This window comes from Hadarchaeum sp. (SeqCode), from assembly GCF_049969415.1.
GTDB lineage: Archaea > Hadarchaeota > Hadarchaeia > Hadarchaeales > Hadarchaeaceae > Hadarchaeum.
In genome coordinates, this window is record NZ_JBMFOX010000009.1 from 1 (window position 1) to 40,526 (window position 40,526).

Sequence of the window (40,526 nt, forward strand, 5' to 3'; positions counted from 1 at the left end):
GCAATTCGTTTGGCAGATTCCACATCATACTCGATAATGCTCCTCTTCAGATCGTCTATCATGCAATTACCTCAATCTTACTACTGAAAACATAATAAAAATCTTGCGTATGGTAACTTTTGAAACAGTCGACCAAAAAATAAAACTTTCCATAAAAATCACCGAAAAACTTTGTTTAAAAATAAGAAAAAACATTTAAAATTTCTTTTTTTTACTTATTGAGGCTTTAAATAATATTTCAGCAAGATTAAAAGCTTAACTAAAACCTTAAATAAACTGAAAAAACAGGCATAGTGGGAGGTAGGTAAATATAAAACCGGTAGCAATGGCCACTATAGCGCTCGTAGTGGGTCTCATTATCGGAATCGGTGCCGGTTGGGTAGCTAAGCCCGCAGAGGTGACTACCGCTCCAGGGGCCACCGCGACCACAACGGTGACAACGACCAAGACGGTTACTGCGCCAGCCGCTGGCGGTCTCTCCGGCGAGGTGAAGATCGGCTGGGTGGACGGTCTGACCGGAGGCAACGCCTTCTGGGGAGAAGCGGCTAAAACTGCTGCCGATGTCGCACTGAACGAAGTAAACCAATATCTGAAAGATACCAGCGCTGGTTGGACAATGAGCATAGTTTATGAGGACTCGGAAACCAAGCCTGATGTCGCCCTTGAAAAACTGAAGAGCTTGCACGCCAGAGGCATTACGATTGTCAGCGGTTGGGGAACTAGCGCAGACCTGAGGGCTTGTATCTCTTACTCCAACTCAAACAAGATTCTCCTACTTGCCTACGGTTCCAACGCTGCAGACTTGGCCATACCTAACGACTATACCTACCGACTCATGCCAACCACAAAAATCGAAGGCAAATGCTTCGCGCGAATCGTCTACGACTTGGGAGTAAAATACTTGGTGCCGATGTGGCGTGGGGACACCTTCGGAGACTCGATGATGAATTACGTAAGACAATACTGCTCGGCACTAGGAATTACTGTGGATGATGGGGTTAGATACGACCCCAACGCCACTGAATTCAGCTCTGAAGCCGCTGCCTTTGCATCTAGAATCAACAATGCCATATCCACTTATGGGGCCGACAAGGTTGGTGCTTACATCCACTGCTTTGAGGAGGGCAAAGCAATCTTCGCATCCTTAAAAGCTTACAACGCGACGAACTGGGGAGTCCACTGGGTGGGTGTCGGAGGTCTAGTCTTGACTGACTGGGCATTGGAAACCGACACGGCAGATATAATAGCCAATAAAGGCGTCTACGGATGCTTAATCCCGACTCCAAACGCGAAACTATACAACGTCCAAGCGCAGATAAAGGCTAAACTGGGCAGAGAGGCCGACATCTATGGACTCAATGGTTACGATGCGGTCTGGATGTTGGCACTGGCACTGAACAGCGCAAAGTCTTATGACTCCGATGCTGTTAAGGCTCAGTTGCCATGGGTCGCAAACAACTACACAGGTGTCACCGGCTGGTCGCCTTTCGATGAAGCTGGTGACAGACAGGGCAGCAACTACGGACTGTTCCAGATTGTTGGATCAGCAGGGGCCTACAAGTGGGCTCAGGTTGGCATATGGGACTTTAGCATAGACACGATAACCTGGTGGCCGGAACCAAAAATAATGTAACAAAACGAGACCCACCAATTTTTTTGTTTTTTCTTTTTAAATTGGATGACTTAATCGTGTGACACGTTTAATAATAAAATTTTCAATCGATCCCGCAGACCAGACATTCTGATATAGCATGGTTGACCAAACACCTTTAACCTATCTGAAATCTTCAGCCCTGATAAAAGTGACATTGAACCTAGATTAAGCTAACGACTCAAAATTTGGCCGGCTTTATCCTACACGGAATATCCCTGGTGTGGGCCGATCCACCAATAGGATCATACTCGTCGAGGGTTAGCAGAAAATTAACATTCGACTCAAAGCAACCGTGTAGAGGTCCTGGTTTTTCTGGATACCACCAGCCGTGTTGAGACACTACCATCCGGGGATGAACATCTTCGGTCAGTTTAGCCACCATCCATACTTTTTTCTCTTTTCCGTACGGTGTTTCGATAAAAACCATTTCACCGTTCTCGATGCCCAACTTTCTTGCCGTATCCGGGTGAATACTTATTTCAGGCTCAGGGTGTTTCAATCGCAACATCGGTATCTGTCGTCCCTGAGAATGACTGTACTCCAGCAACCTGTTTCCAGTCAACCATATCAGTGGATACTCATCAGAAGTTTGGGCGGGAGGTACGTGATCAGGTAGCGGGTCAAAGCCATATTTTTCAAGCAGAGTTGAATAAAACTCGAATTTCTTTGATGGAGTCCAGAATCCACTTTCTTTATATTTTTCATACGTTTTTGGCATTGTTATATAATTAACGTTTTTCTTTCTGAGTTCCTCGAAGACAAGGCCTGAAGGTGCTAACCTATAATTATTATATTCCTCCTCCGATTTCCAAGGAAAGTTTAAACCCATTCTTTTCGCCAGTTCAATCAATATCTCGGCATCGCTCCGACGTTGGTATAACGGTTCGACCGCCCTGTGACATATCGAAACACAGTAGGGGTAGGAAGGTGAACCGGGAATTCCATCTCTCTCGAGCCAACAGGCAACGGGAAGCACTAAATCAGAAAGCTCGGCCGTTGGTGTCATAAAAAGATCCAGTGTTACTAGAAAATCCAACTTCCTCAACGCTCCCATAACTCGCCCGGAATCCTGCATCGTCAATAAAGGATTAGTGCCGACTACAATCATGGCCTTGACAGGATACGGATTTCCTGTTTCGATCGCATCCATCACGAAATGTGGGTGTGCCATCGCTACCGGCGCATCGGGGCCAGAATACAATGGAAGTTCTTTGGCACCCAATCTCCTCTCTCTCACTTCTCTTGGCAATTTATCTAAACCCTCAGTCTAAGCACAAGAAATCCCCTTCACCGGAGCGTCTATTTTTATTGTATTCCCGCCTTTTCGGTCAAGGTTACCACAAACCGCTATGAGAAAATTAATGAGTCTTTCTGTTTGAACGGAATTAATGCTCATATCCAGAGAGGTGCTAAAGATAATGGAAGCCGGTGTATGGGTGGCATACATCCTAGCCGCTTCGATTATCTTCTCTTCAGGTATCCAAGTAATCTTGGATACTTTATCCACCGGAAAGTTTTTTACCCGATTTTTGAGTTCTTCGAAACCGCTACACCACTTATTAACGAATTCCTTGTCGTAGAGTTTCTCTTCAATTATAACGTTCAACATCCCCAAGGCAAGGGCATCGTCAGTACCTGGCCTTATTTGCAGCCACAAATCAGCTTTCTTCACCCAGAAAGTTCGGACCGGGTCGATCACAATCAGCTTCGTTCCTCTTTGCACCGCTTCCAGCAAGACCTTGACCACGTTCGGAAAGCTCGCCGACGGATTCGCCGCCCAGATTACGATGCATTTAGAATCAGGCCATTCACGGCTATAATTAAGTCATTTTTCTTAGGTTTTGCTATATATGGCTAGCGACTAGTAATGGTGGGGCTGGCCGAGGCCGGTGGAGGTGAAAAACCTCAAATGGGTGATTCCCATGGCCAAGCCAGCCGTGTTAGAGCTGAAGGATGAGGAAATAAAAGCGGTGGAAGAGTTCGCAGCCACGACAAAGTCGGTTAGGGAGTTCAAGCGAGCCCGAGCGGTGCTCTACAAGGCGAAGGGAATGAGTTTGGAACAGATAGCTCAGTTATTGGGTGTGCACTGGAGCACCGCGCAGAGGTACATAGCCAGATACAAGGAGCGAGGGATCGCCAGCTTCAAGGACAAGCCTAGGCCCGGGAGGGAGCCCAAGCTTACGGATGAGGTGAGGAAAAAATTGCTAAAGGCGGCCTTGAAGAGCCCCAAGCTCTTCGGCTTCCTGAAGAACAATTGGAGCCTAGGGATGCTGAGGCTGTACATCAAAAAAGAAACCGGAATCGATATAAGCGAGACCCAAATCTGGAGGATCCTGAAAAAGCATGGGATAGTATACAAGAGGCCGAAGCTCGTTGCCCCAGAAAAGCGGGGAAAAGGGCCAAAAAGGTCGAAAACTACAAGAGGGTCGCAAAGGCCCTTTTAAAAAAGGGTGATGGTGGCATTCGAGGACGAGACTTGGGTTGAGCTTCTCCCAAAGGTTTGGAAGTGTTGGTACCTGAAGGGAAAGCAACTCGAGATCGAGACGCCCGGAATTAACAAGCGACTGAATGTCTTCATAACCTTGGACTTTGGATCGGGCAAGCTGATCTACAGCATCCACAGGAGAAGGAGGAGCAGGGAGCTCAAATATCACCTCGGAAAGTTGATGAGGTACGCCAGGCGGAAGAGGTTCAAGAGGGTCATCCTTATCTTGGACAACTCGCCGGTACACAAGAGCGCTGAAAGCAGGAGATTTTTGAAGAGAAACGGCCGTTTCTTGAAAGTGTTCAACTTGCCCAGCTATTCACCGAACCTGAACGAGGTGGAGCACGTAAACAGGCAACTCAAGCGTGATGTGTGTTCGAACGTTCTCTTTGGGGATACTAGGGATCTCGGCGCAGCCGTGAGAAAATACCTAAGCATTGGATGGCAAAACTTACGAAAAAAGACTTAAAACCTAAAGCGGTGGGGATTCCCATGTCAGCGTGACAGGCCAATGCCATGGGGCCAAAACAGATATAGTCCATCCCCATCACGTTCGGGGTTCCGAGAGCGGCGGCAAAAAAAGTACTTATTCCAACGTGATCGTGGGACCAACTTCCATGGGCAACTACAATACTTTCAGGACCATACTTTTCTCTGATTTCTGTAAGCCGATTCGAAATCAAACTTAGTGCCTCATCCCATGATATCCGTTCCCATTTTTCGCTGTTTTTGTCGGTTCTTTTTAACGGGTAATTGACCCGCATATCGTTGTATAACAGTTCCATTCCGGCAAGACCTTTGATGCACATGTGCCCTTTAGTCTCTGGGTGATCGGGATCTCCCTCGATTTTTAATACCCTGCCACCCTCACTAACGAAAACCTGTGCGCCGCAACAGACAGCACATCCATCACAACTAGTCTTTATCCGCTCCATGGATTTTCAACCATCATGATTTAAGTTCTGACAATTTTAACGTCAAATGGCTCAATTATTAATAACCAACTCTAAACGTTGTGTTCAGTCTTTGCCTCCCTTTTCTCCACTTCCCTAACAAAATCCTCCAGCTCTTTTTCTATATCCCTGTCCAACGGCCCCGGCCGATGCTTTTCCAGTATCTTTTTGACCTCAACACGGGCAGTCTCCCTAAGATCCCTTGAACCCGCTTTTTCCCAAGTTTCTCTTTTTTCCCTGCTGAAAATTTTGGGGAGGTAGTGTTCCTTCATGAAGTTCTGTATGGTGTGCTTCTGAGTAAAGTAATGGCCTTCAGGACCTACCTTCTTTATTACTTCAACAGCCAGCGTTTCCTCGTCAACTTTTATACCGCTCAGCGCCCGGGACACCATGCCCGCCAGCTCGTCATCAATGACAAGCTGTTCATAGCTCATGGTTAGCGTCGACTCGAGGGTACCAGCAAAAGAATAAACAAGGTTTACTCCGGCCAAGGCCCCCATGAGCAGCGTCACCGATTTCTCCAAGCCCGCCTGAATGTCAGGTATCTTTGCGTCCGTGGTGCCACCGGTTCCCCGGCTGGGAAGGCCATAGTACTGAGCCAGTTGGGCCGTGGCCGCATTAATAAGTCCTGCTTCAACGGCCCCTAAGGCAATGTTGCCGCTTTTCATGTCTGCAATTGTTGAAACGGTTCCATAAAGCACCGGAGTGCCGGGGCTGACAAGCTCGGCCAAAACTATCCCGCTAAGGATCTCGGCATTTTGTTGCACCAAGAGCCCCGCCAGCGTCGCGGGCGCCGTCGCACCCGATTGGGCCTCCGGCGCAATAACAAGCGGCTGCCGGTACTTCGCATATACCATAAGCCCTTCCACCATCTCCTTGGAGTGCTGCAACGGGCTCGTGGGATTTTCTATGCTCAGAAGCAATGGCCTTTTTTTGAGCTCCTCAACACCTCCGGCAACAATCGAAGCCATCCTCAGGTTATCTTCTGAGGGGATCTCACCGTAGATGTAACCGTCCAGAGGCTTGGTCGTGTTCCTAAATCCTGCTAATAACCCGTATACGTGGACCAAGGGCTCTGGAATATCCTTTGGCCAGACTGCCCAATCCAAAAGATGTATGTTTTCCAAGGAATCCCCGAGCCTGAAAAACAGCTCCACATCAGCCAAGGTGCCCTCGCGGCGTTTCCCCGAATCAATATCCAGAACATAGGGGAACCATCCCCCCATCGAGAAATAAATCCGGTTGCCCCCAAGCCTCATTTTACGGTCAAAGTTTCTTCCGTAAACCGTACAGCAGCTCGGCGCTCCTTTTACCGCTTCCGTGACTAGGTGCTCAGGGATTCTGGCAATTCCCCTCTTGAAATCAACAAAGGCCCCTGCATCTTCCAGTATTTTCAACGCTTTCTCGGAAAGGAACTTCACGCCAACCTGTTCGAGGATTTCTGTGGTAGCCATATGAATTTCGTAAAGTTCGTCTCCGGAAAGTAACTGCAATTGCCCTCCCCTAAAATTCAACTCCGACCCTCCATGAGTTTCTTGGCCAGTTTGACCGCTTCAATCGCGTTTTCAGCGTATCCATCCGCGCCTATCTTCTCCGCCCATTCCGCTGAAACCGGCGCCCCACCAACCACAACTTTAACTTTTTCCCGCAGACCATGACTTCTAAGGGCCTCGATCACCTTTTCCTGCATGGGGCGAGTGGTAGTGATCATGGCGGACATGCCGACAATATCTGGGTTCTGCTCCTTAACCGTTTTTATGAAATCCTCGACCGGAACGTCTTTTCCTAAGTCCAACACCTCAAACCCGGCGGAGAAAAGCATTGACGCGACTATACTCTTGCCGATGTCATGGATATCCCCGGCCACGGTACCGATAACAACCCGTCCAATGGTTTTTCTCTCGGCATTGCCCTTGAGCAACGGCTCTATGTGCTCGGCAATGGCATTCTTTGCGGCTTCGCTAATGATCATCAGGTGGGGGATGAAAATTTCACCCTTCTCAAACATGTCACCAATCTCCTCAAAACTGACCGTAATTGCGTTGATGAGATCCAGAGGATTGGCACCATCGCTCAGGCATTTCCTAATGGTTTCAACTATCTTCTCCTGGTCAAACGTCAACATGGCTTCCTTTATTTTCTCTGAAAGTTCAGACATCGATAGCCTCTTTTATCCTTTTTTATTAATGGTTTGCTATTTTGATGCATTGTTGCATTAAATTTTTAAAATTGTCCTGAGACCGGTGTTTTGGCGGCTGGGGGCTGGACCGATGAGGTGGTGGTGAAAAACCACCGAGGTGTTGGGATGCCGAAGGTTAAGAGGGATTGGAAAACTTACAACGAACAGCCCGTCATGGCGCAAAAGTTCGAAAGCATGGCCAAGGAAATGTTGCTGAAGGCGTTCTGCTACAACCTGTTGATGAACTTGGGCGTCGGTCGATGAGATCCTTTCAAGAATTGGTTCGACGAGCCAAACCGGAGCTTGCGCAGGAGATTTCGCGTTTTGATTTGTGCAACAATGCATATTTTGATACTCTACGCAGAGGGGTGTTTAATCTACAGAGAATTTTTGTCCGACCAACGGTATTGTTTTACAACACTCCAACGCGCCAAAACTTTGTTAGCTTAAAAGTTCTGTCACATAATTTAATGTCCCATTGTCACATAAGTTCTTTCCCCATTCCGATTGTAGGCCGAGATCCATTTCACCACGGTCATCTTCAGTTGTTTCATCGATCGGAAATTGCTGTTGTTCAAGACTTCTTTCTGCAGCAGGGAAAACTTGTTTTCGATCTCGTTCAACTCCGGTGCCCCTTTCGGCAGGAAAACCAGCTCGACAGCACCGCCATTTTCGCTCAAGTATTCCTTGACGATTTTTGCTTTGTGCGTTTTGGTGTTGTCCAACACGACGTATAGCTTATCATCCTCAAACTTCCTTTCTAGCCAAGAAAGGAAATCTCTGAACTGCAAACTCTTCGCTTCGAAGTAAAACCTGTAAAATATCCGGTCCGTATGCGGACTGTACGCAGCAAACAGATGCAGCTTCTTCCGAACCCTTATCCTCTGATTGGCCCTGATGATGATCATCTTCTTCCGCGTCCACATGCTCCCGCCGTAGCGCTTCACGACCATAGGTCCCTTTTCGTCCTCGAAAAACACGATGCAATTCGGCCTCTCCAGAAGCTCGCGGATCCTGGCCTTTTTAGCCTCTTAATCGGGGTCTTCAGAGATGAGCTTCTTCCGGGACTTTCTGAATGCCACGCCGTGGCTTAGGAGTATCCTCCTCAATTCTTCCACACTCACATCGGCGATCCTTTTGCTTCGGAGGTACGACCTGAGCTTCCTCAGGCTCCAATTCATGAAGGGTAAACCCAAGCTTTCGGGTCTCCTGCAGGCGATCCTCACTATCTCCTTTTCAAGCCCTTCGTTGAACTTCGGTCTCCTTCCGCTCTTAGGCCTCTCGAGTATACCGCGAATGCCCAAGGTATTGAATCTCCTTATCCAGCTCCTGATTGTCTTCACATGCATGTTAAGGCGGATCCCTATCTCCGCTGGCGTATAACCCTGTCGTGAGAGGAGGATCACCCTGGCCCTGTACGCTATGCGACTTTTCTCATCCAGTTGCCTGAGAAGGAAGTCCTTCTCGCTCCGGCTGAGCTTCCTTGCGTACAGGGTATCCATCACATTTTCTTAGAATCCTGACTATAAAAAGGGAATAGTATTTATGTGACAAATGAGATAATCTATTGTGTGACAGTTGTGACATTCAATTTTGTGACAGTACTCTTAAACGCTCAATAGAGCACAGCAGGGACTTCACCGCTGGGAATCCAGATATCGGGTCCCGATCTTCTTCGTTAGTTAAAATGTTGGCGTTGGCCTCTTTCCACCCGTGCTGGACGTGGACCACCTTGGGGTGCATGTCCTCCGTGACCCTTGCCTTTATCTTGAGGCTTCCTCGCTTGGTCTTAACCAATATCATGTCACCATCGGCGATGCCGTATCTCTTCGCAGTCTCAGGGTGGATTTCGGCCAACGGGTCCGGAACCTTCTCCCGCAGCCGAGGTATGTTTCGCAGCTGTGAATGGGTATACTCCAAAATTCTGGATCCTGTGGTTAAAATTAGCGGATATTTCTTGGTCAGCTCCGGATCACTCACCGGGCTCTCCTTGGGCTCGACATAGGTGGGTAGAGGATCATACCCATATTTCCGAAGTGTCTCCGAGTACAGCTCGACCTTCTTGCTCGGCGTCGCAAATCCTTCGTCTATGTACTTCCGGTACCTCTGGCAATCATAGTAAAAACCCCCAGGTATCTCCTCAAGCGCCTTGAGCGAATAACCGGTCGGCTTCAACAGTACATCGATAGATTCCCTAACATCGTTCCACGGGAAGGACTCACCATAGCCCATTCTCTTGCCCAGCTCAAACCAGAACTTCCAGTCCGGCCAGGCCTCGCCCTGCGGTTCCACCACTTTTTTTCTAAGCATGACATAGGGAATTCCCATCACCGCACCGAAGTCGAGCAATTCAGTCTTTTCCAAGAATGTGGCCGCGGGAAGAACGAGGTCGGCAAGCTCGGCCGTGGCGGTCATGAAGACGTCCATGACAACGAGAAAATCAAGTTTTTCTAGCGCCGCTTTGACCTTATTGTAGTTAGGCCACTGGACTGCCGGATTGCCTCCGGAGACGATCATGGCCCTTATCTGATGAGGATCTCCACTCAGCAGTTTATTTATCAAAACCATGACCTGTCCTTCTCTGGTGTGCTCGTACTGTATGGGGTGCACCTCGGCGCCAAACGGCTTTTCAGTTTGCATTTTCGGGAATCCCAAATTGGTCAACCTTAGCCTGGGTGAATAAGTATTTCCGCCGGGCACGTCGAGGTTGCCGGTGATCGCCATCATTATGGCAAGGGCGCGAGAATTTTGAACACCGTTCGCCTGAAGATCTAAGGAGTTGCCCTGATTTATGCACGCCGGCTTGGTCGAGGCATATAATCGGGCCGCCTTGACTATATCCTCAGCATCGACCCAAGTTATCCCCTCAGCCTTCTCCGGAGTGTATTTTTTCACGTGCTCGGCCAATTTCTCAAAGCCGACCGTCCACTTTTCTACAAACTCCTTATCGTAAAGTTCCTCGGAGATTATGACGTTCAACATGGCTAGGGCCAAGGCGCAATCGGTCCCGGGCCTAGGTCTGAGGTGTATATCCGCCTTTTTTGCAAAAAAGGTTCGAACCGGATCAACGACGATTAGCTTGGCTCCGTTCTCCATGGCCTTGAGCAATTTCTTTGCCCGCGGCAAGAAAGCGTTGTACTCGTTGCGCCCCCACATTATGATGCATTTGGAGTTCTCGTGGTCAGGAACGGACATCGTGCCATAGGTCAGCCTGTGGGCTATCACTCTAGCCCTGTAGCACATGCTGTCGACCGAATAATAATGCGGAGTACCGTAAACATCGCAGAACCTGCGCGCATACCATTTATTCTCATAGTAATCGATGCCCTGTCCCAGATAGACGGACAAGGCCCGGCTTCCATAATCCTTCTTAATCCGGGCAAGTTCCCCCACAATGATGTCCAAAGCTTCGTCCCACGAAATCCTCTTCCAAGAATCACCTTCTCTTTTCATCGGATACTTGAGACGATCGGGAGCGTAAACGTAATCAATCGCGGCTTCAGCCTTGGGACAGATTTCACCCCGATTGACTGGATGCTCTTTCATCCCCTCCACTTTGGCAATTTTCCCTCCTTCTGTGTAAACGTCCAAACCGCATTCTCCAGAACAGATTCTACAAATCGTCTTGACCACTTTACCGTCATGCCCCGCGTTCATAACACAACCGCTTTTTACATATCAAAAGACTTCTATTTAACTATATCTCAAAATTCAGTTCTCTGAAGAACAGGCTTTTATGAGCCAATCTTGAATTGTAAACGTGGTCGATATGTTCGATAAAAAAGCGATGCAATTTATGAAGGATTTGATGGAATCCTTCGGTCCGTCCGGATTTGAGGCAGAACCGGCGAAAATGGTTAAGGAATATCTGCGACCCTATTCAAACGAGATCATCTCGGATAAATTGGGATCGATTATCTTCGTGGCAAAGGGAAAGGCACAGCGTCCGCGGATTCTGATGGCAGGGCATCTCGATGAGGTCGGCTTTGTCATCACCGGGATAGATGAAAAAACTGGTTTTCTGAAGTTCGGCCCGCTGGGAGGCTGGTGGGACCAAGTGCTTCTCTCTCAGAGGGTCATCGTCAGGACTAAAAAGGGCGATCTGCTAGGAGTCATTTCCTCAAAGCCACCGCACGTTCTGACCGAGGAGGAAAGGAAAACGGTCGTGAAGAAGGAGGACATGTACATCGACATCGGGGCCTGCTCCATGGACGAAGCAGTTAAAATGGGGGTAAGGATAGGCGACCCAGTTACGCCCTGGTCTCCCTTTTCGCTATTCAAAGGGGGAAAATTTGCCGCGGGCAAGGGTTTCGATGACAGAATCGGCGTCTTCGTAATGGCCGAGGCCTTAAGGAGGATAAAGGAACAGGCGATCAAGCACCCCAACACCATCTACGCGGCCGCAACCGTGCAGGAGGAGGTTGGCCTGAGGGGGGCCAAAACTTCCGCCCACGTGGTCGATCCTGACGTTGGAATCGTGCTTGAGGTAGACATCGCTGGTGATGTGCCTGGAATCCAGCCCCATCAGGCCCCAACGAAGCTGGGAAAGGGTCCCTCCCTGCTGACCTACGACAGATCAATGATTCCCAACCAACCGTTGAAGGACTTCATCATTGAACTCGCGGAAAGGAAAAAGATACCGCTCCAGCTCTCACAGTCAACGGGTGGCGGCACCGACGCGGGCAGCATCCACTTGGACAGAGCCGGCTGCCCCACCGCCGTCATCAGCGTCCCCACCAGGCACATTCACACCCACGTGGGCTATCTCTGTCTGGAGGACGTGGAGAACGCTGTTAAATTGACCATTGAAATCATCAAGGAGCTTGATGCTGAGAGGGTAAGAAGTTTTACCGCGATTTGATCAGCGAATGTAGCTGGGCTCCTCTTCAGTGAAACCGCTTATCTCCGGGATGGGCTCCGGCGGTGCCAGTTTGGCCAGCCTCTTCGCCTGCTGCTCCAAATCCTTTAGCTCAAGCTTGAAGTTCAGCACCGCAGCCAAGGACTTCAAAACCGCGGCCGCCGCACCCGCGTCCAGCACCCCGCCCTCGGTGACGCCGAGCAGGCAAAATCCCATCATACCCCGCCGAGACGCCATTACCGGGAGCATCCCATTCATGCCCACGATCACGCCGCTGTTCAACAACCTGACGCCCCGTTCGCCCAGCATCTTAGCTAGCGAAGCTTCCGAGGCAGCTCCGACCACACCATAGCTGCGCCTTTCCTCGGGAGAAACCACATAGGCGGCCATTGTCCCGACCAGTTTAACTCCAAGGCGGGTGGCGACGTCCAGCAGATCCCCCGTGAGCGCATATTGCCCCAGGGGAGTCGCCGCCTGAGCATCAGCGGTCACCAGCACCATATCCTGCTTCATTTCCTCCGGACGGCAGTGGTAAAAATCAACCTTTAAGGGATTAATCTGTCCTTCCTCTTGGATTACCCATTCGGGGAAATATTCCGAGTAGAGCTCCAGAAACTTTTTCGCCGCCAATTTTTGCACCAGGTACTCCAATGCCAGCTTACCCACATTGGCTATGCCGGGAAGACCTGCCACCAGCACCGGCTGCTTCAGCTTTGGCCGGCGGAGATATCTCAATCGCGTGGGCATAGTAATCCCTTTGGCTCCCAATAATTTAAGTGTTAAATTTTCACGCGCCAATAGAGATTAACCGTTATCGGGTAAAATTGGAATTGAATCCGTTCCGGGGTGGTCAAATAAGGGATCCAGTGGCCATAGGCAACGGTGAAATCCGCGCGCTCCCGCTGGCGTTTGAGAGCCTCGGCGTGAGGGGCATGGCGACCTACGTTGAAACCGACGATGTGAGGATGGTCATCGATCCCGGTTCGGCGCTTGGTCCCCGATTTCACCTGAGCCCGCACGAACGAGAATATATTGCGCTGGCCAGGTCTCGCCGCGCCATCATGGAGGCGGCGCGGAGGGCCGACCTGCTTACCATAAGCCACTACCACTTTGACCATTACGTCCCCAACTTTGAGGACTGGGTGTGGATCTGGAGTTCTCCTGAAATCGCGGCGGACCTCTACCGCGGCAAATTGATACTGGCCAAGGATATTAACGCCAACATCAATGCCAGCCAGAGAAAGCGCGGTTATATTTTTCAGAAGCTGAACGCAAACATCGCCAGGGGGATAAAAATTGCTGACGGAAATAGTTTCAGCTACGGCCAGACCACGCTGAAATTCTCCCGACCGGTTGCTCACGGCTCGGCCGGGACCGAGCTGGGTTATCTGCTAATGCTGACGGTGAAAACGTCCGGCTGCACGCTCGTCCACGCCTCCGACGTGCAGGGACCCGTGGAAGAGACAACGCTGCAGATGATCCTAGCTGAAAGACCGGATGCCGTAATCATCGGCGGTCCGCCAATTTACCTCGCCGGATACAAAATCGACGAGACCAGCCTTAGGGCGGCGAAAAACAACATGGAAAAGCTGGTGAGCAAAGTTCCGCTCAACGTTATCGATCACCATCTGTTGAGGTCGCTTGATTATCGAGATTTTCTAGACTCCGCCTTCAAGGAGGCCGAGAGAAGAAAACACCGACTGCTCGCGGCCTCGGAACTGTTGGGGCTGGAACCTGAGCTTCTAGAGGCCAAGCGCAAGGAACTCCATGAAAAGGAACCCATCGCCAAAGAATGGTACCAGCGTCTGAAAACTGGAGACCTTAAGGAACTGATGAAGTCTGAGTAACCTTCACATCCTTTCCGGCGCCTTTATTCCCATCAGCTCCAGGGCATTCCTGAGAACCACCCGGACTCCGTTGACCAGACGCAGACGAGCGTCCCTCAGCTCTGAGGTCTCAGCATCGATCACCGGTGCCACCTCATAAAAAGCATTGAATGCCAGCGCCAGTTCCGCCGCGTAGATGGCAGGAAGATGGGGCTGCCGTCTCAAACCGGCCTCCATTACCACCTCGGGGAACTTAGCCAAAAGTCTGACCAACCGCTGCTCCTGCGGTAACTGGAAAACGCCGGAAATAGGCCTAACGGCAAGTTTCTTGGCCTTGCGGAGGATGCTACAGGCCCTGGCGTGGGAGTATTGCACCGCGGGCCCGCTGTTCCTCTCGAAGTTGAGGGCATCCTCCCACTTGAAAGTTATGCGCTTTTCCGGGGAGGTGCTAATCAAGGAATACCTCACCGCACCCACACCCACGAACTCGGCCGCCCGGCGCTTGAAGCTCTCACTGGCCTGGGGAGCATGCTCCTGAACCACCGCCCGAGCCCTTGCCACCGCTTCCTCAACCACATCGTCGACAGTATACCCAATCCAAGTGCCCTTTCTGCCTGAGAACCTGCCACTCGGTAGCCACACGTGCTCGTAAGCCAAGTGGTATGAATTCTCATATTCCTTTTCAAAACCCAGCGCCCTGAGGGAATTGAAGACAACCTGCTGGGGAAACCTCTGTTCGGCACCGACAACATTGATGACCATATCAGCCCGGCCAAACCTGGAGTTGGTCCTCCCCTTAGGTGACGTTGTGTACGTCTTGGTTCCGTCAGGGCGCCTAGAGTGCAACCTAAACTTCAGCTTTGCCTCCGTCTTCCCGAACTTCCAGAGCTGGTAGGCTATGTCTCTCATGGTGTAAACCGTAGTGCCATCCGACCGAACCAGCACCTTGTCCTCCAGACCGAAATCTGAAAGCTTCAGCACAAGGGCTCCCGCATATTCCCCGGTTCCCTCGACCAGATACTTGGTGCTCTTCAACCTCTGCAGGGTCTCGGTCAAAATCCCGGACCGAACTAAGTCGCTCTCCCAGACCAGCACGTCGTAGCTTATCCCCAGACGGTCGGTCGTCTCTAAGTTGGCCTTCACGCACCTCTCGGAAAGCCGTCTCGCCTGATTGGGATCAGCGCCGGTACCCTGCTCAAGGCGGGCCAGTATTTGACGCACTTCCTCCTCAAGTCCCGGCTCCCGCTCAATCCGCGCGTGCATGTCAGAGTAAATCAGCCCCAACACGTGGTCAAACTTTGCCTTGGGCTTCTTCTTGATAAGACGATTAGCCAAAAGCGTTTCGGCGACCTGCCTGCCCATATCATCTATATAGTTCTGGACTTCGACCCGATATCCCAGGGCCCGCAGAATTCTCGCCAAGGTGTCTCCAACAACGGCATTTCTGCCGTGACCGATGTGGAGCGGCTTGGTCGGGTTAACGCTGGTATGTTCTATCAGCACCTTTTTTCCCTGGCCCACATCTGAGCAGCCATAACTGCGGTCGTGCTCCTCAATGCTCCGCAAGGTGAACTCGGCCAGTTTGGAAATATCGACAAAAAAATTAACATAATTTCCCGCAACCTCGACCCTCTCGACCAACCCCTCGGGCTTTATTTCCTTACCCAGCTCCGTCGCCAGAACTCCGGGAGGTTGGCGTTGTAATTTTGCCAAGTCAAAGCAGATCCTGGTCGCGAGATCGCCAAGTTTCTGGTCAGGCGGCTCCTCAAGCGTGTTAGCCGGCGTAGCCGTCACCTGCCAACCCAGCCTGGAGAGCGCCCCTTCTATGCTCCGGACGACATCGTTTTTAAACCGTCCCCATGGATTGACCGACATGCTATCAAATTCCCTTATCAATATCGGCAATAAGGTTTTATGTTCAGAAAACGCCGAGCCCTTCCAGATCCAATTCTGCGGAAAACATGCCTATTTTGAACGAAAAGTAATTATGGTGGGGAAGATGGTGCTACTTCACATCGGCATTGACGACACCGACTCCAAGAGAGGGATGTGCACGACCTATGTGGGGGCAGTCGCCATCAGGCGTCTGGAACAGCAGGGTTTCAAGTTAAAGGGCTACCCAAAGCTGATCCGCCTCAATCCTAACTGGAAAATGAAAACACGGGGTAACTGCGCCATCGCCTTCACCTTGTCGGTAAAAAGGGACCAAATTCCGCTCGTCAAAGAAATCGTCCTCAAAACGGTGGCTGATCTGGCCGAACTGCATGTGGAAACAACCAATCCCGGCGTTGTCTTTTATCAGGGAAATAAAATCACGGAGGAAATGAAGGCCTTCTCCAAAAAAGTTGTCCAAGACGTTGTCACCATTGGGGAGGCCGAAGAACTCGCCAGAATGGTCGGGGCCGAAATACACAAGTTCAAGCTCGGCCGCGGCATCGTTGGCGCGCTGGCTGCCATCGGAAACACGCTTGAGGATGACTGGACATTTGAACTAATCACCTACCGAACGCCCGAAAACCGGGGGAAACCGAGAAAAATAGACCCCGCCTCGGTTGAGGAAATGGATCGAAAAACATACCCGAGAACCTTTGACAACCTCGACCCGAGCACCGGTGAAATCAGAATAACCCCGCACACGCCCTGCCCGATACTCTACGGAATCCGGGGTGAAACGCCCCAAGCGGTAAAGAAGGCCAGCGTAATCGTGAGATCGCTGGAACCGATTGAACAGACAATCGTCTACAAAACCAACCAGGGCACCGACGCACATCTGAGAAAGGTAAAGATAGCCGAGGCCAGGCCGAACTGGTCCGTGATCGTTGAGGGGGTGGTGTGCCAACCACCCCGGACCATACCCGGTGGGCATGTGATCTTCAGGCTGAAGGACGAGACCGGTGAAATAGACTGCGCGGCCTACGAACCGACGCGGCAGTTTCGTGACCAGGTAAGGAAATTAATCGTCGGAGACAGGTTGCGGGTCTTTGGGGGGATAAAGGAAAAGCCGGAGCTGCCCCTGACGGTAAACCTGGAGAAGTTTGAAGTGATGGACCTGGCGCCGATTTTCCGGAGAGAAAATCCCACCTGCCCCCGCTGCGGCAAGAGGATGAAGTCGGAGGGTAAAAACAAGGGGTATTCCTGCAAATTGTGCAAGACAAGAGCTCCAGCAAGCGCGGTCAGGATGGTAAAGGTGGAAAGAGACATCAGCGTTGGCAGGTTTGAGGTACCTCCCCGCGCCCGCAGGCATTTGGCAAAGCCGTTGATCCGGGAACTGGCCGCCGAAAAACGGCGGTGATTTATAGTAAAAAGGTGAATCTAAACCGGTGAAAGCCCTTGCAGGTCAGAATCAACATCAATTACATTTCAGCAGAGAGGTTCTGGGAGCAGGAAAGGGCAGCTCCCGCCGGTGTCCACATCTCAACGAACGTGAACATCATCGGGCTCGAGAAAAAGGAGGATAAGTTGACGGCGCCGTTTGTGGTTACCATTGTCTATAACCCGCCGCTGGCACAGATAACCATCAAGGGGCAGGCGTTCATTTTGGCCGATCTCGCCGAAATCGAAAAAATTTATGGGGATTATAAGAAACAATTGCCGCCGCCGCAGCTCCTGTTGCAGGCGATAACCAACACCTCGCTGGTCGAGGCCACCGTGGTCTCAAGATCCCTGAATATACCCCCGCCGATACCCATGCCCAGCCTGCAGCCACCTCAGAAGGAGGACCGGGAAAGACCCAGCTACGTGGGCTGAACTAAAACTCCAATATAAGCATTACGAAAGGTTTATATATGGGATAATTTGACTACTTAAAAGGTTTTTGAGGGATAATTTTGGTCCTGACTGCCAAGATACTGCACCTCCGACCTAGAGGGTTAGTGGCCCGTGGAGACCAAGCTCCCAAAATGGGTCAGAGCGTCCTCGACTCCTCAAAGAGAAGGATAGGCAACGTGATTGACATCTTCGGACCGGTGAAGGCGCCTTACTTCCTGATAAAACCCGCCTCGGAGGTAAAATCCGAGCTCAACAAGCTGATCGGTGTGGAAGTATATTTGGGGGAACCGCATGGAAAAGGTGGAAAGCCAGAAAAAATGTCCCGAATGCGGAAGCACTAAGCTGGTGCGGGACTACGAGCGGGCGGAGCTGGTCTGCGCTAGCTGCGGCTATGTCATTCACGCCAAGATCATGGATATGGGTCCGGAGTGGCGCGCCTTCGACCAGGAACAGCGGGAGCGCCGTGGGAGGGTTGGAGCTCCGATGACTTTAACCATACACGATAAAGGCCTGTCGACGATGATTGACTGGAGGGACCGCGACTCCCACGGAAAGGACCTGACGCCGAAGCGCCGGGCCCAAATCTACCGTCTGAGGAAGTGGCAGCGAAGAATAAGGGTTTCTGACGCCACGGAGAGAAACCTGGCCTTTGCCCTTTCAGAAATCGACCGCATGGCCTCCCACCTCAACCTGCCCAGAAACGTGAGGGAGGCAGCCGCCCTCATCTATAGGAAAGCCGTAGAGGAGAGGCTGATCCGCGGACGCTCCATCGAGGGCGTTGCCGCGGCGGCGCTGTATGCGGCCTGCAGGGAGAGCAAGGTGCCACGGACGCTGGACGAGATAGCTGAGGTCTCACGCGTCAGCAAGAAGGAGATCGGGAGAAGCTACCGTTTCATCGCCCGTGAGCTCCTCATCCATCTGCGGCCCACCAGCCCGATCGATTACATACCGCGGTTCGGCTCTGACCTAGGCCTGAGCGGTGCGGTGCAGTCAAAGGCGATAGAGCTGTTAAAGGAGGCGCAAAAGAAGGGCTTGACCTCCGGCCGTGGTCCGACGGGGGTTGCGGCGGCGGCCATCTACATCGCGAGCGTGCTGATGGGGGAGCGGAGGACGCAGCGGGATGTGGCGGATGTGGCGAGGGTTACAGAGGTCACCGTAAGAAATCGCTACAAGGAGCTCTGTGAGAAGTTAGGGCTAGACGTGGAGCTGTGAAAATTTCTCATTAAAAAAATCTTCGACTAAAACCGTAATGAGAATATGGATAAAAGCGCATTTGTAGATTTAGAGGAGATTGCTAAGAACTTGAACAGCCTTGGTAGAAAGACCGTCATAAGAATTAGAAAGGATAGAATTTGGATTCGTACCTTGCCTTTAGGTGAACATTGTGGACACCGTTCAAAAGAAATTAAAGTTAGGCGGTTTATTGAACTAGACGACTTATTTTTAGGGATGGGTCCTTGGCAAGTGGGGGCGGAAAAATAAGGGTTTATACTTTGGCAACTCAGAGCCTTCGCTGCTTCATCATTTCTTAAAAATTTTTTTGAATATAAACTCGGACTGGACAGGAAATAATTAAGCCACTATTAACGCTCCGGCATTATATTGTATAAATTAAACAAAAGAAAAATGGGCAAATTAGCTATCAATTCCAAGTCAAAATTTTACAAAGGTTTGTGTGGATCCTAGAATTAAGAGAGTACATGCTCAAGTAAGTCTACTTTAATTCGGTTATTTTGACAAGGCTTATGGGTGAATTATATTCCAGATCTAAAAAATTTATTTTGCAAAATCAAGCCTCCAGCGTTGCTTTTTTGCGTGGTGTTTCGCAGCTGAAGGTTCAGTTATTCTGAAAAAGTCTGGTATTATTTATCACATAAATTTTTCTTCAAAAGACGAAGAATTCATCCAGTTTCTAAAACAATGCCTTAGCTTGGTCGGAGTTGAAGCGAACAGCTATTCGATCAAAGGGATGAACCTGCAGGTTTACGGTTTGCCAAATTTTAGACAGTTTTACATCTTCAACATCCATGCTCTACACCCGGAGAAGCGGGAGAAATTCGAGAACGGTTTTGCATCCTACAAGAGAAAAGTTCTGGATGGTGACTAGGCCAGAAAATTGATACTAAAACAGCTCGCCACCGGAATCAAGACCTACGGCGAACCAGCCGCCGCACTCGGCAAGGCTAGGACCACGATCCAAGCCCATCACGTCCCAATCCTCAAGCGGGAGGGTAAAATCTCGCGGGGGGGAAGCGCGGACGGGCCTAGCTCTGGGCGCGGGCAAAACCGTAACCAAAACTCCGACTTTCTGAACCACGGACAACTTTTTATATATTGCCGCCTAATTGCGTTGACTCTCATGCAAATTGAACACACGATGGAAAAAGGCGTGCACCGATACGAGTGCTGGGACGACTATGGCTGCTCGGTCGTGGCCTTTGCAGTAGTAGTGGAAAAAAGGGGTTATGTTTATCTCAAGGAAATAAACGTGGGCAGCTCCTACCGGGGAAAAGGAATCGGAACCTCATTGCTCAAGCGGGTGTTGGACGACTTCAGCGGGCGGGATATTCTGGCCAGCGTCTTTAAGGACCGAGTCAAGTGGTACCAGGAACATGGCTTTGAAACCTTGGGGGAAAAAGGCGGACTAGCTGAAGTTAAGAAAGCTCATGGGGACAACCTCTTAAAATAAACTTTCGAATAAGAAGCGGGGTCGTGGGGTAGCTTGGTCCATCCTGCGAGCTTTGGGTCGCCTCAGGCGCGGGAAAGCTCGTGACCCGAGTTCAAATCTCGGCGACCCCACCACAAAGATAAACAGTTACAGGGCACTTGCATTTTTGGTGCTTAGTCTGAACAATTCAACCTAAAATTGTAACTACCCCCACTCTTGGAAAACCTAATCCTAGCTAAAAGCTATTGCCGAGAGAATCACTCAAATTTTAAGCTCGAGGTTCGCACTCCTACGCGTTTTAGCCGCTTTCCCGCCACGAAAAACGGTTCGGTTTTCTACTTTCTTCTTCTCTAAACAATATCTTTGATAGTCAACCCACCGACAATCCAGTTCTCGGTAGGATTATCGTAGAAAATTACTGAGATAGATTCTTTGGGCAGGTTCGGTATCTCCCTCATCAACAGTCCACATATCTGGTTGGCCATTCTGACTTTTTGCTCCTGAGTTAACGCTCCTTCGGTCAGGCTTATTTCTACCAAGGGCATTTCCTCTCACCATGCCTAAATCGCCCCCGACAATTTTTTTGTTGGAAAGTCAGAAATCCACTACCAAAAATGAAAACATTTGGCGCGATTTAAGCTCGTTTTTCTTCAATCCTTTTACCACGAAGAACGGATGGTAAGATGGCAACGCTGTTCAAAAGGGCGAGCCACAGGTACGTCCTCTGCATCGCTTCTACGAAAAGCGACTTGTCCGTCGCTTCGATGAGTACTGGATCAAGAGAGGCAATTATTTCCGTCAGCTTCACGTATGGGACGGTAAAACTCATTAAAAGCACTGCTAGGCTCAGGCTTGTCACGTAGCCCACATTGAACATCGTGTTTCTGAATGCGGAGGCAACACCCTTTCTCTCGGGAGGAACACAGCCCATTATCGAGCTTACATTTGGGGAGGCGAAGATGCCCATACCCGTGCCGAAGAGTAGCATATAACCCAATACTAAGTAGTAGGGCGTTTGGGCATCGATAGTGGAAAAAAGGAACAAGGACAAGCTTATCACCGCCAACCCGGACGTCGTGAAGGGCAAACAGCCGAACCTGTCCGAGAGCTTTCCGCTGATCACCCCGACCACAAAATAGGTTATCTCAAACGGAATCAACCTCACTCCCGCCTGAAATGGGTCTAGACCCAAAACGATCTGCAGATAAAGGCTAAGCAGTAAAAGAACGGCACCCCAAGCCGCCGCATTCAAAAGCTGTGCAATGTTACCCCCTAAGAACTCCCGTATTCTGAGCAGGGCCAAATCAAACAATGGATACTCGGCCCGGCTCTCATGAACTAAAAAGACCGCAAAAGCTACGAGGAAAATGGCAGTGAAAAGCCAAACGACAGTCTGGTGTGCCATCCCGTAAGCGGCAAAGGTAAGGGCAAAAAGAAGCGACGCTATTGCCGTGGATATGGTTATAAAACCAATCCAATCTATCGGGCTCGATTTTTCCACCTTAGCCACCTCCCTCAGCCTTCTGCCGGCCCACAGCGTTCCGAAAATCCCTATCGGCACGTTAATTAAGAAAAGGGCTCTCCAGTCCCAGAGGGCGAGCAAAACTCCGCTCGAAGTCAGGCCGAGCATGGCACCCAGCCTAAAAGCGCTCTGATTCAGGCCGAGAAAAAATCCGAGTTCACCGGGTGGCGTGGCGTCCACAATCATGGTCACACCGATCGTGGAGATGATGCCACCGCCGAAGCCCTGCAGACCTCGGAAAATTATGACCTGTATTGGGTCTGATGATATTCCGGAAAGTGCCGCACCTAAGGTGAAAAACGCAAAACCTACCACGTAAATTTTTACCCTGCCAAAAATGTCCGAAGCTCTGCCAACCAGCAACAGCGCGACCGTGCTGGCAAACATATAGGCCTGGGTGAACCAGACGGCCTGCTCAGCATCGGCTTTTAAAGCGGCTGCCACCTGAGGCAAACCGACGATGACTATCCTAGAATTAATGCCGAACATCAGCATTCCGATTGTAGTCACGGTGAGAACTGTCCACTTGTATCTCAGAAAAATCGCCTCGGCATTTTTAAAGACTAATCGACTGAACCCTAAAAAATGATTTCTCGAAAATCCGACAAATTTAAAAACCTCGACCCCCAGTAAAAACTTCTGGTGAGTTCTGTGAGGACAAAGTTGCTGTTAGCCTCACTAGTAATAGTGGTCCTGCTCAGCATTTACTTCATACCTGCTGGCAGCGCGAAGGGCAACGAGGCGGAGCCAAGCGTGGTCAAGGTCGGGGTTTGGATAAACTCCATCGAGAAGGTCGACACACCAACGCAGACCTTTACCGTCGATTTCTATCTTTGGTTCAAGTATCGTGACATCAGACCCGACATTGAGTTTCTGCGAGGCACGCCTAGAATGGACCTTGTCACTGAAGAAGAGAGGGAAAATGAAAACTATCTTGAATACCGGGTAAGAGGAGCATACGTCCAGCCATTTGACTTCAAGGATTTCCCGTTAGACGAGCATTTCCTCTCAATTTCGCTGGAGGACAAGAACCACAACATCTCTGAACTGGTCTTTGAACCGGATGTTGAGGAAAGCGGAATTGATCCCAGTTTAGAGGTTGCCGGTTGGGACGTGAAGGACTTTCGCATATTCGTGACGGAACATGCTTATCCAGGTGAAACTTACTCCCAGCTCAACTTTGGTCTGACCGTCTATCGATCCAAACTTTCGGCCATCCTCAAGAACTTCCTGCCCATCATTATCATAACTTTAATTTCCCTGCTCACCTTCGCCATCTCAATTAAGAACTTTGGCCAGAGGGTCGGGATCTGCGTCTCAACGTTGATGTCCGCGGTAGCCTATCACATTGCCGCCCTTAGTGGACTACCTGCCCTTGGATATCTAACCCTGTTTGACCGGATAATGTTGGTGGTCTACACCGTTTTCCTTTACAACCTTTTAGTTTCTGTCCAAGGGATGAGGTTGGTTGAAGCCGGAAAAGCCGAGCAAGCGGAGAAATTTGAGGTCAGGATGCAGAACCTACTACCGGTGCTCATCTTTGTCCTGAGCATCATCTACATCGGGTTGTTTGGGCTGCTCTAACCAGCGAATTAATCCTTAATACCAGGCGGCTAGCCGCACCGACTAAGTTGGAGGTGACATATCAACGGCAAAAAGCAATCTTGCCTCATTCTATTTCTTTCTTCATCGTCTCGGCAGCGCCGCCTGGTATTAGCGTGACTGTCGAAACCGACTTCGACAAATAGTGTGTTAACACTGTTATTTAAAGATGTCGATTTGAAAAAAAATACGGGAAAAGGAGTAGTTTTATTTATAGAAAACATACAGCCCCACAGGGAGACTTTATGGCCACGGTGATGGAGACAAAGGCTGAATCTACTGTTAGAGCTGAAGATGCCATCATTGACTCAGTACAAAAATGGCTGGACAACCCCGTGGCTAGAAAAATGCTGAAGCTGGTCTGCGGTAAAAGTAAGCACGGCGGCAACAGGCTAGACATCGCCATCCGCAAGTATATGGGGGAAAATGTCAAATGCGATGCCCGCGATGCCTTTGCTTCTATCGTGGTCAAATTTGTGCTTGATCATGGAGCCGGCGCATTTGGTTATTCCAGCGCTGAACTGAAGAAAAATCTGTCCGATCCTTTGATAAGGAGAGGCATGGTAAACGTGCTCGAGGGCATTGCACGTTACGGCACCCGCCGTCCCTTCACCTCAGTTGCCCCCTTCCTGGTGGTCTGGAACTATACTAAATTATGCAACCTGCGCTGCGAGCACTGCTATGAAAGTGCCGGGCCCAAAGCCATGGAGGACGAGCTGACCACTGAAGAGGCAAAAAAGGTCATCGACGAGTTTGAAGAAGCCGGCGTCGTGGCCATAGCCTTCTCCGGCGGCGAACCGTTGATGAGAAAGGACATCTTAGAAGTCGCGGGATACGCAAAAAGCCGCGGATTTTACACCAGCGTCGCCACTAACGGTACGCTGATTACTCCAGAAATTGCGAGGAGGATGAAGGAAGTTTTTGGCTATGTCGAAATATCATTGGACGGCTTTGAGGCTGCCCACGACAAGTTCCGGGGTGTTCCGGGCGCTTGGAGGCGCACCTGTGAGGGAATCAAGAACTGCGTTGCGGAGGGAATCGACACCTGCGTTGCCCTAACGGCCACGCGCTATAACCTCCACGAAATCCCGAAGTTGATTGACTTTGCTGAAAAGGAACTAGGTGTGAAAAGAGTGATAATATTCAACTACGTGCCGACGGGAAGGGGGAAAGACATCATCGATCAAGATCTGAATCCTGAGGAAAGGCAGGAACTTCTGGAGTATCTTTACAAGCGAATGATGGGCAACAACTGCAGGTTGATCTGTTACTCCACCGCACCCCAGTACTCCGCCGTCTCTTGGAAATACGCCTTCGGCGATAAGTCGGCCCCAGTTGTGGCCACGCACTTTACTAACCAAGGGGCGATAGAAGCGCTTCAGGGCAGGACCAAAACCCTCGCCGAGTTCCTAGGCGGGTGTGGAGCAGGCCGGCTCTACTGCGGCCTCGAGCCGAACGGTGACATCACCCCCTGTGTATTCATGCCCATAAAAATCGGCAACATTAGAAAGGACCGCCTGCGTGAGATCTGGCATTCTGCAGAGATACTCTGGAAGCTGAGGGACCGCGAATCCTTGGAAGGGTGCAGCCAGTGCGAGTACAAATATATCTGTGGCGGGTGCCGGGCTAGGGCCTATGGATACTACGGCGACGTACAGGCTCCCGACCCAGGCTGTATCCACAACCTTCATTACTGGAAGTCGCTCAAACAGGAGGAGAAATCTCCGGCCGCGGCTCAATCACCCACCTAACTGCAGCATCGGAGCCGCTCCTCAAGGCAATCTTCTTAACCGTGGTTGAATATTTTAGAGAGGGAAGGTCATGGAGATTGAAGGTGCCATCATAGAAGCCAAGCTCTATCGGGGCAAGATAATCGTCTGGGACGAGGCGCAGGCAAACCAGCTCTACCAACGTGGTTTTTATGGCAAGCCCCTCAGCGGTGGAAAACTACAGCTCGCACCGGTTGAAGCCCTTTACCTGATGGAAAATGGGAAGATAACGGTGGCCAACGGTACAGGCAAAAAATTAAGCTTCAAGGCCTTAGCGGAAAAATTCACCGAGACCGACCCCGATCTGATGCTTAAGTATGCGGCATACTCTGACCTCCGCTCCCGTGGTTACATCGTCAAAACCGGACTAAAGTTCGGCGCCCACTTTCGCGTCTATGACCGAGGGGAAAAACCCGGTGAGGCCCATTCCAAATTTCTGGTGCACGCCATCCCTGAAGGTGTGAAGATGACCCCAACCGAACTGGCCCGAGCGGTCAGGCTCGCCCACAGCGTGCGCAAGAGGATAATCTGGGCAGTGGTTGACGATGAGGGGGACATCACCTATTATTCGGTAACTAGGGAGAGACCCTGAATGACCATAAAATTAGATCCTTGGGGTTCGGCCATACCTGAAAACTACAGCCGGGTCATGGAGGAATTCGGGATATATCCCTTTGACAATGTGATCCAAAAAATACCCAACCCCCACCCGCTGATGCGGAGAAAGATAATCTTCGGCCATCGTGATTTTGAGAGGATTCTGAACGCGATAGAAAAGGGAGAAAAATTTGCGGTGATGACCGGTTTAATGCCCAGCGGAAAAATGCACCTCGGCCACAAGCTGGTCATCGACCAGCTGATCTGGTACCAGGCGCAAAAATCTGATATCTTTCTCTGCGTTGCCGATCTAGAAGCCTACTCCGCTCGAGGAATCTCCTTTGAACAGTCTAAAAAGCTCGCCGTTGAGGAGTATCTGGCCAACTACCATGCCCTTGGTTTGGACCTTGAGCATTGCCGAGTGTACTTCCAGTCAACGAACAACGCAGTGAGACACCTTGCCTTCCTGCTGTCAAAAAAGGTAAACTTCAGCGAAATGAAAGCGATCTACGGGTTTGTCGGAGAATCGAGCATCTCCCAAATTTTCTACCCGATGATCGACATAGCCGACATATTGCACCCGCAGCTGGAAGAATTCGGGGGCCCGCGTCCCACCGTCATTCCGGTCGGGGTAGACCAAGACCCCCACATCCGCTTGGCTAGGGATGTGGCCGCCCGCTTCCAGAAAGAGTTCAAATTCATTCTGCCCTCTTCAACCTACCACCGGCTGCTACCCGGACTGACCGGCGACAAGATGTCAAGCAGCCGTCCTGAAACCGCCATATTCCTCACCGATTCCGACGCCGAACTCGAGAAAAAAATAAGAAATGCCTTTACCGGTGGTCTCCCCACGGCGGCCGAACAGCGGCGCTTGGGTGGAGACCCTTCCAAATGCCGGGTATATGAGCTCTACGTCTATCACTTGATGCCCGATGACGAGGCCCTGCTTGAAATTGACGAGCTTTGTAGATCAGGAAAGATGATCTGTGGTGAGTGCAAAACCAAAGCAATCGAACTGATGAAAAGCTACCTCAAGGAACACCGCGCCAGATACAAGCGCGCACTGCCGAAGGTCGAGAAAATTGTTGAGAAAATTTAGTGGACCAATTTTAAAGACTCGGATATCATTTTTAAGAACTAAAATCAAATTTTTACCGCGCGATGACGACAAAGGCTTCTGATCTGATGATGAAGATCTTGAGTCACGAGCGCACCTATTTCGGTCTCAGATACTTAGCTATGAACTTGGGGTCGACCCTCTTGAGTTCTGACTCTGGAAGAGTGCGCAGTAGTTCCCAACCTAAATCAAGCGTGACCTCGATGGATCTATCCTCGTCGCGGCCTTGGTTCAGGAACTCTCTCTCGAAACGGTCGGCAAAGGTCAAGTAACCGCGGTCCCGGTCCGTCAGAGCCTCCTCGCCGATAACCGCCACCAGCGCCCTGAGATCCCGCCCCTCGGCGTAAGCGGCGTAAAGTTGGTTAGAAACGTCCATGTGGTCCTCACGGGTGTGTCCGGCCCCGATGCCGTCCTTCATCAGCCTGGACAGCGAAGGAAGCGGGTTTATCGGGGGATAGATTCCCTTTCGGTGCAGCTCCCGGTCCATGACCAGCTGACCCTCAGTTATGTAACCGGTGAGATCTGGTATCGGGTGGGTGATATCGTCACCCGGCATCGTTAGGACGGGCATCTGAGTGACCGAGCCGCTTTTGCCCTTGATCCTGCCCGCCCGTTCATAGACGGTGGCTAGGTCCGTATACATATACCCGGGATATCCTCTTCTTCCAGGGACCTCCCCCCGTGCGGCGGAAACCTCCCGGAGGGCCTCACAGTAATTAGTCATGTCGGTCAGAATCACCAACACATGCATCCCTTGAACGAACGCCAGATATTCGGCGGTAGTCAGAGCAAGCCTAGGCGTGAGAATCCTCTCGATGGCCGGGTCATTGGCCAAGTTCAGAAAAACGGTTGCCCGCTCAATGGCTCCGCTCCGCTCAAAGTCCCTGATGAAAAAGGCCGCCTCCTCGTGAGTGATTCCCATTCCACAGAAAACCACGGCGAACTTTTCCTCCTCACCCAAAACCTTGGCTTGTCTGGCTATCTGGGCCACCAGTTCATTGTGCGGCAGGCCAGCTCCGGAAAAAATTGGCAACTTCTGACCCCGAACTAAGGTATTCATGCCATCTATCACCGAGATTCCGGTCTGGATGAACTCGTTCGGGTACTCCCGGGCGGACGGATTGATCGGTGACCCATAAACATCCCACTCGTCCTCAAATATCGGCTTTGGCCCGCCGTCTATCGGGACCCCCCTTCCGCTGAAAACCCGGCCCAAAAGTTCCATTCCCACGCCGAACTTGATCGTCTCGCCTCTGAACCTGACCTTTGTCTTGTAAGTGTCTATGCCCCGAGTACCCTCATACACCTGCACCACAGCTCGGTCCTCATAGGCGTCCAAGACCTGACCATGTTTGATCTCCCCATCCGGCGTGGTGATCTCGACCACTTCCCCATAGGCCACGCCCTTAACGCCTTCAACCACCATCAGGGGTCCGTAGACCTCGGTCACCGTCAAATATTCACGGCTCTTCATCCTATTCCTCGCTGCACTTTTCTGGCTCCGGAGCTTTCTTTGTCTTCAGCAAATAATCAAACTGCTCCCTGAGATGCTTCTCAATTCTTCCGTACTCCTTAACAAATTTTTCCGCCGTGAGTCTTTTCATCCCAGCGATGTCCTCCTTAACCGGCAGCTTTCTTATCTCCTCCACAGGGACGCCCCGCCTAGCCGCCTCGACGGCATTGTGGTAGAAATCGATTATTATCCTCAGCATCCCGATCTGCTTCTCCGGAGGACAGTAGGTATCAACTTCATGAAGAGCGAATTGCTGAAGAAAGTCCTCCCGCATCATTCGAGCGGATTCGAGCACGGCTCGCTCCGGTTCCGGCAGCGCGTCAGGCCCCACCAGCTTAACTATTTCCTCCAGCTCCGCCTCCCTCTGCAACATGGCCATTGCTTCATCGCGCAGTGCCTTCCAATCCTCGTCCGTTTTTGATTTCCACCAGTCCCTGACGTTATCGACATACAACGAATAGCTGCTGAGCCAATTTATGGCGGGGAAGTGCCGGCGATAGGCCAAGCTCGTGTCGAGGGCCCAGAATACCTTGACAATTCTCAGGGTGTTCTGAGATACTGGTTCTGATAAATCTCCACCCGGTGGGGAAACCGCACCAAGCACGGTAACCGAACCGAAGCGTTCATCAGAGCCTAAGGTTTGCACTCGCCCTGCCCGCTCATAGAACTCCGCCAACCGGGAAGCTAGATAGGCGGGAAAACCCTCCTCGCCCGGCATCTCCTCCAGACGTCCGGATATTTCTCGCATGGCCTCGGCCCACCTAGAGGTGGAGTCCGCCATAAGCGCGACATCGTATCCCATGTCCCGGAAATACTCGGCGATGGTGATGCCTGTGTAGACGCCTGCTTCCCGAGCGGCGACCGGCATGTTGGACGTGTTGGCGATGAGCGTGGTCCTCTGCATCAGTGACTCTCCGGTCCTGGGGTCCTTGAGCTCCGGGAAATGTATCAATACATCGCACATCTCGTTGCCTCGCTCACCAGCGCCCACATAGGTGATAACATCGGCATCAGCCCATTTGGCGACCTGATGAAGAAAGACCGTCTTGCCAGTCCCGAAACCACCGGGAATGGCGGCAGTCCCACCTTTCACGATCGGGAAGAAAGTATCGGCTACTCGCTGTCCCGTAACCAGAAGTTGGTTCGCCTCCAGCTTTTGCTTGAAAGGACGCGCGCGCCTGACGGGCCACACCTGCATCATTGGAATGTCCTTTTTGCCGGCAGGTGTCTCAATAACCGCGATGACATCTTCAACCCTGTGCAATCCGTCTGAAATCTCCAAAATCTTGCCCCTAACCCCAGGCGGAACCATTATCCTGTGCTCAACCATTCTGCTTTCGCTTACGGTTCCCAAGATGTCGCCTTCAACAACCTCGGCCCCTTTCTTCAATTTAGGCAAGAACTCCCACTTCCTTTCCCTTGACAGGGCAGTGGCAAAAACTCCCCTCTTTACCATATCCCCGACTTTATCTCGAATGACGGTCAGGGGCCTTTGGGTGCCATCATAAATGGAGCCGATCAATCCCGGTCCCAGCTCGACCGATAAAGATCTTCCTGTCCCCTCAACTCTTTCTCCCGGTTTTATGCCGGCGGTCTCCTCATAAACCTGAATGGTCGCGCGGTTTCCAGTCAGCCCGATTATTTCACCCATCAACCGCTCTTCACCGACCCGGACTAGCTCGTACATTTCAGAACCACGCATGTCATCTGCAATGACAACAGGCCCAGTAATCCTAGTGATTTTTCCCACTTGACAGCCCCCATTATTTTTAGAGACACTGTTTTTATGAGTTTGCCCTAAGAATTTTTAATCCCAATGTTAAACCGATTAACGGTCACATCAAAAAAGATGGGAATTATTAAATTCGATTTCAAATTGTAGCAACTGGTGGTGAAATTAATCAATCGAAACGCAAATGTTCCGGTTAGAATTTCAAAACCAGCAGAAGAGCAAATAAAAGCGAATTTGAGCGCCTTTTTGTTCTGGAAAAACTTTTATTGAGCATTTCATTAACCATTAGCAGAAGGTGGCAATTTGGTCAACGAGGAACTTCGACTCATCATCGAAGCCGAGCAGAAGGCAAAGAAAAAAATTGAAGAGGCCCAGCGAGAATTAGCGACTTTGCTTGAATCGGCAAGAAGAGAGGCTGAAAAAATTAAGGAAAAACAAGGAGCCGAAACCCAGCTGAAGGTCAAAAAACTTCTCGAAGAGTACCGGAAAAAAGCCGAGACCGATGCCCAGAAGATAATCAGCGGAGCCCAACAAAAAAAGCTAGAAATGGAAAGAGAAGCTGAAAATCTGATCTCTGAAGCCGTCAAGTTAATTTTTGATGCCGTCCTGGGGCGAACTCATGTTTAGAACCATGAGGATGCAGCGCTTCCAAGCGATTTTTCCCAAAAGGTTGCATGAAAAGGTGATTGCAACGCTTCACGAGGCCGGTATCGTACAATTTAAAGAGGTCGCGGAACCCGAGATTGGAAGAATGGCGGTGGGCGATGAGGTTTACAAGCTTTCGTCTCTGCTCAACAGATTAAAGGAGATCCAGGATTTTCTGGGACCAACACATAAACATATCGAGGTTGAGGAGGAAACCAGCGCCCGGCTCATAACCAAGGCGGAGAAGTTGCTGAACACCGTCGAACCCAAGTTCAACTCGCTAAGGGAGCTGGAAAATAAACTGAATGAGAAAAAACTGGAAACAAATGCCAAGATGGAGACATTGAAGAAGTTCGTTGAAATAGAATCTCCTCTCAGCTATCTCAAGACAACAGAAGAAATTAGATCCATCGCCGGCTCCATCGCTGCCGAACGGGTCCAAGAGTTCTCAATAGAAATCAATGCCGCGCTCGATTATAAATTGTTCCTCACTTTCTTTGGGAAGGGCAAGAAGAAAAATTTCATAGCGGTGTGCCGAACCAAGGACCAACAAAAAATATTACCGATACTTTACCGGTTCGGCGTGGAACTGATGGAGATACCGGTTTATCCTGAAACTCCGGGTGAGGCCCTAAAAAGGCTGGAGAAGGAAATCAAAAAAATTGAAGAAGAAAAATCGGAATTTGAAAACAGGAAAAAGGATTTCGCCCAGACGTACTCCGCGGCCGTAAATGCGATGGTCGAGCTGCTCGAAATTCAGATAGAGCGCCTAAAATGCTCAAAGTTCTTCGGCACTACTGAGAACACGGTTGTCATCGAAGGCTGGGTCCCAAAGAAAAAGTCAAATATCGATTCACTGCTCGCCCCCGTAACCAACGGAATACACATCGTCCGGAAATACGACCCAAAGACGGAGGAAACTGAATCCGTTCCCTCGGAGTTTGAAAACCCAAAGCTGGTTAGCAATTTTGAGATTATAACAGAAACCTTCAGCACCCCCAAGTATGATGAAATAGATCCGACGCCATTCCTATCAATAACTTTTCCCCTGTTCTTCGCCATTTGCCTATCCGATGCCGCTTATGGGCTTCTGGTCGGAATTTTCCTGCTCTCCGGAATTCAGGTGACCAAAATCTTCCCACGAAAGCTAAAAATGATTATTCTGCTGGGATCCGCGGTCACCGTTGTTGTCGGTGCCCTGATCGGGGGGTGGTTCGGTATGGCCCCGCTCTGGATCAATGCTATGGAAAATCCCATCCCAATACTTAAAATTGCCGTTTTTCTAGGTATTTTCCACCTCATCTTGGGCTACGTCGCCAACGTCGCCAAGGACATTATCAGAAAAAAATGGAAACTGATGTTCCTTAATCACATCCCCCACATCTTAATCATCGTCGGGTTCTTTGGGATGGTATTCTGCGTCCTAGGAATTGGACTGCTCGAGTTCGGGATAAACTTCGTCTTTCCCAAGCTGAAGCTCTTCGACGTTTTCAACCCATTTGTAGCCGCTCCCCCGTTAGTCGTGGCCTTCAGGTTGCTCTTTTTTACCGGGCTGATTGTGGAGATGATTGGCGCGGCGATTATGGCGACCGGAGTGGGCAGGATAAGCGGGCCGATCAACGTTGTCTATGGGTTAAGCTCGCTAGTAGCGGACGCGGCGTCTTACACGAGACTGATGGCGCTGTGCATAGCCTCCAGCATCATCGCCTTTGCGATAAATTACATTGGCATCTGGCTGTACGGCAGCCTGTCGCCACCGCTTACCGCGATATCAGGAATCCTAGCAATCCCGTTGATGATCGTAATTGGAGCCATGCTCTTCGTGGCCCATTGCTTCAACATTTTTATTCAGAGCCTCGGGGCTTTCATCCACACCCTGCGTCTGCATTACGTCGAGTTCTTTGGGAAATTCTATGAGGGGGAAGGTAACAAATTCTCCCCCTTTAAGGTTATAAGGAGGTTCACCAAAATAAGAAGGAGGTGATGAAACTGGCGGTCGAGGGAATCTGGGTTGCCTTGGCGGCTGGTTTGGCCATCGGCATTCCAGGGATAATGTCAGGCATGGGTGTCGGCATAGCTGGAGTCGCGGCGGCCGCAGTTGCCAGCGAGGACCCGAAGAAAGCTTACAAGGCATTCGTGTTCCAGCTGCTGCCCGGAACTCAGGGCATATACGGTTTCGTTGTTGGATTTTTAGTCATCATCGGCGCCGGACTTGCGCCCAGTAACGTGGTCCCAGAGATGGCCAAGGCAGGCATCGTTGGTCTGGCGGTCTTGGCTGCAACCGTTCCTGCCATCCTGCAGGGTTTCACCGCCTACCCACAGGGATTGGTCGCTTCCGCCGGTATTTCTGCTTTCGCAAAGAGACCTGAAGTCTTCTCCGTAGGGTTAATGTACACCGTTGCCGTGGAGCTCTACGCGATACTCGGAGTTTTAGCCACCATTCTCATGCTAACCTTCATAGGCGTGCTGTAGAGGGGAACTATTTGCAGGCCGAAAAAGGCGCCAGATTGTTAGCTGAAGATATCTTGAAAGAGGCTGAGGAAAAAGCAGCCTTGATCATCCAGGATGCAAACCAGCAGGCGGCCGCAATCATCAACTCGGCCAAGATAAACGCTGAGGAAGAAGAGAAACAAAAGCTAAGGGAAGCTGAAACTAAAGGAAAGCAGATATATGCGGAGATTCTGGCCCGGGCAAAGGTTGAAGCCAGAAAGGAACTCCTCCGGGAAAAGGAGATAATCATTGAAAATGTCTTTAAGGAAGCCGAGGAAAAACTGCGCAAACATGCTCTTTCGCCGGATTATAAGGAGGATCTTGTTAGGATAACCATTGACGCCTGTAGAAAACTTGGGTCAAACGATATCATAATCAGGGCTAATCGCCGTGACTTGGAAATGCTCAAATCATTAAAGAACACCATTGTCCGGGAACTAAAGTCCGACAACAAGGAAGTCAACATTTCCCTTGGCGAACCGATTGAAGCCACCGGAGGAGTCAAAGTAGTCGCTGCTGACGGAAAAATCGAAATTGACGAAACCTTTGAAGGAACAATCCGAAGACTAACCGACGTACTGAGGGTGAAGGTGGCAAAACTCTTATTCGAAGGATCTCGATGATGGAGATATTGATTGTAATTTTTGGCATCATCGGGCTAATCTCTATTTTAATCGCGCTTCACGCCAAGAGGACCGTCGCCTATGTCTACTGCGGTGCGGTGATAAGCGCCTGGGAGGCTAAACTGCTAAAAGAAAACCGTTTAATGGAAATGGCGGAAGCACCGGCTGTAGAAAATCTGATTTCCTTACTTGACGATACCGAATATCGCCCGCTTTTGTCAGAAATTTCCAAAGACGGTACGGTTGACGTGAAAAAAGCTGAAATCGTCTTTAAGGATCATTTGAACCATCGCTATCAGGAAATCCTGAAAATAGTTCCAAGCCAGCGAAAAGAAACTGTGTTGAGGCTTCTTAAAAAATGGGAAGTTTGGGGTTTAAAAACAATCGTTACAGCAATCCACCAAGGTGTCCCTGTTGAAGAAGATCTAAAACATTACATGTCCTCACCAACGCTTACGCGGGAAAGGCTTGAGATGTTAACCTCGGTGAAAAATTTTGATCAGTTGCTTGATTTTCTGAAAGACAGTGAATATTTTCCAGTTCTTAATGGTGCCCTGAAGGATTACAAGGAACGCGGGCTATCGGCCATTCTGTCCGCGCTAGACGTCTATTACTACAAAAGCTTATGGCAAGAAATACTGCGGGTCAAATCACAGCGGGAGATTTTAATGAAGATGATCGGATGTGAAATCGATACCGTGAATATCAAGCTAATCCTACGGTTAAAAAAAGAAGGCGTGGCTCCAGAGGAAATAGATAAGTATCTTATCAGGCCGTCGTATCTCTTGACCGAGGGAATGCTCAAAGACATGGTTTATGCGGAAAATATTAAATCAGGCTTGGAAGTGGTTTCTCGTACTCCCTATGGACTGGTTCTGTTGAACTTTCTCCCCCAGATTGAAGCGCAGGGCATTTCTACTGCGGAAAGAGCACTCGATGAGCTGAGGCTCAAAGTCTTCCGAGAACAGGCGGTTGCCCATATTTTCAGCATCGCCCCGGTGGTCCTTTACATCCTATTAAAGGAGACTGAGGTCAGAAATTTACTTACCATACTGCGGCTCAAAGCAGAAAAAGTTGAGCCACAAAAAATAAAGAAAAACATATTGGGGGTGCCTAAGATTGGGCTTTAAAATCGCGGTGATCGGAGACCTCGAAACTATAACAGGATTCAACCTAGCCGGAGTGCAGTTTGCGCATGTGCACACAGATAAAGAAAAAACGCTGTCCCGATTGGAGGAATTTCTATCCAACGAAGAAATCGGTCTGATCTTAATCACGCATCGAGTTGCTGAGGAAATCAGCCCAGAATTTCGCAGAAAAATTCAGGAAAAGGGCCTGCTCCCACTAGTGCTCAAAATACCGGACAGATCTGGCTATGTCCCGGAAAGTGATGAACTCCAAGAGCTGGTCAGAAAAACTGTAGGTGTGGAAATAAAGCTGAAGACGGAGGCGCAGTAATGGCGGCGAGAATCAACGTCTCACCCAACAGGATGGAACTACTAAAGGTTAAGAACCGCCTCGCGCTGGCGGAAAAGGGCTATGACTTACTTAAGGAAAAGATGGATGCTCTAGTCATGGAGCTGCTGAACACCTTGAAAATAATTCAGAAATCTAAGGCTGAGGCAATAACACAGCTGAAAAGGGGTTACGAGGCGGTGTCGATCTGCATGGCAACACTTGGAACTTTTGAAACCGTGCAAGCGGCAGCGGAATCAAAAAAGGAAATCAACATCGACATTTACGTGAGGAACATCATGGGCATCGAGGTCCCGACCATCCAAGTTGCTGGGATAGAAAGAAACGCCCTTGCCCGCGGCTACAGCTTGCACACCACTTCCTCGCTTTTAGATATCGCCGCCGAAGAAATGGAACGGGCGATCAAGCTTCTTATCGAACTGGCCGAACTGGAGGTAACCGCAATCTCTCTGGCGCGGGAACTTGAAAAGACCAAAAGGCGGGTAAACGCGCTGGAGTACATACTGATCCCCAGACTCAGGGAATCAATGAAATTTATAATGATGAGGCTTGACGAACTGGAGCGAGAGAACTTCACCCGCCTGAAGCGTATAAAGGCGATATTGGAAAAGCGTGAGTGAAAGTGGAAAGGATAATAAAATTTGAGCTGAGCGGGCTCAATGCCCACATCCCGGAGAAGCGCATTACATTAAAATCGGCGCTATCACTGGAAAGGCCGTTTGTGCGAACCAAGGATGGCAAGGCACATTATTTTAAAAGAGAGGAACTTGAGTTCATCGCAAAAATCCTGCCGGAAGCGGAATGGGACAGGCTACAGCTGCCCATATTCATTTCTCTTGAGCCCAAACTCGGCAGGGGCGCGGCCAAAATAAGTGGGGAATCTGAGGTGAAGGTGATTAGAAAAATATTGGGTAAAGAAATCTCGAAAAACGAGCTAATCGTTTACCGGCCCGAAATCGCCGTCATTAGAAGAAAACTCGCCACGACCACGCAGTATCTGTTCGGATGGTGATTCCATGACCCGGTGGAGAATCTTAATGGCACTCTTCTACCCACTTACCATCGTTAGCATCTCGGCGGGACTGATAGCGTTTCTGATGCTGCTCTTAAAGATGGAGTACCTGTTTGTGGTCACGGTGGTTCTTTGGTTCTACTTTATCTCCACCACGTCAATCTATTTGGTGACCAGAGAAGCGCTGAAGGCGATGCAGGTCCATCGGTTATTTTTGGGTCTGATAGTGACTTTGGGCGGGCTGGCTGCAGCCTCACTGCTGCTTCTGCTCGGGCTTGGCTAATTCTGGCAGAGCGGTCTTCGGTCCCGCTGAAATAATCGATTCCATCACCCGCGCAAATACCGGCCTAGTCAAAATTATGGCAATTACCAATCCTGCCGCGGCGGCAATTGCAAAAATTCGAAGGGGACCGAACCCTGCCAGAGCTATCAAAATCGAGACTAAGACAACGGTGAGAGAGGCCAAATAGGATATCGCCAATGCCCTAGATGTTCTCCAGCCAACGCTTACCTTTTCCTGAGGCTGGGCTCCCTTCAGTAGCTCATTTGTTATAATTATGTGCTGGTTCAGGCCGGAAAGAACCACCAGCAGAAGCCCAGAGGCGGCGGGTAAACCCAGCGGCAGCCCTAAAACCGAGATCCCTGCAAGCGTTAGCAGCGCGTCGACGAACAGGAAGGCAATGACCGCGATGGCCACCTTAATGCGGGAGAAGGCAAAATAAAGGAGAACAAAAATGCACAAAACTGCAACACCGGCTACAATCATCAGACCTTCTTTGAAGCCCGATCCAAAGGGAGAAGAAAACTTTGCTTCTTGGACGAAAGCTATGGGCAAATCAAGCTGGTAAACCAGAGCCCTCTGCAAGTTCTGCGCTTTGACCAATGCCTGCGCCTGCGTCTTGGCCACAATAGGGATGGTAAGATCGCTGGTCACGCCACCGGCCGCCATCGTCTGGGTGACGACGGGCGCCGACTGAACCCCGCAGGCCCGAAGCACCCATTCATCGACGGTTTCGCCCTCGCGTCGAGAAAGTGTTTCAATACTGTAATGGGCCGAAAGCCACTCAATTACCTCTGGTGAAAAATCATCTTTGGAACCCAATAAAATAACTCGCGCCCTGTCGCCAACATGGTCCGAAAGATAGGTCTTAACCAAGTTCGGAATATCATCCCTTAAAATCGGAACGGCCGACACCAAGATGTGGTAGGCGGACTCCGCAATTCCCGTTTCCCGGGTCACATAAAATTCCTGAGAGGATTCATCATAAAATATACTGCTGGCATCCCTCAGGATGCCGTTCTCAAATATTACAATCGCATCGGTGGGGCGGTCTAGGTAAATGACAATGGGGTGATTGGCTTTCCCGCTGCAGGCCTGTTTCAGCGTCTCGGTGCCGATATCGGTCAAGGTGATGGGAACGTAGGCCAGAGCCTCTGCAGAAATCGGGGCTGCCAAACCCAGAATCTCGTCGTTGCTCAGGACCAATTGGTTGTCTAAGAACATCTCTAGCTTCCCCTGGACGCCCAATAAATCTCTGGCGCGGTTTGGGTCCACCCCTGAGGCCTCAAAGAGTATGGATGCAGCACCGTACGACCTTAGCCTTACGTCAAGCAGCTGATACGGGTCCACGCGCGACCTTAGTAAGTTGATCGCTTGATCCAGTTCATTTTCTTCCACATACGTCTCAACATCGATAACGGTGGCTATTTCGCCAACCGCCTTTTGCAACATCAGCTCCGTCAGCCTGCCGTGGACATCAAAAACCGCCTTTTCGCTGTTGGGGTTATAGCTGATCAGCCTAGTCTCAGCCCCCAGCAAGGATTCGATCGAGGCGGTGGTGTAACTTATGAGGTTTTCCCCCGCGGAACCATACTGGAGGGTGACACGGTAGGATTGTAACTCGAAAACCATCTGGGTACCGCCAGCAAAATCTGAACCTATCTTGACCCCCCGGATAGTCGGCTCAAGTCCTGACCAAGGCTGCCATATGATCAGGATGGAGAGGACCAGCACCAGCAGCAACAGTTTGGCACGGCGGGACTTAAATGCTGACATGATAACTCACGACCTTTTTGTGTTCAAGGTGTCGCAGGTAGAGGGCGGCACCCAGGAACCAAGTGTTGAGGAGATTCACGGCTATCCCAAAAGTTAGGGCCAGCGCGAACTCCCAGACCGCATTTACCGGTATGATAAAGCTAGCGCTCAGACAGACCACGATGGCGATGGCGCTCAAAACCAAGACCGCCTTCATCGCTTCACCAAGATTTTCCTTTGGGTTACCCACGGCTCCTTTCAAAAGCCTGAAGGCGAGAAGAACATTGACATCCACGACGTAAACAATAGTTACCAAAATTCCAAAAATCGAGGCCAGATTTAAGGGAACTTTGAACAGCGACATCAGGCCTAGGGTACCGACCACATCTAGAACCGCGACAATTATTGTTGTCGTGGCGGCTACGCGAAGCCTGAAGATGAAAAGCACAATTTGAATGACGGCCAAAGCCCCGAGCCCGAGATAGATAAGTTGGAAACATTGCGCACTGCTAACAACTGGGCCCAACTCACCGACCGTAATTGAGTCACTTGAAAAGCCAAAAGTGCTGGAAAGCATCACCGTAATCTCATTTCCCACCTCACCACTTAACTTATTTATCTCAATATCCAACCCATTACTGGTAACATGGACAATCGCCTCCAAACCTGTCAGTTTCTCAATCTGAGATCTAACTTGATCAACATCGGGAGCCTTTTCAACTCCGCGGACCATGATCAAGGTTCCACCCTGCAAGTCCCTACCTAGGGGCAAACCAAAAATCAGGGAAACTGCTAGCAAGACGACTGAAACTATCAGCGGTATCGCCAGCATATTTCTGCGCTTCAGGCGCTGCGGTGGCCAAGTCAGTCCCATAGTACTCCTCCCTATCTTTAGACGCAGGGTATATAATGACTTATCACCATCCTTTTCGCCCGATCTGTATTCGCCGGCGCTGGGGGCTAATTTTAAATCAAAACGCGGGTTCAAAAATAGAATTAAACTCGCAGAGCTTTAAAAGAAGGTTGATAGATTAACACTTGGTTCTATGGAAGTGGAGAGAATACCCATCGAAAGACTGCCGGGGATAGCCCAGATACAAAGGCTGTTGATGAAATATTACGAGCGTAAGCTGTTTGCCGAGGTGGCCAGCTCGGAGAAGATACCGAAACACATAGCGATAATCCTCGACGGCAACCGCAGGTATGCGGAACAGATGGGTATGGACCGATTTTATGGCCATGTCCTGGGTGCCAAAAAGCTTGAGGAGGTTATTGGCTGGTGCCAGGAGCTTGGCATCAAACACGTCACCGTTTACGCGTTTTCCACGGAGAACTTCAAGCGCGACGAAGAGGAGGTCAAAAAACTCATGGACCTGCTGGCCCAAAAGTTTAAAGAGGTGGCTAGGGATCCGCGCGTTCACAAATACAAAATTCGCATCAAGGCTATTGGTGATTTGAAAATGTTGCCCGAGCAGGTTCAAAGGGCCATTGACGAGGCCCAAGCGGCAACGGGGGGTTACAATGGGCACACGCTTAACATCGCGGTTGGTTATGGTGGCAGGGCCGAGTTGGCAGACGCGGTGCGCAAAATTTGCGAGAAAATAAAAAACGGCGAAATAACTCCAAAAGATGTCGACGAGAATATGATTAACAACCATTTGTATACGGCCGGTTTGCCTGATCCCGACCTCATCATCAGGACGAGCGGCGAGGAACGGCTGAGCGGCTTTCTCATTTGGCAATCGGCCTACAGTGAGCTGTATTTCTGCGAGGCAAACTGGCCCGCCTTCAGCAAGATAGATTTTCTCAGGGCCATTCGCAACTATCAGAGCCGAGAGCGGCGCTTTGGAAAGTGATTGAAAAGTCTCGTGAACTGTGGCTTTTTTAAATTAAAATTAGCGTATCTATAAAGCCCACCGACTATTTAAAGATCCAAATTTCTATGTTTCAAGCCATTTTGACGCGTTTTATCGCATTTTTCTAAACAGGCTAACCATCAGAA

Annotated in this window: 41 protein-coding genes, 1 tRNA gene and 2 pseudogenes; 27 read left to right on the top strand and 17 right to left on the bottom strand. The window is 50.3% G+C overall.

Annotated elements, in window-relative coordinates; all coding sequences use genetic code 11:
* Positions 1-325: 325 nt before the first annotated feature.
* The gene (locus ACP5PX_RS03430) at positions 326-1,633 is read left to right on the top strand and encodes an ABC transporter substrate-binding protein (protein WP_428083989.1); all 1,308 of its coding nucleotides are present in this window, start codon (positions 326-328) and stop codon (positions 1,631-1,633) included.
* 199 nt (positions 1,634-1,832) lie between these two features.
* Here the strand turns inward: ACP5PX_RS03430 and ACP5PX_RS03435 are convergent, their stop codons facing one another.
* Together ACP5PX_RS03435 and ACP5PX_RS03440 are read right to left on the bottom strand one after the other, a co-directional pair.
* Positions 1,833-2,903 carry a molybdopterin-containing oxidoreductase family protein gene (locus tag ACP5PX_RS03435; RefSeq protein WP_428083991.1) on the bottom strand — a complete coding sequence of 357 codons (1,071 nt, stop codon included), beginning with the start codon at positions 2,901-2,903 and terminating at the stop codon, positions 1,833-1,835.
* An 18-nt stretch (positions 2,904-2,921) separates the two neighbouring features.
* Positions 2,922-3,452, bottom strand: a pseudogene (locus ACP5PX_RS03440) (molybdopterin-dependent oxidoreductase); the annotation flags it as partial.
* Positions 3,453-3,576: 124 nt separating this feature from the next.
* Between ACP5PX_RS03440 and ACP5PX_RS03445 the strand changes: the two are divergent.
* Positions 3,577-4,608 (top strand): annotated as a pseudogene (locus ACP5PX_RS03445) (IS630 family transposase).
* Here the strand turns inward: ACP5PX_RS03445 and ACP5PX_RS03450 are convergent.
* The 3 genes from ACP5PX_RS03450 to ACP5PX_RS03460 all read right to left on the bottom strand — a co-directional run bounded on the left by ACP5PX_RS03450 (position 4,538) and on the right by ACP5PX_RS03460 (position 7,250).
* A complete protein-coding gene (locus ACP5PX_RS03450; protein WP_428083993.1) occupies positions 4,538-5,074 on the bottom strand; it encodes a molybdopterin-dependent oxidoreductase in 537 nt (178 codons plus the stop codon). The pseudogene ACP5PX_RS03445 and the gene ACP5PX_RS03450 overlap by 71 nt on opposite strands.
* Positions 5,075-5,145: 71 nt before the next feature.
* Positions 5,146-6,585: a trimethylamine methyltransferase family protein gene (locus tag ACP5PX_RS03455; protein WP_428083995.1), complete on the bottom strand. Its 1,440-nt coding sequence runs from the start codon at positions 6,583-6,585 to the stop codon at positions 5,146-5,148.
* Between the two features lie 17 nt (positions 6,586-6,602).
* On the bottom strand, positions 6,603-7,250 hold the full coding sequence (locus ACP5PX_RS03460; protein WP_428083997.1) for a cobalamin B12-binding domain-containing protein: 648 nt from the start codon (positions 7,248-7,250) through the stop codon (positions 6,603-6,605).
* A gap of 147 nt (positions 7,251-7,397) precedes the next feature.
* Here ACP5PX_RS03460 and ACP5PX_RS03465 point away from each other — a divergent pair, with 147 nt between their 5' ends.
* Positions 7,398-7,535: a hypothetical protein gene (locus tag ACP5PX_RS03465; protein ID WP_428083999.1), complete on the top strand. Its 138-nt coding sequence runs from the start codon at positions 7,398-7,400 to the stop codon at positions 7,533-7,535.
* Between the two features lie 203 nt (positions 7,536-7,738).
* Here ACP5PX_RS03465 and ACP5PX_RS03470 read toward each other — a convergent pair whose 3' ends face one another.
* The 3 genes from ACP5PX_RS03470 to ACP5PX_RS03480 form a co-directional block, all read right to left on the bottom strand.
* Entirely contained in the window at positions 7,739-8,251 is a 513-nt protein-coding gene (locus ACP5PX_RS03470) for an IS630 family transposase (RefSeq protein ID WP_428084001.1), read from the bottom strand.
* Positions 8,252-8,302: 51 nt separating this feature from the next.
* Positions 8,303-8,773 carry a helix-turn-helix domain-containing protein gene (locus tag ACP5PX_RS03475; RefSeq protein WP_428084003.1) on the bottom strand — a complete coding sequence of 157 codons (471 nt, stop codon included), beginning with the start codon at positions 8,771-8,773 and terminating at the stop codon, positions 8,303-8,305.
* Between the two features lie 85 nt (positions 8,774-8,858).
* Positions 8,859-10,928: a molybdopterin-containing oxidoreductase family protein gene (locus ACP5PX_RS03480; RefSeq protein ID WP_428084005.1), complete on the bottom strand. Its 2,070-nt coding sequence runs from the start codon at positions 10,926-10,928 to the stop codon at positions 8,859-8,861.
* A 139-nt stretch (positions 10,929-11,067) separates the two neighbouring features.
* On the opposite strand from ACP5PX_RS03480, the gene ACP5PX_RS03485 reads away from it, so the two are divergent.
* Positions 11,068-12,132 carry a M42 family metallopeptidase gene (locus ACP5PX_RS03485; RefSeq protein WP_428084007.1) on the top strand — a complete coding sequence of 355 codons (1,065 nt, stop codon included), beginning with the start codon at positions 11,068-11,070 and terminating at the stop codon, positions 12,130-12,132.
* Here the strand turns inward: ACP5PX_RS03485 and ACP5PX_RS03490 are convergent, their stop codons facing one another.
* Positions 12,133-12,876, bottom strand: coding sequence for a PAC2 family protein (locus ACP5PX_RS03490; protein WP_428084009.1), 744 nt, complete (start codon positions 12,874-12,876; stop codon positions 12,133-12,135).
* A 77-nt stretch (positions 12,877-12,953) separates the two neighbouring features.
* Between ACP5PX_RS03490 and ACP5PX_RS03495 the strand changes: the two genes are divergently transcribed.
* The gene (locus ACP5PX_RS03495) at positions 12,954-13,976 is read left to right on the top strand and encodes an MBL fold metallo-hydrolase (RefSeq protein ID WP_428084011.1); all 1,023 of its coding nucleotides are present in this window, start codon (positions 12,954-12,956) and stop codon (positions 13,974-13,976) included.
* Positions 13,977-13,979: 3 nt separating this feature from the next.
* On the opposite strand, the gene ACP5PX_RS03500 is transcribed toward ACP5PX_RS03495, so the two are convergent.
* On the bottom strand, positions 13,980-15,830 hold the full coding sequence (locus ACP5PX_RS03500) for an arginine--tRNA ligase (protein ID WP_428084013.1): 1,851 nt from the start codon (positions 15,828-15,830) through the stop codon (positions 13,980-13,982).
* 124 nt (positions 15,831-15,954) lie between these two features.
* Between ACP5PX_RS03500 and ACP5PX_RS03505 the strand changes: the two genes are divergently transcribed.
* The 6 genes from ACP5PX_RS03505 (at position 15,955) to ACP5PX_RS03530 (ending at position 19,830) form a co-directional block, all read left to right on the top strand.
* Positions 15,955-17,247: a TiaS agmantine-binding domain-containing protein gene (locus tag ACP5PX_RS03505; RefSeq protein ID WP_428084015.1), complete on the top strand. Its 1,293-nt coding sequence runs from the start codon at positions 15,955-15,957 to the stop codon at positions 17,245-17,247.
* 38 nt (positions 17,248-17,285) lie between these two features.
* On the top strand, positions 17,286-17,702 hold the full coding sequence (locus tag ACP5PX_RS03510; RefSeq protein WP_428084017.1) for a hypothetical protein: 417 nt from the start codon (positions 17,286-17,288) through the stop codon (positions 17,700-17,702).
* 80 nt (positions 17,703-17,782) lie between these two features.
* Positions 17,783-18,064 (top strand): H/ACA ribonucleoprotein complex subunit GAR1, encoded by a 282-nt coding sequence (locus tag ACP5PX_RS03515; RefSeq protein WP_428084019.1) that lies wholly within the window; start codon positions 17,783-17,785, stop codon positions 18,062-18,064.
* Complete coding sequence (locus ACP5PX_RS03520; RefSeq protein ID WP_428084021.1) at positions 18,015-18,935, top strand: transcription initiation factor IIB; 921 nt, start codon at positions 18,015-18,017, stop codon at positions 18,933-18,935. The genes ACP5PX_RS03515 and ACP5PX_RS03520 overlap by 50 nt, the downstream gene beginning before the upstream one ends.
* Before the next feature lie 45 nt (positions 18,936-18,980).
* Positions 18,981-19,205: a hypothetical protein gene (locus ACP5PX_RS03525; protein ID WP_428084022.1), complete on the top strand. Its 225-nt coding sequence runs from the start codon at positions 18,981-18,983 to the stop codon at positions 19,203-19,205.
* Positions 19,206-19,497: 292 nt separating this feature from the next.
* Entirely contained in the window at positions 19,498-19,830 is a 333-nt protein-coding gene (locus tag ACP5PX_RS03530; protein WP_428084066.1) for an LAGLIDADG family homing endonuclease, read from the top strand.
* Between the two features lie 15 nt (positions 19,831-19,845).
* On the opposite strand, the gene ACP5PX_RS03535 is transcribed toward ACP5PX_RS03530, so the two are convergent.
* Entirely contained in the window at positions 19,846-20,007 is a 162-nt protein-coding gene (locus ACP5PX_RS03535; protein ID WP_428084024.1) for a hypothetical protein, read from the bottom strand.
* Between the two features lie 75 nt (positions 20,008-20,082).
* On the opposite strand from ACP5PX_RS03535, the gene ACP5PX_RS03540 reads away from it, so the two are divergent.
* Together ACP5PX_RS03540 and ACP5PX_RS03545 are read left to right on the top strand one after the other, a co-directional pair.
* Positions 20,083-20,412, top strand: coding sequence for a GNAT family N-acetyltransferase (locus tag ACP5PX_RS03540; RefSeq protein WP_428084026.1), 330 nt, complete (start codon positions 20,083-20,085; stop codon positions 20,410-20,412).
* 17 nt (positions 20,413-20,429) lie between these two features.
* Positions 20,430-20,525: transfer RNA gene (locus ACP5PX_RS03545), tRNA-Pro, on the top strand.
* A gap of 216 nt (positions 20,526-20,741) precedes the next feature.
* Here the strand turns inward: ACP5PX_RS03545 and ACP5PX_RS03550 are convergent.
* Entirely contained in the window at positions 20,742-20,936 is a 195-nt protein-coding gene (locus tag ACP5PX_RS03550) for a tautomerase family protein (protein WP_428084028.1), read from the bottom strand.
* Positions 20,937-21,025: 89 nt separating this feature from the next.
* Positions 21,026-22,408 carry an MFS transporter gene (locus tag ACP5PX_RS03555; protein WP_428084068.1) on the bottom strand — a complete coding sequence of 461 codons (1,383 nt, stop codon included), beginning with the start codon at positions 22,406-22,408 and terminating at the stop codon, positions 21,026-21,028.
* A 156-nt stretch (positions 22,409-22,564) separates the two neighbouring features.
* Here ACP5PX_RS03555 and ACP5PX_RS03560 point away from each other — a divergent pair, with 156 nt between their 5' ends.
* The 4 genes from ACP5PX_RS03560 to ACP5PX_RS03575 all read left to right on the top strand — a co-directional run bounded on the left by ACP5PX_RS03560 (position 22,565) and on the right by ACP5PX_RS03575 (position 26,980).
* Complete coding sequence (locus ACP5PX_RS03560; RefSeq protein ID WP_428084030.1) at positions 22,565-23,497, top strand: hypothetical protein; 933 nt, start codon at positions 22,565-22,567, stop codon at positions 23,495-23,497.
* A gap of 263 nt (positions 23,498-23,760) precedes the next feature.
* Positions 23,761-25,266, top strand: coding sequence for a radical SAM protein (locus ACP5PX_RS03565; protein WP_428084032.1), 1,506 nt, complete (start codon positions 23,761-23,763; stop codon positions 25,264-25,266).
* A gap of 70 nt (positions 25,267-25,336) precedes the next feature.
* Positions 25,337-25,876 (top strand): tRNA-intron lyase, encoded by a 540-nt coding sequence (gene endA, locus ACP5PX_RS03570; protein ID WP_428084034.1) that lies wholly within the window; start codon positions 25,337-25,339, stop codon positions 25,874-25,876.
* A complete protein-coding gene (locus tag ACP5PX_RS03575) occupies positions 25,877-26,980 on the top strand; it encodes a tryptophan--tRNA ligase (RefSeq protein WP_428084036.1) in 1,104 nt (367 codons plus the stop codon). It begins immediately after the preceding gene.
* Between the two features lie 115 nt (positions 26,981-27,095).
* On the opposite strand, the gene ACP5PX_RS03580 is transcribed toward ACP5PX_RS03575, so the two are convergent.
* Together ACP5PX_RS03580 and ACP5PX_RS03585 are read right to left on the bottom strand one after the other, a co-directional pair.
* On the bottom strand, positions 27,096-28,472 hold the full coding sequence (locus ACP5PX_RS03580) for a V-type ATP synthase subunit B (protein ID WP_428084038.1): 1,377 nt from the start codon (positions 28,470-28,472) through the stop codon (positions 27,096-27,098).
* A gap of 1 nt (position 28,473) precedes the next feature.
* Positions 28,474-30,261 (bottom strand): V-type ATP synthase subunit A, encoded by a 1,788-nt coding sequence (locus ACP5PX_RS03585; RefSeq protein WP_428084039.1) that lies wholly within the window; start codon positions 30,259-30,261, stop codon positions 28,474-28,476.
* Between the two features lie 285 nt (positions 30,262-30,546).
* Here ACP5PX_RS03585 and ACP5PX_RS03590 point away from each other — a divergent pair, with 285 nt between their 5' ends.
* The 9 genes from ACP5PX_RS03590 to ACP5PX_RS03630 are packed head-to-tail and all read left to right on the top strand — an operon-like array spanning position 30,547 to position 36,772.
* The gene (locus tag ACP5PX_RS03590) at positions 30,547-30,870 is read left to right on the top strand and encodes a hypothetical protein (RefSeq protein WP_428084042.1); all 324 of its coding nucleotides are present in this window, start codon (positions 30,547-30,549) and stop codon (positions 30,868-30,870) included.
* Positions 30,863-32,872, top strand: a complete 2,010-nt coding sequence (locus tag ACP5PX_RS03595; RefSeq protein WP_428084044.1) for a V-type ATP synthase subunit I — start codon at positions 30,863-30,865, stop codon at positions 32,870-32,872. Before ACP5PX_RS03590 ends, ACP5PX_RS03595 begins: the two co-directional genes overlap by 8 nt.
* Positions 32,872-33,360, top strand: a complete 489-nt coding sequence (locus ACP5PX_RS03600; RefSeq protein ID WP_428084046.1) for a V-type ATP synthase subunit K — start codon at positions 32,872-32,874, stop codon at positions 33,358-33,360. The genes ACP5PX_RS03595 and ACP5PX_RS03600 overlap by 1 nt, the downstream gene beginning before the upstream one ends.
* A gap of 11 nt (positions 33,361-33,371) precedes the next feature.
* The gene (locus ACP5PX_RS03605; protein ID WP_428084048.1) at positions 33,372-34,001 is read left to right on the top strand and encodes a V-type ATP synthase subunit E family protein; all 630 of its coding nucleotides are present in this window, start codon (positions 33,372-33,374) and stop codon (positions 33,999-34,001) included.
* Positions 33,998-35,131 (top strand): V-type ATPase subunit, encoded by a 1,134-nt coding sequence (locus ACP5PX_RS03610; protein WP_428084050.1) that lies wholly within the window; start codon positions 33,998-34,000, stop codon positions 35,129-35,131. Before ACP5PX_RS03605 ends, ACP5PX_RS03610 begins: the two co-directional genes overlap by 4 nt.
* Positions 35,121-35,459: a V-type ATP synthase subunit F gene (locus tag ACP5PX_RS03615; protein ID WP_428084052.1), complete on the top strand. Its 339-nt coding sequence runs from the start codon at positions 35,121-35,123 to the stop codon at positions 35,457-35,459. The genes ACP5PX_RS03610 and ACP5PX_RS03615 overlap by 11 nt, the downstream gene beginning before the upstream one ends.
* Positions 35,459-36,097: a V-type ATP synthase subunit D gene (locus ACP5PX_RS03620; RefSeq protein ID WP_428084054.1), complete on the top strand. Its 639-nt coding sequence runs from the start codon at positions 35,459-35,461 to the stop codon at positions 36,095-36,097. Before ACP5PX_RS03615 ends, ACP5PX_RS03620 begins: the two co-directional genes overlap by 1 nt.
* A 2-nt stretch (positions 36,098-36,099) precedes the next feature.
* Positions 36,100-36,489: a DUF61 family protein gene (locus tag ACP5PX_RS03625; protein WP_428084056.1), complete on the top strand. Its 390-nt coding sequence runs from the start codon at positions 36,100-36,102 to the stop codon at positions 36,487-36,489.
* 4 nt (positions 36,490-36,493) lie between these two features.
* Positions 36,494-36,772: a hypothetical protein gene (locus tag ACP5PX_RS03630; RefSeq protein ID WP_428084058.1), complete on the top strand. Its 279-nt coding sequence runs from the start codon at positions 36,494-36,496 to the stop codon at positions 36,770-36,772.
* On the opposite strand, the gene ACP5PX_RS03635 is transcribed toward ACP5PX_RS03630, so the two are convergent.
* Positions 36,743-38,545, bottom strand: coding sequence for a hypothetical protein (locus ACP5PX_RS03635; protein WP_428084060.1), 1,803 nt, complete (start codon positions 38,543-38,545; stop codon positions 36,743-36,745). The two genes, ACP5PX_RS03630 and ACP5PX_RS03635, sit on opposite strands and share 30 nt — an antisense overlap.
* Positions 38,532-39,398 (bottom strand): hypothetical protein, encoded by an 867-nt coding sequence (locus ACP5PX_RS03640; RefSeq protein WP_428084062.1) that lies wholly within the window; start codon positions 39,396-39,398, stop codon positions 38,532-38,534. Before ACP5PX_RS03640 ends, ACP5PX_RS03635 begins: the two co-directional genes overlap by 14 nt.
* A gap of 172 nt (positions 39,399-39,570) precedes the next feature.
* Here ACP5PX_RS03640 and uppS point away from each other — a divergent pair, with 172 nt between their 5' ends.
* Positions 39,571-40,380, top strand: a complete 810-nt coding sequence (gene uppS / locus ACP5PX_RS03645; protein ID WP_428084064.1) for a polyprenyl diphosphate synthase — start codon at positions 39,571-39,573, stop codon at positions 40,378-40,380.
* Positions 40,381-40,526 lie beyond the last annotated feature (146 nt).

Coding starts and splice junctions, on each gene's coding strand:
- ACP5PX_RS03430 (WP_428083989.1), top strand. CDS start 326: ATGGCCACTATAGCGCTCGTAGTGGGTCTCATTATCGGAATCGGTGCC.
- ACP5PX_RS03450 (WP_428083993.1), bottom strand. CDS start 5,074: ATGGAGCGGATAAAGACTAGTTGTGATGGATGTGCTGTCTGTTGCGGC.
- ACP5PX_RS03460 (WP_428083997.1), bottom strand. CDS start 7,250: ATGTCTGAACTTTCAGAGAAAATAAAGGAAGCCATGTTGACGTTTGAC.
- ACP5PX_RS03465 (WP_428083999.1), top strand. CDS start 7,398: ATGCCGAAGGTTAAGAGGGATTGGAAAACTTACAACGAACAGCCCGTC.
- ACP5PX_RS03475 (WP_428084003.1), bottom strand. CDS start 8,773: ATGGATACCCTGTACGCAAGGAAGCTCAGCCGGAGCGAGAAGGACTTC.
- ACP5PX_RS03480 (WP_428084005.1), bottom strand. CDS start 10,928: ATGAACGCGGGGCATGACGGTAAAGTGGTCAAGACGATTTGTAGAATC.
- ACP5PX_RS03485 (WP_428084007.1), top strand. CDS start 11,068: ATGAAGGATTTGATGGAATCCTTCGGTCCGTCCGGATTTGAGGCAGAA.
- ACP5PX_RS03490 (WP_428084009.1), bottom strand. CDS start 12,876: ATGCCCACGCGATTGAGATATCTCCGCCGGCCAAAGCTGAAGCAGCCG.
- ACP5PX_RS03500 (WP_428084013.1), bottom strand. CDS start 15,830: ATGTCGGTCAATCCATGGGGACGGTTTAAAAACGATGTCGTCCGGAGC.
- ACP5PX_RS03505 (WP_428084015.1), top strand. CDS start 15,955: ATGGTGCTACTTCACATCGGCATTGACGACACCGACTCCAAGAGAGGG.
- ACP5PX_RS03520 (WP_428084021.1), top strand. CDS start 18,015: ATGGAAAAGGTGGAAAGCCAGAAAAAATGTCCCGAATGCGGAAGCACT.
- ACP5PX_RS03525 (WP_428084022.1), top strand. CDS start 18,981: ATGGATAAAAGCGCATTTGTAGATTTAGAGGAGATTGCTAAGAACTTG.
- ACP5PX_RS03540 (WP_428084026.1), top strand. CDS start 20,083: ATGCAAATTGAACACACGATGGAAAAAGGCGTGCACCGATACGAGTGC.
- ACP5PX_RS03550 (WP_428084028.1), bottom strand. CDS start 20,936: ATGCCCTTGGTAGAAATAAGCCTGACCGAAGGAGCGTTAACTCAGGAG.
- ACP5PX_RS03555 (WP_428084068.1), bottom strand. CDS start 22,408: ATGCTGATGTTCGGCATTAATTCTAGGATAGTCATCGTCGGTTTGCCT.
- ACP5PX_RS03565 (WP_428084032.1), top strand. CDS start 23,761: ATGGCCACGGTGATGGAGACAAAGGCTGAATCTACTGTTAGAGCTGAA.
- endA (WP_428084034.1), top strand. CDS start 25,337: ATGGAGATTGAAGGTGCCATCATAGAAGCCAAGCTCTATCGGGGCAAG.
- ACP5PX_RS03575 (WP_428084036.1), top strand. CDS start 25,877: ATGACCATAAAATTAGATCCTTGGGGTTCGGCCATACCTGAAAACTAC.
- ACP5PX_RS03580 (WP_428084038.1), bottom strand. CDS start 28,472: ATGAAGAGCCGTGAATATTTGACGGTGACCGAGGTCTACGGACCCCTG.
- ACP5PX_RS03595 (WP_428084044.1), top strand. CDS start 30,863: ATGTTTAGAACCATGAGGATGCAGCGCTTCCAAGCGATTTTTCCCAAA.
- ACP5PX_RS03600 (WP_428084046.1), top strand. CDS start 32,872: ATGAAACTGGCGGTCGAGGGAATCTGGGTTGCCTTGGCGGCTGGTTTG.
- ACP5PX_RS03610 (WP_428084050.1), top strand. CDS start 33,998: ATGATGGAGATATTGATTGTAATTTTTGGCATCATCGGGCTAATCTCT.
- ACP5PX_RS03620 (WP_428084054.1), top strand. CDS start 35,459: ATGGCGGCGAGAATCAACGTCTCACCCAACAGGATGGAACTACTAAAG.
- ACP5PX_RS03630 (WP_428084058.1), top strand. CDS start 36,494: ATGACCCGGTGGAGAATCTTAATGGCACTCTTCTACCCACTTACCATC.
- ACP5PX_RS03635 (WP_428084060.1), bottom strand. CDS start 38,545: ATGTCAGCATTTAAGTCCCGCCGTGCCAAACTGTTGCTGCTGGTGCTG.
- ACP5PX_RS03640 (WP_428084062.1), bottom strand. CDS start 39,398: ATGGGACTGACTTGGCCACCGCAGCGCCTGAAGCGCAGAAATATGCTG.
- uppS (WP_428084064.1), top strand. CDS start 39,571: ATGGAAGTGGAGAGAATACCCATCGAAAGACTGCCGGGGATAGCCCAG.